Below are 55,997 nucleotides of genomic sequence, written 5' to 3' on the forward strand. Positions count from 1 at the left end.
CCGGGAGTGCCAATATAGCCCTGCGCCTGGGGGCAGATTTGGGTGGCCTCGGTCACGATCAGCCCAGCCCCGGCGCGTTGCTCGTAATAGGTCCGCATTAAGTCTGTTGGCGCCAACTGCTCATTGGCGCGGCTACGCGTGAGCGGTGCCATCACCATGCGATTCGATAACGTCAAAGAGCCCAAATGAAAGGGCTGGTACAGCGCACTGCTTGCGGTCATTGTTTGCTCCATAAGTTAAAAAATTCCGTGCCAAACCGACACGGAATTTTCTGATCGAACCGAATTTTACAAAGTATTATGGCTTCGCGTTGTTAGGTTTTTTGATCGGCATCAAATGGGCCGGTTCCACCGCCAATCGATTGTGACGGTAGTCATCAATGGCCTGCTCGATCTCTTCACGGGAATTCATCACAAATGGCCCGTATTGCACGACGGGTTCGCGCAAAGGCTTGGCCGCCAAGAGAATCACCCTGGTCTCGCTTGCGCCAGCCTGCAACACGAGTTGGTCGCCATCGCCAAAAACCCCACCTTGTTTGGTCTGTAGCGACTGCGTCAGGGATGTGTTGGCGCCCGAAATTAGTTCGCCCTGATACACATAAACATAGCAACTGTGGCCCGCGGGCAGATTCTGAACAAAACGACCGCCCGCCGGCAGGTGGATATCCCAAAAGATTGGCGCTGTGCTGACCCCTTGAATGGGACTTACGGCATGCTGCCCATCACGGTGCAAATCCCCTGCGATCACCTTGATTCGCAACCCATCGGCAAACGTCAGACACGGGATATCGGCCGCATCAATGTCGCAATAGCCAGCAGGCTTCATCTTCTCTTTAGCAGGTAGGTTGATCCACAGCTGAAAGCCACGCATCGCACCCTGCTCTTGCTGTGGCATTTCTGAGTGAATGATGCCCCGACCAGCGGTCATCCACTGCACGCCGCCTGACTTTAAATGGCCACGATTGCCCAAGTGGTCTTCGTGCAACATGTGGCCTTCCAACATATAGGTCACAGTCTCAAAGCCACGGTGTGGGTGCGGTGGGAAGCCGGCAATATAGTCATCAGGCCGGTCACTACCGAATTCATCCAACATCAGAAAGGGGTCGACACGTGCATGCGGTGTCTGCCCCAGACTGCGGAACAAGGACACACCGGCACCGTCAGAAGTGCGGGCCGCCCGAATCACTTGTTGCAACTGTCGAATAGTCATTTTAAAAATTAAAACGTCTTTAACATCACTAAAAAAGTAGAAAAATCATAGGTTGTCGATCACTATAGCTGATATGAACCAGAACTTGTGCATAGCCCCAGAGCAAGAGCAGGCATTCATTACGCTAGCCCAAATCAAATGACCCAACACCAGATCACACCCAATCTCTTTCTAGCTTCACAGAGTCCACGCCGCAAAGCACTATTGCAAAACATGGGGATCACGCCACTGGTGATCCCCGCTGACCAACAGATCGATGCTGAAGCGATCGAAACACCACAACCTAACGAAGACCCCATCGCCTATGTGGTGCGTGTGGCCAATTTAAAACGCGACCTAGCGCAGCAACGGCTACAGGCCTGCCCGCCATCAGAGCTGCCCACACCACAACCCGAAGATCTCGTGCTTGCGGCCGACACCACAGTGGCGCTTGACCAACACATTCTTGGCAAACCCAGCAACAAAGTGCAGGCCCAAACAATGCTTAAAGCACTGTCGGGAAACACCCATCAGGTGCATACCGCTGTGAGTATTTGCCGCATGGATGGCGCCGCCAAAGACACCGCGGTCGTGTCGTCCGATGTCACCTTTGCACCGCTGACCAACGACTGGATTGACCATTACATTGCCACGGGCGAACCAATGGATAAAGCGGGCAGCTACGGTATTCAGGGGCTTGCGGGCAGCATGATTCCGAAAATCTCTGGCAGCTACACCGGCATCATGGGCCTTCCGCTTTATGAAACGCTCAACATGCTGCGGCGATTTGGCCTCCGTTAGGTCGCGATTGATCGATATCAAGCCCAAGTGGTGATTCGATCGATAGACTCTTGGCCAATGACTCCTGAAACACTCCAATGCGATGTGGCCATTGTTGGTGCAGGTGGCGCAGGTCTTCGCGCTGCCATTGCGATTGCCCAACACAATCCCAAGCTCTCGGTTGCGCTGATCTCAAAGGTCTACCCCATGCGCAGCCACACCGTTGCGGCCGAAGGTGGCTCGGCAGCCGTAACCCAGGCGCATGACAGCCTAGAGGCCCACTTCCACGACACAGTCGCAGGCGGTGACTGGCTCTGCGAACAAGATGTTGTGGATTATTTTGTGGCCCATGCCTATGAAGAGATGGTACGGATGGAACACTGGGGCTGCCCGTGGAGCCGGCGGCCCGATGGCCATGTCAATGTCCGCGCCTTTGGTGGCATGAAAATTGAACGCACCTGGTTTGCTGCAGACAAGACCGGCTTTCACATGCTGCACACGCTGTTTCAGACATCGTTACAGTTTCCGTCTATTCGCCGGCTTGATGAACACTTCTGTGTGGACTTGCTGGTGGAAGATGGTCAGGCCCAGGGGGTTGTTACCGTTGATATTGCAAGCGGTCAGCTTCATGTCGTGCAGGCCAAGGCCGTCATCATGGCCACAGGTGGTGCAGGCCGCGTCTTTCGTGAAAACACCAACGGCGGCATCGTGACCGGTGACGGCATGGCCATGGCCTATCGGCATGGCGTACCGCTGCGCGATATGGAGTTTGTGCAATACCACCCCACCTGCATGCCGGGCACCGGGCTTCTCTTTACCGAGGCCTGCCGTGGCGAGGGCGGCTTCTTGTTAAACAAAGACGGCTATCGCTATCTACAAGACTACGGACTCGGCCCAGCCGAACCCACCCCCCGTAATAAAGCCATGGAGCTTGGTCCCCGTGACCGACTCAGCCAAGCGTATTGGCACGAAAAACAAAAGGGCCGAACCATTGATGGCCCCCACGGCCCGGTTGTGCACCTGGACCTACGTCATCTCGGCGAGGCCAAACTGCGCGAGCGTTTGCCCCAAATTTATGAGCTCGCGCTGGACTATCTCGGTGTAGACCCAGCCCGCGAACCCATTCCAGTGCTGCCTGCAGTCCACTACACCATGGGCGGCATCACGGCAGACGGTCTCACCCAATCCCCAATGCCGGGGCTATATTCCGCGGGTGAGTGCTCAAGCGTGGGCATTCATGGGGCCAATCGACTTGGTTCTAATTCACTGGCCGAATTATTGGTCTTTGGCAAAGTCGCGGGAATTCAGGCGGCAGACTTCGCACAGTCACGGCCCCACTTGTCTTACGACCGTATTGCATCGCTGGCCCAGCAAAGCTGCGATGCGGCACTCAATGTTGTGCGCAACACTCATGGCAAAGAGCGTCTGTCGCATCTTCGCAAAGAAATGGCCAAGACCATGGAAGACGGCTGCGGCATTTATCGAACCGAGTCTTCCATTCAGGCCACCTGCGACAAGCTTGCCGAACTCAAAGAGCGGCTGGGTAACCTGCATCTAGACGACCACTCACGCATGTGGAATACCGAGTGGTTCCTGGCCATTGAGCTGGGCTATTCGTTAGATGTTGCCCAGGCCATGGCCCACAGCGCCCTGCTGCGCCGCGAATCACGTGGCTCTCATCAGCGCTTGGATAGCGGCATGACCGAACGCAATGACACACAGTTTTTAAAGCATAGCCTGGCTTATTACAGCGGCCCCGCCAATGCCCCCCGAATTGATTACAGCCCGGTGACCATTACCCGCTCACCGCCTGGCACCCGCGCCTATGGTGCTGCTGGCGAGCAGGCAGATCGTCTCGCCAAAGAGGCCACAACCCATGTCGGATAAGCCCATGCCAAGCACCATCGAGATCGATGTTCTTCGTTACCGGCCCGAAGATGACAGCGAACCGTTTTGGCAGCGCTACAGCGTGCCGTTTTCAGAAGACATGTCGGTCTTGCAGGGGCTGCAGCACATCAAAGACGACATCGACGGCACTCTGAGTTTTCGCTGGTCATGCCGGCAGGCCATCTGCGGTAGCTGCGGCATGATGGTCAACGGCAACCCCAAGCTGTCGTGCCAGACCTTCTTGCGTGATCTGCTTCCGGGCCCCGTGAAAATCGAGGCGCTGGCCCACATGCCGATCGAGCGGGATTTGATTGTGAGTGTCGAGCCCTTTGTGAAAAAGCTTGAGCGTGTTTCGCCTTACATCATCCCCAAAACACCGCGTGCCCTTGCGCAAGGCGAGCATCTGCAAACACCCGCCGAGCTTGATGCCTTTGCGCAATTCTCTGGCTGTATTAACTGCATGCTCTGCTATGCCGCCTGCCCCCAATACGGTCTGAACCCAGATTTCTTGGGCCCTGGTGTGCTGGCGCTCATGCATCGCTACAACGCCGACTCACGTGACGGTGGCACACGGCAACGCATGGAAGCCATCAGCACGGAAGATGGCGTGTGGAGTTGCACGGCTGTGGGCTACTGCTCCGAGGTCTGCCCCAAGCATGTGGACCCAGCCAACGCCGTGAACCAAAACAAGGTGAACAGCGCGAAAGATTACTTCCTGCGGTTTTTCGCACCCAAAGCCAAACCGGACACCACACCAACATGAGCCAGCAGACAACACCCCGCCGCGCTCCTTACATTCGTCCCATGGGCGGCTGGTGGAAACGCAATCCATTTTTCATGGCCTATATGCTGCGTGAGCTCACCTCAGTCGCGGTGCTAGCCTATGCGATTGTGTTGGCCGTTGGCCTGGTGCGTCTGTCCCAGGGCCCGGCCCAGTGGCAGGCCTTTATGGACGCAGTCACCTCGCCGTTGGGCGTGGTGTTTCATTGCATCATCTTGATCTCCATGCTGGTTCACACCAAGAGCTGGTTCGAGATCATGCCCAAGACCATGCCCCCCGTAGTGATCAGTGGAAAACCAATTCCAGGCAAGACCATTACGCGGCTTGGCTGGCTAGCTGCCGCAGTTGTATTCGTGATCATGATGATGCTTGCAAAGACGCTCACCACATGAAACGCTCCCACGCCCCAATCTTTTGGTTATTGTTTGGTGCCGGCGGCATGGTGGCCGCACTGGTTGGCGTGGCCATGGTCTGGATTGGCAGCTTCGATGCCGCCTTTGGCCTGCTGTTAAGCCCCGCTTTACTCAGCTATGACAATATCCTGACCTTTGCCCAACACCCGGTGGGCATGCTGTTTTTCTTCGTGACCACCAGTCTTTTCGCCTGGCACGCCATGCACCGCATCTTTCACAGCCTGCACGATGTGGGTATTCCTGCTGGCACTGCAGCAAAACTCATCTGCTACGGCGGCGCACTGGCCATCACAGTCACTGCGGGCGCTGCACTCTTATCTTTAGTCAAATGATTTAGCATTAGGGCCATGGACAACCAAGCCCTAATTGAATTTTTTGATAACGCCACCCCCTATTTCGTTGCCGGCCTGATTCTATTCATGGTGGCCATCGTGTTTTCACTGGCCCGAGAATCCAAGGGCGGACGCATGGCCTACATTGTGCTGACCATCGCTCTTTTGGTGGGCACAAGTGGCTGGATCGCCAAGACCGTCATTCAGTACTTCATGGAACGCTAAGCATGTCGATCAACCCACCTGAACTCTTGGTCAAACAAGACAACGGCATTTGGTGGATCACGCTGAACCGGCCAGAGAAAATGAATGCCCTGTCGGCCTCTTTGGTCGACGCGCTAATCGACACCATTTCACAAGCGAATGCTCAGCAAGCTAACCTGTTGGTGTTTCAAGGGGCGGGCAAGACCCTAAGTGCTGGGTTTGATATGTCTGACTTAGACACCCAGTCCGAGGGCGATCTGGTCCTTCGATTTATTCGCATTGAGCTTTTGCTTCAGGCGATTGCCGATACTTGCGCGCACACCGTGGCCCTTGCCCACGGCAGAGTCTTTGGTGCTGCTGCCGATCTGTTTGCAGTGTGCCGGCAACGCATCGCCACACCAGATGCCAGTTTTCGCATGCCAGGACTTAAGTTTGGTCTGGTCTTGGGCAGCCGCCGGTTCGCAAACATTGTGGGCATTGAGCGGGCGCGGCCACTGTTAGAAGAAACGAAATCGTTTAGCGCCCAACAGGCCCTGGACATGGGCTTTGCGCATCAGCTTGCACATGAGAGCGATTGGCCAGAGATTGTTGCTGCAGCTGCAGCTCGGGCAACCCATCTCGACCGTCATGCTCGGGCAGGCCTGGACCATGCACTCCAGTCTCAACATCACGACCAAGACCTGGCCCATCTGGTGCGATCCGCAGCCCGCCCAGGCCTCAAAGCGCGACTTCGCGAATATTTACAGTCTGGTCGTTAAAACGCGTATGTGAAACGGCCCGCAAGAAAAGGCTAGTAACCCCGGCTACGTTGCACCAAATGCTCAACCGGCCCACCCGCCACCCAAGCCCGAATCTGCTTTGCCACAATTCGGCTTGCACTATCCGGGTCGGTAATGGCAGCGACATGTGGCAAGAGCGTGACCTTTGGATGCGCCCAAAATACACTGTCTGCAGGCAATGGTTCTGTCTTAAAGACATCCAGCACAGCGTGGCGCAAATGGCCCGCATCTAGCACCGACAATAAATCTGCCTCGATCAAGTGGCCGCCACGGCCCAGGTTCACAACCGATGATCCCTTGGGCATGGTCAGAAAAAAGTCCCGGTTCAATAGCCCCCGAGTCTGTGGGGTGAGCGGCAGCAGATTAATCACGATATCGGATCTGGCCAAGACCGAACGTAGCGCATCTGACCCGGCCACCACGTCAATTCCCAGCGCATTGACTGCATCGCGATGGCCCGCTCCTGTGTGCCAGGCACACACCGAATAGCCCAGCGATGCAATCCGCTTCGCCGAGGCCAAGCCCATCGCCCCCATGCCCAAGACGGTCACACAAATATCACTTGCAAGACGCTGCGGAAGGTCCTGCCAAATTCTGGCCTGCTGTTGACGTTGATAATCAAAATAACCGCGATGTAACGACAATGTCGCCCACAAGGCCGTTTCAGCCATCGCTTGGGCCATGGCTGGGTCCACCATACGGGCAATCATCAAATGCTCTGGTACCGAGGCATCGGCCAGCAGACTATCCACCCCGGCCCACAAGGACTGCACAAACTCGAGTTTGGGATAGCCGCGCAGGGAACCCGCAGGCGGATTGGCCACTACGGCGACCCGAATCTGACCAATAAGTTCTGGCGGAACCTCTGACTCCAAATGCCAATGGACTTCCGGTAAGGCCAGCGACAAGGCACCTTGCCAACGACGGATTTCGTCTTCGGTATCACGGATTCGAAGCAAAACATGCATGATTTAAAAGCGATAGAAACGCGAAAAAAGTTTCGTGAGCAGAATAAAAACTGTTGCCGCCAGGTTGCAGGCAAGCGCCCAGCCTAACATCTGCAAAGAAATTGGCGCAAACTGAAACAGCTCACGAATCACATCCACCGCAAACACTAACGCCAGCATCACCAAGGTAATTGTTGATAAAAACCAAAAGGCCTTGTTGCTCAGCGCCTGCATTAACCCCGACCAACTCGCGCCCGCCAAGCTACTTAGGGTAATCACAATTCCCCCTATCACCAGCGCCAGGAAAGAGGTCGCTCGTAACGCATCCGGCGGAACCGATAGCCGGTGCAAGACAACATACAAGACCCCCAAGGACAACATCAGACCAACCCCCGCAAACAGACTGCTCAACAACGACACACCAGAAAACAGTGTCTCGTCAGGCGGCCGCGGGGGCTGACGCATCAGATCTTGATCGGCCTCTTCCGACTCGAAAACAAAACAACTGGTCGGATCAATAATCAGCTCTAAAAACGCAATATGGGCCGGGAAAAACAGCATCGGCGCCCCAAAGGCCAAGGGCAACACTGCAAGCCCCGCAATGGGAATATGAATGGCGACGATATACACCAAGGCTTTTTTTAAGTTGGCGTAGATCCGCCGGCCCTGCGCAATTGCCCGCACAATCGATGCAAAATCGTCTTGCAGCAAAACCAACGATGCCGACTCACGAGCCACGTCGGTGCCCCGCCCTCCCATGGCAATTCCAATGTGGGCCGCCTTTAGCGCCGGGGCATCGTTCACGCCGTCTCCCGTCATCGCGACAGTCTCACCACAGGCTTTAAGCGCCTGAACAATACGAAGTTTTTGCTCAGGCCGAATTCGGGCATAGACTTTCACGGTGGCCACCCGCTGCTGCAATTGCTCATCGCTCAGAGCGCCGAGTTCTTCTCCGGTCAGTAACACATCGGTTGTTTGGTGGGCTTTCGTGATACCTGCCTGCCGGGCAATGGCCAATGCAGTGCTGGGATAGTCGCCGGTGATCATCACCACGCGAATACCAGCCTGGTGGCACTGGGCCACCGCTGTCGGCACTTCTGGGCGCAAGGGATCTGCCAAGGCAAGCAGCCCCAGAAATTCCAAATTCAATCCGTGCTGATCAATAGCGGTCGGTTTGCTGACAGAGCGAGCCGTGGCCACGGCCAACACCCGCATGCCCTGGCCCGCCAGTTTATTGACAGCACCACGAATTTCTTCGGTCAGAACGGAGTCCAGGTGGCATAGATCAAGCACAGCCTCTGGCGCGCCTTTGGTGGCGACTTGCCAATCACCGCTCGCAGTCCGCCAGACATGCGAGACTGCCAGCAGCGATGATGACAGCGGATACTCGTGCTCGAATGTCCATCCAGCGCCGCGGTGTTCCGGCACACCAAACTGTTCGCGGGCCAACCCAAGAATGGCACGCTCCATTGGATCGACGGCCTCGGGCTTGCTGGCTAGGGCAGCTACCTCAATTAAGGCCTTGACCGATCCAGCAGCATCGTTGGCATGTTCTTCCCAGTAACCATCTTGGGTCCACAGGGCGGCCACCGCCATCCGGTTTTCGGTAAGGGTTCCAGTTTTATCGGTGCATAACACTGTTGCAGCACCCAGCGTTTCAATGGTTGCACTACGGCGGGTCAGCACTCGATGCTGTGAAATGCGCCATGCGCCCATTGCCATGAAAACCGTCAGCACCACCGCAAACTCTTCTGGCAAAACAGACATGGCTAATGTGATGCCCGACAAAAGCCCCTGCAGCCATTCGCCCTGCGACCACCCAATAATCAGAACGGCGATCAGGCTTAAAGAAACACCAATCGAACCAAAAATACGGACCAGCCGCTTGGTCTGCGCATGAAGCCGTGTCGGCTCGCTTTGAAGCTCAACGAGCGAGCGGCCAATCTTGCCCATCTCGGTTGCAGACCCAGTCGCCACCACTTGGGCCAAGCCGTGCCCTGTGACCACCATGGTGCCGCTTGCCACGTGCTGCTCTTGCTCGCTGCCATTTGCATGCTTGCTAACGGCAACTGACTCCCCTGTGAGCAGCGATTCATCCACCGAGAGATTGTGGGCGGTGATTAAGCGCGCGTCTGCTGCAATTCGGTCACCCTCGACCAGAACCAAGAGATCGCCCCGGACCAGCGCTCGGCTATCAATCAGCTGCTGTTGGCCGTCGCGAATAACAAGCGCTTTAGGGCTTGCCATCTCGCGCAATGCGGCCAAGGCATTTTCTGCCCGGCGCTGCTGAATCACCGTAATCCAGATTGAAATCTGAACAAAACAGACCAGCATTAACGCCTCACCAACATCCCCCAGCACCAAGTAAATCAGGCCCGCTGCAAGAAGCAGCTGGAACATGGGTTCACGTAAGACTTCTTTGACAATATCCATCAACCCACGGCCACCATGCGAGGGCAACTGGTTCGGGCCGTCGGACTGTAGCCGGGCCAAGGCCTCGGCCTGTGTTAGGCCCGCTCTGAGTTGATTTGGGTTCATGGCGCCAATCTTATCTTTGGTCACTGAATCGGCAGATTTCTTGTGTTCCCACTATACTTCCACCCCACTATGGAATCCCTCTTCGTCTCTACCGGCGTTGTCGCCCTGGCCGAAATCGGCGACAAAACCCAGCTATTGGCCTTCATCTTGGCAGCCCGGTTCAAAAAACCACTTCCGATCATCTTGGGCATTCTGCTGGCCACAATTGTTAACCACGGCTTGGCTGGCGCACTGGGCGCGTGGATCACTGCGACTGTGAGCCCAGAGATTCTGCGCTGGGTGTTGGGCCTGTCATTTATTGGTATGGCCATCTGGACACTCATTCCCGATGAGATCGAAGAAGACGAGACCAAGATCGCAAAAAAATTTGGTGTCTTTGGCGCCACGTTGGTGACATTTTTTCTTGCGGAAATGGGCGACAAAACCCAGATCGCCACGGTGGCCATGGCGGCCCACTATGCCGATGCCATCATGGTGGTGATTGGCACCACCCTGGGCATGTTGATTGCCGATGTGCCTGCGGTATTTGTGGGCGATAAGCTGGCCAACAAAATTCCCATGAAACTTGTTCACTCGATTGCCGCTGCAATCTTTGCACTACTAGGGGTGGCCACACTGCTTGGGGCGGGATCAAGTCTCGGGTTCTAGCGCTGGCGGGCTAACACGCCAGTCTTTGGCCTGGCGGTTTTGCCCTGTTTAACGGGTTTCGTCAAGAAACCCATTGGTACGCAGCGTCACCACCAGCGTGTCACGCCAACCGTAATCACCAACGGGCTGAATCGGCGTGGTCTCGTGAATCACACGCCGATCATTGAGCAGCAAAAGACTCCATGGTGCAGTCAGCGTGAATCGCTGACCCTCTGAGCTGTTGGCCTGAAACACTCGGGTCTCACCGCCCTTGATGTTATGTCGTTGCACCAAAAAAACCGCGACCCAATCAACACCATCACGATGGGCGCCCTCGGGAGTTGGCCGGCCAATACCGTCTGTCGTGTCAATACGGAACTGGTGGGCCTCGGTGTACCAGGTCTGCGAGCCGTCGATTTTCGAGGCAACACCCGCTAACCAGAGCAGCATCTTCTGCCAGGCAGAGGCGGACAAAATCTCAGCGCTGACGGGCTCAAACCAACGCTGCATACCACCATGCAGCGCGTTGTACGACAGCGGCTGCCAATGGGCCCGGTGCGGCACAAGACGCACCTCGGAAGCTCGCAATTCCATGCTGGCATGCCTGCGGTACCGGTATCGCCCACCGTCTTTTAGGTATTGGTCCGCCGGAAGGTCGCCCCAAGAATCCCCCAGCTTTGAAAGGTCATCACAGGCAACGCGCGACAGCGCACACAAATCTTGCGGCGAGAGCACCGCATAGCCCTGCGCGTTTAGCGTCGCTTCAAGCTGATGGGCTGGCGTAAATTGTGGACTCAAAGACTGCTCTCCCTGATTATTGCCTGCCGCATCATGAGCCAGAGACCATGGCTTTAATGTCCTTCATCAGCAGAAACAGATGAAACGAATCGGACGGACTGGGCTCAAATTCCCAGTTGAGGTACCACTGCCGGGCGGTTTCATCCTTCGCGTGCACCAGTAGCGCCCGGATGCCTGCAATGTCTGCCGCCTGAGTGGTGCGCAGCAACGCATCTTTGAGCAAAGCTTTGCCCAAGCCTGCCCCCTGATGCTGAACATCCACAGCCAATCTTGCCAAAATCATGACAGGCACGGGGTGCTGAGGAATACCTTTGATCACTCGAGGCGCGGCAGTTGCAGGGTCGATACTGCCAACGGCAAGGCTGTAAAACCCAACCACCGCCCCACCATAGCAACACACATAGGTTTGCGCACTGTTGGATTTTTGATTGACAAGCGCAAAGCGCTGCAAAAACTGGTTGAGTGCAACTTGGCCGCAATCAAAGGACTCGACGGCATCCGAGCCGGCCAGTTTACGAACTGGCCCGTAGGAACGTGAACTCAACCAAGCAACCCCGGCTCAGTTAAGAGTTTCTTGAGCTTGGGCTTGACGGTAACCGGTCGATCAAGCGCTGCCTGAAACGCCTTCCACTGCTGAGCTCCCAACTCAAAGCGGGTGCGGTCTGCCAGCGCTTGGTTGGCCGCGTTGATGCCTGCATCAAGCAAAAACTCGCTCACGTTCTTGTGCGACACGCGTGCGGCCTCCTGAAGCAATTGCTTGACCGGCGTGCTGGCGCGGACATCAATCCGTTCGGACTTGGGCGGGGTGGCTGTACTCATGGGGGACCTGATTTTATCGAGATTGGCACTATCATAGCGTCCGGACAACATCCTGACAATCAGTTTTTCCGATTGGGGCCCCTGTCAGGGATTCAGGCGGGGCATGCCGCTCGATTGGGGCAGCAACTGTCATCCATAGATGCTGCAACCCGCCCCGAGGATATGAACCGACCGGGCTGGGGTTTGCATCCCCTAAGAGGCAACCTTGCCGGGCATTGGTCAGTTAACGTCAATGGAAACTGGCGCCTAACATTTAAGTTTGAAAACGGAGATGCAGTATTGGTGAATTACCAGGACTACCACTGAGGTAACCATGAACTCAATGTTTAACCCACCCCACCCAGGCTTAACTCTGCGTGACGACATTTTGCCCGCTCTGGGCCTGCAAATCGGCCAGGCTGCGGTCCAGCTTGATGTCGACCGTACGACTTTGTCGAAAGTGCTCAACGGACGTGCGTCTATTAGTCCTGCGATGGCACTACGAATTGAGCGTTGGCTTGGCCGTGACCACGGTGGAGCGGCAGAGGTATGGCTTGCTCAGCAGGCCGCTTTTGACTTGTGGCAAGCGCGCCAAGCAACAAAAGCTTCGAAAGCCTTATCCCATGTTAAGGCCCTTAAGCTTCAATCTGCTTGATCAGCTAAGGCACACCGTTGAGCGCAGAATGTGTCGAGCGTGCGGCTCCCAAGACTTGATCACAACTCAACTGCTTCCTTCAACACGCTGTCTCGCAAGTGGCGACTAAGTTCGTGCTCTGGAACCAGATCCACGGGGCGCCCGAGTAACTCGGCAAGTTCCCTAGCCAGCGGCAGGCGCTGCCCAAACAAATCGTAACCGCGATCAAACTCAACCAAAAAATCGATATCACTGCTTGGCCCTTCATCACCTCGCGCCACCGAACCAAACACGCGAAAGTGCCGGGCGCCAAACTGTCTCCCCAATTGATTAATTGTGGATTTATGGGCCCGGATTTGATTTAGGAGCATGAGGCGATTATGCAATCAATGACGAGGGCTAATCAATGGGGGCGCCCTAGACGCTCTGGCCGCCCAGCAGGGGGCGGTTCACCAACTTACTGAGGTCAATATAAATCAAGTTTTGATGGTATCAGGGGTTCGAACCGGCGGGCCCCGGAGGCCGTAGGGACCAAAATGCCGGACCTGGTAGCCAACAACCCCTCCTCTGCAATGCGTCTGGCAAAGCTAGCCTGCACCGATTCTCGCGGCAGATGTGCCGCTCGAAGTTGAACCATAGAGGGTTTTCGAAGTACCCGCGCTTCTGTCAAACTTTGAAAACAGAGATGCAATATTGGCGAATTATCAGGACTACCACTGAGGTAACCTGATGGCCTACCGGCCACCTGCCAAGAGCGCGCCCATGGAGTTTTTGATCATCGACTTCTATCAAGTCGGTGTTCACGAGAATTTTTATAAAGAACTGAAACAGTATTTGCGACATGAAAAGCAAACAGGAGAAACGTCATGAATCACGCACTGACTGCTGAGGACCTCTATACCGAGATGAAGCGTATGCCGACGACCGAGCGGATGCGGTTTTTCTCCCTGCTGGCCAGTAACGCGTTTCGGGAAGAAGACTTCACCCACGATCAGGTATTTGGTCAAACACATCAGGAGCCGTTCTCAGCTGGGAAAGCCGCCGAGTATCTGGAAGTTTCCGTGCCGACGCTGCGCCGTTATGTGCAATCGGGCAAGCTCGTACCCAGCCATGTGGTAGGGCGCAACCAGATGTTCTCGGCGCACACTCTGCGTGCGTTTAAACGCAGTCGCGGGTGAGCAAGTTAGTACTGGTAATTTTGGCGGCCCAGCACAGGTCGCTTCGCTAACTTGCTGAGGTCAAAATAAATCAGGTCCTGGTGGGGTCGGGGATTCGAACCATCTCCTGCTCTCGCTACTGTTTACTTTGACGGTACGACGTAGATCGGGTTCGGGTTATAGGGATTGCCAGCGCCATAAGGGTTGTTGATGCTGTTGGGGTTGTACGGATTACCGGCGCCGTTGGGATTATTGATGCACCGAGGGTCGTACGGACAATTCTGTGCTGATGCCGCCCCAGACAGCAGCATTAAAAAATTGCGAGTTTCTTCATAGACGGTCTTAGTCTACAGCCTGCGCGGTCAAGAAAAGTGACTTCTCAAGCGACGCAAAGAAGTCTTGATAGGGTTTGGGCTCCGTCACCGGTTTGCGATTGAATTCCGCATTGGCACGAACCGAGGTTTGGGTGGTTCCACGGGCTCGGGCGGTCACGTTGATTTTTAATTGATACCCCTGCAGCTTGGTAGCGCTTACCGTGCCAAGCGTCTGATCGGCCCGATCGATCACAAACCCAAGGTCTTGTAATGTAGCAATCACGTTCCTTAAGACCAGGTCTCGATCTGGCGTGTCAAAGGCCCTTGTCTGAATTGATCTAAGCTGCAGCTGGCTTTGGTCGGAATCTAGGATACGAGTATCTGTTGTTGCACAACCGCTAAGAATTAGGGTTGATAGACAGGCAACAGCCACACCAAGCCTGACTCTGGGTAGCTTCGTGTCGCTCTTGAATTTTAAGTTTGCAGTGCTCATATTTTTTGGGCCTCCAGAAATACAGCCTTGGATAGTTTTTCGAAGAACTCGGTATGAAGTTTGGGATCTTCAAGCGTCTCTGCGAACTGCGTGTTGTCAGTCCGAGTAACAATGCGCTGAAAAGTCGCTCGAACCTGCCATGCGTCCTTAACCTTGTCGGCAGTTGGCAAAACAACGACCGAGACGCGAATCTTTTGATCTCGACTAATCGCGGTTTGTCCGCCCCCGAGCAATGCAATCAGCACAGCTGCGACCACCTCGCCAGCCTGGGTTGCATCCCGGTTTTTATTGGCAACAATCAGACCAAGCTTGGTCTCACTACCCTCCAGGGTGAAGCCCAAGTCTTGTATGACCCCACCAACTGCAGTGAGTAAATTTGTTTCCTGGACCCCCGTAAATTTGCGGGCCTCGACTTGCCTGCGCTCTAGGCTTTTAGGCGAGGTTGCCAACAGGTTCTCGGGCATGGAGACACACCCGACAAGGGACAACGCTACAAAGCCTGCTATCAGCTTTTTCATCATCAGAACCTCGATGTCTGGTAAGCGAAGTCTCTGACTTTGTTGGCCTTGTCAAACTTGATGACCACCGTCAACGTTCTTTGCGTGGTCGATGAAGCGCCCGAGCTCCCCCGAACGCCGAGGATCAGAATATTGATGCCCCCCGAGTTGCTCGATTGGGCACTCTCGGTGGCGATCTTGTCGTAAACCCAGACTTCACGACGTTCCTCGTCTGTCGTGACCATATTGGGCGACCCGAGAACCTCGACGACCTCGGTATTGGTCATGCCAACGCGGATTTCTTTTTGAACTCGCCCGACCGTGAGCGCCTTTTCAGACTGCTCGCCACGAACCTGATCCAGGTGGTATCCGGTGTTTTGGCAGCCAGCGAGCAGAGTCACGGCACCAATTCCTAGTAAAACCCTCAGTTTTTTCATAACGCTCTCCCTTCTGATGAATGGAGTTTGTGCGCCCCGGTGTCTCACCAGATGAGTCAGCTCTGAAATAAACTGTAGCCTCTATAACTAATAACTGAACAAGTGAACCGGACCGAGCGGCTCTATAAAATCCAATCCCTTCTGTCGGGCAGAAAGTCTGTGCCGATCACCACCTTTTTGGAAGTTCTGGAAGTATCCAGGGCTACTTTTCGAAGGGACCTGGAATACCTGAGAGATCGGCTTAACGCGCCGATTATCTGGGATCGTGAATCCGATGGTTATCGCCTCCAGGGCGACGGCGCCGGGACAACCTCAAGCTCCCTGCCGGGGCTATGGCTGAGCGATCGGGAGATCTTAGCCCTGTTGAGCATGATGCAGTTGCTATCCACCCTGGAACCCAACTCGCTAATCGGCAACCAGATCGAGCCGATAAAAAAGCGGCTTCAAAAGATGCTTGAGACGGGTTGTGTCGACCCCGATGAGCTTGCCAGTCGCGTACGGGTCCTGCCGCTTGCTCGGCGGCCAATAAATGCAGATATTTTCAATGTCGTGGCTGATGCCCTCTTAACCCGAGAGCGGCTTGAAATCTTTCATTTCAACAAGGGTAACAACAAAGACACAACCCGACAGGTCTCGCCGCAGCAGCTGATCTATTACCGAGACAACTGGTATTTGGATGCTTTTTGTCACGACAAAGACGACCTACGCAGTTTCTCCCTTGATGGAATTAAGCAGGCAAAGAAAATCGATAGCCCAGCAGTTTCATTGCCGCAAAGCGCACTAAAAGCAGCCTTCGAGGAGACCTACGGAATATTCGCAGGCAAGAAAAAGAAGGTCGCCAAACTTAAGTTCACGCCGTTTCGGGCCAGATGGGTGTCCACCGAGATCTGGCACCCAGAGCAGAAATCGTCTTTTGACCAAGAGGGAAACTATTTGCTTGAGATCCCATACGGTGATGAGCGCGAACTGATCTTGGACATTCTTCGTCAGGGCGCGGATTGCGAAGTCTTATCCCCAGACACACTGCGACTCGAAGTCGTTCAACGGCTCAAGGCGGCCCTTAAATCCTATAAAAATTAACATGACAGTCTCACTTGTTGAGATTGGCTCAAGTCAAAGATGACGACTCCTTAACCTTGAAAAGGAGTTCAGATGAAAAAGTATCTGGTTGCAGTTGGCATCATGGCCGCGACCGCCTCGACGGCTTTTGCCCAGGCTAGCCAAAATAGAACGGCGTTTTATATGGGCGTATCTGCGGGGCAAACCAAGATTGATACCGGCGTATCTGGTCTTACTGGCACAGCCTCACTAGACGAATCCGACACCGGTTACAAAATTTTCGGCGGCTTCAAATTAGACGACATTTGGAGCGCCGAGCTGCAGTATGCAGATTTTGGCACTGCTTCGTTAAAAGGAAATAACGGAGATCGGTTTACTTTCGAGGGAACTCAGTATCAATTCACTGCTGACAACGTTAACCTGTCCGTGAAAGCGAAATCATTTGGCGCCGCAATTGTTGCGGGATACGACGTGACAAAAGTAGTCCGGCCCTATGCAAAGCTAGGTCTGCACCGCTGGGACTCAGACGCTACGATCTCTTCGAGTGCTGGGAACGCCTCGCTTTCAGACAGCGGTACAGATCCTTTTTATGGGGTTGGCATTCAATTTTCAATCACGGGCCAATTAGCCGCGCGAGTGGAGGCCGAGCACTACAAGTACGACAGTGAGAAAGCTCAGCTCATCTCTGTGGGACTGATGTATAGATTCTAAGTTTTGCCGGGGGGGGAGCTAGACACCCTGCCCCCCCCTTTTCCACTTGGCAAAGCCCGCTCTGTCGCCCTTTTGGTACCTAGGCCCGGAAGTGCCTGTTCTGGTTAAAGGTCGGGCTATGTCATGTAAGGCGGTAGCTGTGGCTCACCCAAGAGCACTTCTGGCCCGCGTTGGGTCGAAATACGGACCGCAACACATTCGTCGTCGATGATCGCCTGCTTGAGTTCAGTGGCGGTTCGGCAAAAGATGACCCTGCGATCACACTCTCCGCATAGCCGAATGCGCTCGTCAGCCGTCGGAGTAAGCGAATCCCAGATCTTGGGGCACTTGAATTTGAATTCACAGTTACGGATTTCTGTATTCATTTTTCTGAACTTACCCTTACCCAGTCTCACCGGATGAGCCTGGGTTGCCGTAGGATGGCCTGTTCCGTCACTATTGGACTGGATTGCCCCAAATTCCGTTAAACTGGAATCTCTATAAAGATTACAGTCAATGAACGACCAAATAAAGCCCGCCATGACCGTCCGCGACGTTGCGGCCTTCCTGGCCGTAGACGAGAAAACGATCTACCGCCTAGCCCAACAAGGGAAGCTACCCGGCTTTAAAGTCGCGGGTACGTGGAGGTTTCAGATGCCGGACATTCAAGGGTGGATAGACGAGCAGAAGAGACTTCAAGGCAAGCCCCGCCCAAGTCTCTGATCCACGAGCCAACAAAAAACAATAGAACTGAGATGACAAACACATCAAGCCAATCCCAACGCGCCGAACTTCAACGGCGAATCTGGCAAATCGCCAATGATGTGCGTGGTGCAGTTGACGGCTGGGATTTCAAGCAATACGTGCTGGGCACCCTGTTCTATCGCTTTATCAGCGAAAACTTCGCCAGTTATATTGAAGGTGGTGACGACAGCGTCAACTATGCCCGGTTACCCGATAGCGTCATCACCCCGGAGGTCAAAGATGACGCCATCAAGACAAAGGGTTACTTCATCTACCCAAGCCAGATGTTCGTCAATGTCGCGGCTAACGCCAACAGTAACGAAAGCCTAAACACCGAACTGGCCAACATCTTCGCTGCCATTGAGGCGTCTGCCAACGGTTACCCATCAGAGCGCGATATCAAAGGCCTGTTTGCTGACTTCGATACCACCAGCAACCGGCTGGGCAATACCGTCAAAGACAAAAACGCTCGCCTGGCTTCGGTGCTCAAGGGTGTGGCAGAACTGGACTTTGGCGACTTCGATGCCAGCCACATCGACCTGTTCGGTGATGCCTATGAATTCCTGATTTCCAACTACGCTGCCAACGCGGGTAAGTCTGGGGGCGAATTTTTCACGCCCCAGCAGGTCTCCAAGCTGATCGCCCGGCTGGCCATGCACGGGCAAAGCAGTATCAACAAGATTTACGATCCCGCCTGCGGTTCAGGCTCGCTATTGCTGCAAGCCAAGAAGCAGTTTGATGCCCACATCATCGAGGACGGCTTTTTTGGCCAGGAACTCAACCACACCACCTATAACCTGGCGCGGATGAACATGTTCCTGCACAACGTGAACTACGACAAGTTCAATATTCAGCTGGGCGACACGCTTATTACGCCGAACTTTGGTGACGACAAACCGTTCGACGCTATCGTTTCCAATCCGCCGTATTCGGTAAGGTGGATCGGCAGCGATGACCCCACCCTCATCAACGACGAGCGCTTTGCCCCGGCCGGTGTGCTGGCACCCAAATCCAAGGCCGACTTTGCCTTCGTGTTGCACGCGCTTAGTTACCTATCGGCCAAAGGCCGTGCGGCCATTGTTTGCTTTCCGGGCATTTTCTATCGGGGTGGCGCGGAGCAGAAGATCCGCCAGTACTTAGTCGACAACAACTATGTTGAGAGCGTGATTTCGCTTGCCCCCAACCTGTTCTTTGGCACCAGCATCGCCGTGAGCATTTTGGTGCTGTCCAAACACAAAACCGACACCAACACGCAGTTCATTGACGCCAGCGGACTCTTCAAGAAAGAGACCAATAACAACACTCTGCTGGATACGCATATCGATGAAATCATGGCGGCGTTCGGCAGCAAGGCGAACATCGAACATTTCGCTCAGTCCGTTCCGTTCGAAAAAGTCGCTGCCAACGACTACAACCTGTCTGTCAGCAGCTATGTAGAGGCCAAGGACAACCGCGAAGTGGTGGACATTGCCCAGCTCAATGCTGAGCTCAAAATTACAGTGGCAAAAATTGACCAGCTGCGCAAAGACATTGACGCGATCGTGGCCGAGATTGAAGGTGATGAACGAGAGGTATGAGCAGCATGAAATTTTTGGAAAAGCTGCTGGATGGGGTGACGGTTGAGTGGAAGAAGCTCGGCACAGTGACTAAAACCGTGACGGCACCCTCAAAACTGAAAAGCCAATCCTATCGCGCCACAGGGAAGCTTCCAATCATTGATCAGGGGATAGAGTTTATTGCTGGTTACACTGATGAAGATGTAACTCCCGTTCAAGCCGGAAAATATATAATTTTTGGTGATCACTCTGAGCATATCAAGTACGTAGATTTTCCTTTTGTCCAAGGCGCTGATGGACTAAAAATTCTAATTCCGTTGTCGGCAAATGCCAGATATATCTACCATGCCTTTCTGAACTTTTATACAAAGGAATTGAGCTACAAACGGCATTGGGCCACAGCGCAGCAGACCTTAATCCCCATTCACTGCCCAGACAACCCAAAAAAATCGCTTGAAATCCAAACCGAAATCGTCCGTATTTTGGACGCATTTACCGAACTTACAGCCGAACTTACAGCCGAACTTACAGCCCGCAAAAAGCAATATAACTTCTACCGCGACCAGTTGTTGAGTTTTGAAGATGGGGCCGTGGACAAGTTGCCTATGGGGCACCCTTCAGTGGGTGAGTTCATTCGAGGTGGTGGTTTGCAGAAGAAGGATTTTGCGGATCAAGGCGTTGGATGCATTCATTACGGACAAATTTACACTTATTACGGAACGAGCACTGAAAAGACGAAATCCTTCGTCTCTGAGGAGTTTTTCAAGAAGGCGCGAAAAGCCAAAACTGGTGACTTAGTTATTGCCACGACCAGTGAAAATGACGAAGACGTTTGCAAGGCTGTCGCATGGTTAGGAGATAAGGAAATTGCTGTCAGCAGTGATGCTTGTATTTACCGACATAAGCTCAACCCAAAATTCGTTTCATACTTCTTTCAAACCGAGCAATTTCAGAAACAAAAAAGGCAACATATTACGGGTACAAAAGTACGAAGGGTGAATGCAGACGACCTTGCTAAATTACTAATACCGATTCCTTCGCTAGACGAGCAAGCCCGAATCGTCGCCATCCTTGATAAATTCGACGCGCTGACGAACTCGATCACCGAAGGCCTGCCCCGCGAAATCGAACTACGACAAAAGCAGTACGCTTATTATCGCGACCTATTGTTGAGTTTTCCGAAACCGCAAGGGGTGGCCGCATGAGCGACGCACAACGCAAAATCAAATTGTTTGAATCACAAACCATCCGTTCGCATTGGGATGCAGAGACGGAAGAATGGTTTTTTTCCGTGGTAGATGTGGTGGCAGCCCTGACGGATAGCGTTAATCCAACGGATTATCTTAAAAAATTGCGCAAGCGTGATGCGCTTTTAGGTGAGTACCTGGGGACAAATTGTCCCCAGGTAGCCATGCAAACCGACAGTGGCAAGATGCGCAAGACCCTTGCTGCCAGCACTGAGCAACTGCTGCGTATTGTCCAATCCATACCATCCAAAAAAGCCGAACCCTTCAAGCTCTGGCTGGCGGAGGTGGGCCGCGAGCGCCTGGATCAGCTGCAGGACCCGGAACTGTCTATTGAGCAGGCCATGGTCGACTATAAGCGCCTGGGCTATTCCGATAACTGGATCAATCAACGGCTTAAAAGTATCGAGATTCGCAAGGAACTCACCGACGAATGGAAAAAGCACGGCCTGCAAGAGGGGCCAGAGTTCGCCTTTTTAACCGATGTCATCTACAAGACATGGGCGGATAAATCAGCCAAGGAATACAAACAGTTTAAGGGCCTGAAGAAGGAAAATCTGCGCGACAACATGACCAACAATGAGTTGGTGCTGAGCATGCTGGCGGAACTGTCCACCAAGGAAATCTCGGAAACATTGCAGCCCCAGACGCTGGACGACCACGAGGACGTGGCCAAGCGCGGTGGTGGCGTTGCGAAACAGGCAAGACTGAAGCTGGAAGCCGAAACGGGCAAAAAGGTGATTAGCCCGCAAAATGCCAAGCAGATTCGGGCCCTGAGTCAGGCAAAAACCAAAAAGCCAGAGGGTCGGGCGTGAGCGATTTCAAGACCATCGCCGAATCTAAGAACTTTATCGTTCTGGACAAATACAGTCCAGAGTGGAAGGTGGCCGAGAGCTACCAGAGCGAAAGCGACTTGGAACGGGAATTTATTCAGGATCTGGTGAATCAGGGCTATGACTATCTACCCAACCTAAACACGCCAGAAGCCCTGCTTGCTAATCTGCGCGCGCAGCTGCAAACACTTAATACGGTGCAGTTCGCTGACAGCGAGTGGCTGCGCTTTGTAGAGACCTTTCTTGATAAGCCCAGTGACGGCATCGTTGAAAAAACCCGAAAGATTCACGACGACTACATTCACGACTTTGTTTTTGACAACGGGCGCATCCAGAACATCTATCTGCTGGATAAGAGAAATATCGCCCGCAATAAGGTGCAGGTCATCAAGCAGTTTGAGCAGACCGGCACGCATGCCAACCGCTACGATGTAACGATCTTGGTCAACGGCCTGCCGCTGGTGCAGGTGGAATTAAAAAAGCGCGGTGTCGCGATCCGCGAAGCGTTTAACCAGGTGCATCGCTACAGCAAAGAAAGCTTCAATAGCGAGCATTCTTTGTACAAGTATTTGCAGCTATTCGTAATCTCGAACGGTACCGATAGCCGTTACTTTGCCAACACCACCCAACGCGACAAGAATAGCTTTGACTTCACCATGCACTGGGCGAAGGCAGATAACAGCCTGATCCGCGACTTGAAAGACTTCACGGCCACCTTCTTCCAGAAACACGCCCTGCTCAATGTGCTGCTGCACTACTCGGTGTTTGATGTTAGTAACACGCTGCTGGTAATGCGCCCGTATCAAATTGCCGCCACAGAACGCATCCTGTGGAAGATCCGCAGTAGCCATCAGGCCAAGAGCTGGAGCAACACGGAGGGCGGCGGCTACATTTGGCACACCACCGGCTCCGGCAAGACACTGACTAGCTTCAAGGCGGCGCGTCTGGCCACTGAACTGGACTTTATCGACAAGGTGTTCTTCGTGGTGGACCGCAAAGATCTGGACTACCAGACCATGAAGGAATACCAGCGCTTCTCGCCGGACAGCGTAAATGGCTCAGACAGCACGGCAGGCCTGAAGCGCAACCTGGAAAGGAACGACAACAAGATTATCGTTACCACCATCCAGAAGCTCAACAACCTGATGAAAAGCGAAGGCGACCTGCCCATCTACAGCAAGCAGGTGGTGTTCATTTTCGATGAATGCCACCGCAGCCAGTTTGGCGAGGCGCAAAAGAACCTGAAAAAGAAGTTCAAGAAGTTCTACCAGTTTGGCTTTACTGGAACGCCGATCTTTCCCGAAAATGCCTTGGGGGCGGAGACCACTGCCAGTGTGTTTGGCCGCGAGCTGCACTCATACGTCATCACCGATGCGATTCGCGATGAAAAGGTGCTGAAGTTCAAGGTGGATTACAACGATGTGCGCCCGCAGTTCAAAGACATTGAAACTGAGCAAGACGAGAAAAAGCTAAGTGCGGCGGAAAATAAACAAGCCCTGCTGCACCCCGATCGCATCCGCGAGATCACCCAGTACATCCTGAACAACTTCCGGCAAAAGACCCACCGCCTGCACGCGGGTAACAAGGGTTTTAACGCCATGTTTGCCGTCAGCAGCGTAGACGCAGCCAAGCTGTACTACGAATGCTTCAAGGCACTACAGAAAGACAGTGAAAAGCCGTTAAGGGTGGCCACTATTTTCTCGTTCGCGGCCAACGAGGAGCAAGACGCGATTGGCGACATTCAAGACGAAAGCTTTGAGGTGTCTGCCATGAACAGCAGCGCCAAGGAGTTTCTGAGCGCCGCGATTGCAGACTACAACGCACTTTTCAAAACCAACTTCAGCGTCGATAGCAATGGTTTTCAGAACTACTACCGTGATCTGGCTAAGCAGGTCAAAGCAAAGGAGGTCGACCTGCTGATTGTGGTGGGCATGTTCTTGACCGGGTTTGACGCGCCCACACTGAATACCTTGTTCGTAGACAAGAACCTGCGCTACCACGGCCTGATGCAGGCCTATTCGCGCACGAACCGTATTTTTGATGCCACTAAGACCTTCGGCAACATCGTCACCTTCCGCGACCTGGAGCAGGCGACCATTGACGCCATCACCCTGTTTGGTGACAAGAACACCAAGAATGTGGTGCTGGAGAAGAGCTACAAAGAATACATGGAGGGCTTCACCGATGCAGCCACGGGTGAGGCGCGTCGTGGCTTTATGGAAGTGGTGAAGGAGCTTGAAACGCGCTTCCCCGACCCCACGGCGATCGAGAAAGAATCAGACAAAAAAGACTTTGCAAAGCTGTTTGGTGAGTATTTACGCATTGAGAACGTTTTGCAAAACTACGACGAGTTCGCCGCTCTACGCGCCTTGCAGAGCGTGGATATAACCGATCCGGCGGCGCTGGAGGCGTTTAAAGCCAAACACTATCTGACTGATGACGACTTGGCTGTGCTGCAAACGATCAGGCTTCCCGCCGATCGAAAGATTCAGGACTACCGTTCGACCTATAACGATGTACGCGACTGGTTGCGCCGCCAGCAATTGTCCGAGGACAAGGCGGAATCCACCATCGACTGGGATGATGTGGTCTTCGAGGTGGATCTGCTGAAGTCACAGGAAATCAACCTGGATTACATCCTGGAATTGATCTTTGAGCACAACAAGAAAACCAGAAGTAAAGCCGAGCTCGTGGACGAAGTGCGCCGGGTGATTCGAGCAAGCCTTGGCCACCGTGCCAAAGAGAGCTTGCTGGTGGACTTTATTAACCAGACTGATCTGGAGCAACTTGGTGAAAAGGCCAGCGTGATCGAGGCTTTCTTCGCCTTTGCTCAAACAGAGCAGCAACGTGAGGCGCAGGAGCTCATCAATACCGAAAACCTGAATGCCGAGGCCGCAAGGCGCTATATCACCGCCTCCCTTAAGCGGGAATTCGCTAGTGACAGCGGCACAGAGCTTAATGCCGTTCTACCCCAAATGAGCCCCTTAAACCCACAGTATCTCGCCAAGAAGCAAAGCGTCTTCCAAAAAATCGCAGCTTTCGTTGAGAAGTTTAAGGGCGTGGGCGGCAAAGTTCTATAAGGGCTGGTTAGCGAACACCAACCAAAAAACAAAGGGCTCATATGAGCCCTTTGTTTTTTGGCGGAGACGGAGTGGTTTTAAAGTCACACTTAGAGCCCCCAAATAGATTTTTATGTACCTGTAGTAAAAAATCTGATGCCCAAAATCACGCGGGAATCCCTAAAACTAATGGATTGAAATCCTTGTTTCTTAAGAGATGCACGACTGAACACTAGCATTTATTAGCATCTAAAACCACTACAAATGCATGAATGTCATGCTCTCGGGAACGTGCCTAAACAATCCCCACCTCTGGCAACGGCGCCTGATCAACAACTCGCTGGTAACCAAGACGCGACAAATCAATGCTTTCATAACGACCATCAACAATCAGTTCGGCCAATGCCCTGCCAACTGCCGGGGCATGCATCAGGCCGTGGCCGGAGAACCCGCAGGCCACGTAAAAGTTATCCAAACGGCCCGGCCAATTCCCTAGGATCATGTTTCCGTCTAAATCACATTCGTCGTAGAGCCCCGACCACTCGCGGCGTAGCTTGAGACTCTCGAACGCGGGGATCCGACCCGCCAACGCCGGCCATACAACCCGCTCAAACCAGGTGTGATCTACGTCGAAGTTAAACCCACGCGGCTCATGGGAATTGACTAGGCCCACCGAATACCCTCGACCCTCAGGGCGAACGACCAGGCGGTCCGGATCTTTGAGTAACGGCATCGGGGGCAACTCGGCCTCAATTTCAACAAAGTGCTCAAACCGACGCATGGGGTTTACTGGCAAATCCATGGCGGCAAGCTTGGAGACCGATCCAGCCCAACACCCCGCAGCATTGATCACGTTGTCGGCAGTCAAAAGGTCACCACGGGCTAACTGAACGTGCGTGAGGCGTTTGCCCGAGAGCGTGAGGCCCACCACGCGATCTTCGACATACTCAACACCCATCGCTTGGGCCTTCTTGCGGAAGCCCTGCAAGGCACTGTTGGGGTCTAACCATCCGTCTCTGGGAGATAAGCACGCCAAGGCCAAATCGTCGGTTTTCATCCAGGGGTAGCGTGACGAAATGGCCATTCGGTCGAGTAGTTCTACCTCTACCCCATGCGCTCGCTGTGTGGCGAAATTCTGCTCTAGCGCTTTGGCATGCTGTGGCCCCACAACAAACAAGTAACCCCATTCCTTCCACTGGACATCGGGGTTGTAGCCGGGCACCGCCATCCGCTGGGCAAACTCTTTGTAAAACCCAATACTGAAATCCGACATCGCGATGTTCTCCGGCAAGGAGAACAGGCGGCGACACCCTCCCGTGGCCACCGGGGTGGCCGCTTTGCTATAGGTCGGGTCGGGCTCGATCACAGTGACCCGGTCTACACCCCGGGACTTCAGAAAATAAGCCGCCGCGGAGCCAATAACGCCTCCACCCACGATTACTACATCCTGGCGCACTGAAGCCATAGCAGTTCGGACCATGGTTAGAAAGAAGCAGTCATTCTAGCTACAGTGAGATGGCCTAGAAATCTGCTCGGAAACTTCTTTAAATTCAATGGGTTAGATCTACTCCTGGCGGAGACGGAGGGATTCGAACCCTCGATGCGCTTTTGGCACATACTCCCTTAGCAGGGGAGCACCTTCGGCCTCTCGGTCACGTCTCCGGAAACTGCAAACAGCCTAGGATTCTAGCCCAAACGCCTTGTGAAGTGCGCGTACGGCCAATTCCATATATTTGTCATCAATCACCACCGAGATCTTGATCTCACTGGTGGAAATCATCTGAATGTTGATGCCCTCGTTCGACAAGGTCTCGAACATCTGACTGGCAATGCCCACATGGCTGCGCATGCCAATGCCCACCACCGACACCTTACAAATGTCTTTTGCACCCGTAATGGATCGGGCATTGATCACCGGCTGCACCTTCGCATTGATGACCTCAAGGGCCTTGTCTAACTCATTCCGATGGACCGTAAACGAGAAGTCAGTCGTGCCGTCGTGGCTGGCATTTTGAATGATCATGTCCACATCAATATTGGCAGCCGCGACCGGCCCCAAAATTTTGTAGGCAATGCCGGGTTTGTCGGGCACGCCCGACACAGTGATTTTTGCCTCGTCGCGGTTAAACGCAATGCCTGAAATAACTGCCTGTTCCATGGTCTCATCTTCCTCGTACGTGATCAGTGTGCCGGAGTGGGCCTCTTCTGAAAGTGGAATATCGGGGTCGGTCAGACTCGACAGCACACGAGTCTTCACTTTGTATTTGCCGGCGAACTCCACCGAGCGGATCTGCAACACCTTAGAGCCCAGGCTTGCCATTTCCAGCATTTCCTCAAAGGTCACGCGTTCCAGGCGCTTGGCCTCGGGAACAATCCGTGGGTCAGTGGTGTACACGCCATCCACATCGGTGTAGATCAAACACTCATCAGCCTTTAATGCTGCTGCAATGGCCACTGCCGATGTGTCAGAACCACCACGGCCAAGGGTCGTGATGTTGCCCGCCGAATCAATCCCTTGAAAGCCTGTAATCACCACCACATGGCCACTATCCAAATCAGCCCGCACACGTTTATCGTCAATCGATTCGATACGGGCCTTGGTGTAGGCGGAATCTGTCTTCACAGGAACTTGCCAGCCGGTGTAGCTCTTGGCCTTTACGCCTGCGGCATGCAGCGCAATCGCCAGCAACCCCACCGAGACCTGCTCACCGGTCGATGCAATCTGATCTAACTCACGGGGGTCTGCACGATCACTAATTTCTTTCGCAAGGCCCAAGAGTCGATTGGTTTCGCCGGACATGGCCGACGGCACCACCACCACCTGATAGCCGGCTTTCTGCCACTTGGCGACACGACGCGCCACATTTTTGATGCGCTCCACCGAGCCCATCGATGTGCCGCCGTACTTATGAACAATCAATGCCATGGTTATGTATGAAGTAGAGTCAAAACGGACGTGAACGCACGGCCGCTTGGGCCACAAAAACCCAACCCCGAATTATCGCCCAATCCGCAGAAATCGCCGCTCGCGGACCACCTGCCAGACCTGGCCAGTCGCAGGATCGGCAATGTCCATCTGGGCAAAAGGCTCTCGGGCGGCCCGCAATTGCCGCAAAAACTCGCTTAAACGGCGTGTGGGCGGGGTCGGGGCCCCGTGCTGCTTGAGCCACCCGCGGACAATCCGAGCGGCCAGAGCCTCGTCTTGGGCAAACAACACATCCAGGTTTAGCCGCCCCTCGGGCAGCCGGCTCTCTTCCAGGGCCTGTTCAGTCACCAATTCCAACAGATCACGGGCAGTCTGCAAGTGGGCAATACTTCTGGCCATGGCGGAATCCGCGCCTTGGCGCAGACTTCTCAAGACCGGCATCACCTCATGCCGAATGCGGTTGCGGGCTAAATCAATGTCCGTGTTGGTTGGATCTTCAATCCAACGCAGACCCTCGGCCTGGGCATAGGCCAACAATTCCGCCCTGCCCTGATCCAGAAGCGGCCGCCAACGTACAACACGTCTTGCCCCCAATTGCATGGGAGACAAACGTGTCATGGCCGATAGGCCCTCCAGGCCCGCCCCACGGATCCACTGCAGCAGTGCTGTTTCCACCAAGTCATCGCGGTGGTGGGCAAGTGCTAAGACCGCATGGTCGGGCAGGTGATCGGCAAACGCCTGGTAACGATAGCGCCGGGCAGCAGCCTCTACCCCGAGACTGGAAATTTCAGAAGCAGGAATATCCACACGCACCACCTGCAAAGACACGGCCAGCCCCGCACAAAGCTGCTGACACTGCCGAACAAAATCATCAGCCGCGGGCTGCAACCCGTGATGAACATGAATGGCCGATAACGAGAAAAGGTCAGGCCGTTTTTGCTGCATACGATGCAGAACATGCAGCAACACCGTGGAGTCGAGCCCACCAGAGAGCCCGACCACAATTTTGAGCGACATTTACGCCGCCTTGATTTCCTTAAATTTGCCCATGGCGCGTATACGCGCATGACGCTGGGCAATAAGGGTGTCGGTGTCCAAGTTGTGGAAACCACGCAGCGATTCCGCGATCGCTTTTTTCAGGTTTTCGGCCATCTGGGCGGGATCGCGATGGGCGCCCCCCAGCGGCTCAGCCACCACCTTGTCCACCAGGCCGAGTGTTTTGAGCCGCGCAGCCGTAATGCCCAAGGTCTCTGCGGCCTCGGGTGCCTTGTCTGCACTCTTCCAAAGAATCGAGGCACAGCCTTCAGGCGAAATCACCGAGTAAGTGGAGTACTGCAACATCATCAGCACATCGCCCACCGCAATCGCCAGCGCACCACCCGAGCCGCCCTCACCAATAATGATGGACACAATCGGCACTTTCAGGCCGGCCATCACCAATAGATTTCGGCCAATCGCCTCGGACTGCCCACGCTCTTCTGCACCAATACCGGGGTAAGCGCCCGGCGTATCGATCAGCGTGATCACAGGAATTCTGAATTTTTCAGCCAACTCCATCAGCCTTAACGCCTTGCGATAGCCCTCGGGCCTGGGCATGCCGAAGTTTCGGAAAGTGCGCTCTTTCAGATCACGGCCCTTTTGATGGCCGATCACCATCACACTCTGGCCATTAAACCGGGCAACACCACCCACAATCGCCGGATCATCGGCAAAGGATCGGTCGCCATGCAGTTCATAAAAATCGGTGAAGATCGCTCCGATGTAATCCAGGGTGTACGGCCGCTGCGGGTGGCGGGCCACCTGGGAAATCTGCCAGGGCGTGAGCTTCGCAAAAATGTCTTTGAGCTGAGACTCGGTCTTGGATTTCAGTCGATCAATCTCTTCAGAAATATCGACCGCAGAATCGCTTTGCACAAAGCGGAGCTCTTCAATCTTGGCTTCGAGCTCGGCCACGGGCTGCTCGAAATCCAGAAACGTTTGTTTTACAGGGGTTGTATTCGCCATTTGGCCGCAATTGTCCTATAGAAACGCCTAACTCGCCCGCCAGGTGGTTCCCGCTGGGCTATCTTCCAGCACCACGCCTTGGGCCAGTAAGTCTGCCCGAATCTGGTCGGCCCGGGCAAAGTTCTTGGCCTTTTTGGAGGCAGCGCGTTCGGCAATCAGTGCCTCGATGGCCTGCCGATCCAGGCCCTGGGCCGCACTCTGGTGAAAGGCCTGCGGGGGTCTGCCCAGAAGTCCCAGACAGCCGGCAAGGCCGCGCAATGTCTGGGCAATTGCCAGCCGACTGGCAGGATCTTGGGCCTTGTTGGCCTCAGTCGCAAGGTCAAATAATGCCGCCACCGCAATGGGTGTGTTGAAGTCATCGTCCATGGCGGCACGAAAAGCCGCAATGGAGTCGGCCACCGCCGACACACCCGATGCAGAGGCCTGCTCGGAGACTGTCGCCCAATCGACGGCTGGTGACTTATTTTCGGTATCGATGCCAGCGCCTGCCAGGGCGGTGTAAAGACGCCCTAGCGATTGACGGGCATCTTCCAAATGCGCATCTGAATAATTGAGTGGGCTGCGATAGTGGGCACGCAGAATGAAAAATCGAACCACTTCGGCATCAAACTTTTTCAACACATCACGGATGGTGAAAAAGTTGCCCAGAGACTTCGACATCTTTTCATCATCGACCCGCACGAAACCGTTGTGCATCCACAGGTTTACAAACGGTTGGCCGGTCTCTTTGCCCCAGGCCCCCTCGGATTGGGCAATCTCATTTTCGTGGTGAGGAAACTGCAAATCCGCGCCACCCCCGTGAATATCAAAATGCTTGCCGAGCAGACTGCAGCTCATGGCCGAACACTCAATATGCCAACCTGGGCGGCCCTCTCCCCACGGCGAGGGCCACTTCACCTCGGCCGGCTCATCGGCCTTGGAAGCCTTCCAGAGCACGAAATCCAGAGGATCTTTTTTACCATCGCCAACGGCGACCCGCTCCCCGGCACGCAATTCATCCAAGGATTTGCCCGAAAGCTTTCCGTAACCAGCAAAGCCACGCACTGAGAAATTCACATCGCCCTGACCGCCACCGGGGATCTGGGCCTGATAGGCCAGACCATTTTTTTCCAAGGCCCCAATGACCTCCAGCATCTGTGGGACATAGTCGGTCGCCCGCGGCTCGTGATTTGGGGGGATGACCCCAAGGGCAGCCGCATCCTCGTTCATGGCAGCGATAAACCGATTGGTCAGGGCAGAAATGGGCTCGTTATTCTCAACCGCGCGCTTAATAATCTTGTCGTCAATGTCGGTGATGTTGCGGACATAGGTCACCTGATACCCACTGGCCCGAAGCCAACGACTCACCACATCAAAGACCACCATGACCCGTGCATGGCCAATATGGCAGTAGTCATAGACGGTCATGCCGCAGACATACATCCGGACTCGGCCGGGCTCAATGGGCACGAAATCGACTTTGCTACGGCTTAGGGTATTGAAAATCTTCAACAATTCACCATGCTAGACTGAATCACTCAGGACAGTTTGCGCCCCAGGGGCGCGCCACCCCGCATTTTATGGGAATGACCAAGAATTCATTTTTAACCACCGGCCTAATCGCTGTCGCATTGGCACTCGCTGCAGGCGTAAGCCACGCCCAGACCGGGGCAGCACCCCTTCCGGCCACCCCAGCACCCGGCACGGGACCGACCTCGCCAGGCCAGAAGCCTGGCCGGCCAACGGCCCCCGCCGCCTCCCCTGAGTTACTGGCGGCCCGAGAACACATCAGCCGCCAGCAGTGGACCGAGGCCGCCGAATTGATTGAGGCAAGCCTTGCCAAACGGCCACGCGACCCTCAGTGGCGTTTCCTGCAGGGCGTGCTGTTTGCGGAAATTGGCAAACGGGGTGAGGCCATCCAGACCTTTGAGTTGCTCACCGAAGACTTCCCAGAATTGTCGGAGCCGTTCAACAACTTGGCCGCACTTTATGTTGAGCAAAACGAACTCCAAAAAGCACGGCTTTTACTAGAGCGCGCGATCCAGAACCGGCCAGACTATGCCCTGGCTTACGAAAATCTGGCAGATCTTTACGTGCGTTTGGCCATGAGTACTTATGAAAAAGCTGCAAAGGCCAAACAGCCTGCCCCCAGCGTGAAGTTAAAGCTCGACTATCTGGCCAAGACACCTGCCATTCGGTCCACGCGTGTGTTGACCAACCGATAGGCTGGGTTTTACACCGCCCCCCACAAAAATTTTTCACAATCCATTCATCACCACGGAGAACAGACCATGAATGTAAAGCTACAGACCTCGATGGGCGACATCACGCTTGAATTGGATGCCAAGAAAGCGCCCGTTACGGTAGAAAATTTTGTCAACTATGTGAAGTCTGGCCACTATGATGGCACCATCTTTCATCGCGTGATGGACAACTTCATGATTCAAGGCGGCGGCTTTACCGACAAGATGGTCCAAAAGCCCACCAAAGCCCCCATCAAGAACGAGGCTGACAATGGCCTGAAGAACCTGAAGTACACCATTGCCATGGCCCGCACCAGCGATCCCCATTCGGCAAGCGCGCAATTTTTCATAAACGTGGTGGACAACGATTTTCTGAACTTCAGCTCGCCCACCAATAGTGGCTGGGGCTATGCGGTATTTGGCAAGGTCACCGCCGGCACCGATGTGGTCGACAAGATCAAGAAAGTAAAAACCGGTAACAACGGCTTTCACCAAAACGTGCCACTTGAGCCAGTCACCATCATCAAGGCAACGGTCGTTCAGTAAGCCTGTCACTTCGTGACCTATCGTTGTTAAACGGTCCACTAACGAATCGGTCTTGTCACAATGAACAACGCGACAATTCCGATTCGTTCCGCGCTCCTGGTTTCTGATGTTCACTTAAACCAAGACCAGCCCAAACTCGCCCACGCCTTTTTCTCCTGGCTGATCGCGCACACCGTCTCTGCGCCACAAAAGCCGCAGGCGCTTTTCATCTTGGGGGATTTGGTCGATGCCTGGGTGGGGGACGATCAACTGTCGCTTGCTGCGCCGTCTTCCGTTCACGCTCAGCTGTGCCAGCACCTTCGTGCAGTGGCACAAGCCGATATCGTGACGTATTTTTTACACGGCAATCGTGATTTTCTAATTGGCCAAGGATTTGCTGCTGCGACGGGGGTCACGCTGCTAACCGACCCCACTGTGATCGAGATTCGATCTGACGTCATGATCAGGGGCAGTGACAACGAAACCGTGGCGAGCACACCAAGAACAAAAGAGCTTTTACGCATTCTGCTGAGCCACGGCGATCAACTCTGCACCCAAGATGCGGCCTACCAGGCATTCCGACAACAGGTTCGCGACCCGCAATGGCAGGCGGCATTTTTAGCAAAGCCGTTGGCCGAGCGCCTGCAGATTGCGCAACAGCTTCGCGCGCAAAGCGAGGTTGAAAAATCTGGCAAAACCATGGCGATTATGGACATCACCGAAGCGCAGGCGGATCAATTGGTTGGCGAATGTCAGGCCGATGTGCTGATTCATGGCCACACCCATCGGCCGGGAAAATATCTTCTATCGCATGGAAAACACCGCTGGGTGCTGCCCGACTGGGATACCGACACAAACGGCAAGTTGGTTCGGGGTGGTGGGCTGTGGTTTGACGGCCAAGGGATTCGGCCGGTTTCAATCTAATTGGTGTCAGACACGGTGTCAGACACCGCGTCTTGGTGTCTGACACCACGATTACTTTTTCTTTAACTGTTCAATTTCTTCCTGCTGGCGTTTCATCTCATCGACCAGCTGGTGCAAGACCACATCGATTGGGTCTTGCATGCCAGGCATCACGCCATAGGCTGCGAAACGTTCGCCCTCAACCTGACGGGCCATGGAGTCGGCATATTGTTCATCCACAATCCGCGCGGGTATGCCAATCACCGTGGCGCCAGGCGGCACGGCCTTGACCACCACCGCATTCGAACCGATCTTGGCACCCTCGCCCACCGTGAATGGACCAAGCACTTTCGCACCCGCACCCACGACCACACGGGCTTCCAGTGTTGGGTGGCGTTTGCTGCCTTTCACCAAGGAAGTGCCGCCCAAAGTAACGCCCTGATAGATGGTGCAGTGGTCCCCAATCTCGGTAGTCTCGCCCACGACCACACCCATGCCGTGATCGATAAACACGCCGCGGCCGAGACGCGCACCAGGGTGAATCTCAATGCCGGTGAGCCAACGCGAAATCATGGCAATAAAGCGGGCCAACCATTTGAGCGGACCAAAGCCACTTACCCAAAACCAATGGGCCAATCGATGCAGCCACAGGGCATGCAGTCCCGGATAGCAGGTCAGCACCTCGAAGGTGCCGCGTGCTGCGGGGTCTCGATCAAGAATGGCTCGGACGTCTTCTCGTAAGGTCGTAAACATAGGCAAAAGGGTATCAGGTGCGGCGCTCTATCTCAGTACAAAGCCCTCTGAGCATCTGGACTTCGTCTTCCCACATTTCTTTTCTGGCTAGCAGCCGCTTTAGCCGATCTTCGAATCGGCCGGGGTTGGCGGGGTCTAGATAGCCAACACGCGTTGCCACACGCACCAAGTGATCATGCAGGCCCATTACCGCCTCGTGGCTTGCCGGTTTGGCAGAGTCGCGGTTATTGCCCCCAAGACCCATCGCCATATTTGGGCCGTCAGTGGCGCGATCGCGGGCCGCCCGCCTTGCGGCATAAGCCACGACTTGTACCGCCTGTGACAGGTTGAGTGAACTGAATTTTTCATCCACATCCAGGCTACAGACGTTTCGGCATGACAGAAGCTGATCATTGGTGAGCCCCGAGCGTTCGGCCCCAAAGACAAAGGCCACGGTTCGCGATGGGTCTTCGGACAGGTGATCTAAAAGCGTTTCACAGGCCAATTCCAGAGTGAGACGTGGTGGCTCAAACTCCCGGACCCGGGCACTCATGGCGCAACTCCAGGTGGTCTCGGCCAGGGCCTCCCGCAGGCTGGCGACCCGGGCATCCCCGAGCACTTGGGCCGCCCCAGAGGACAAGGCCACGGCATCAGCACGGCTGGTGATCTTGGGGTCTTCCGGATCAACGATCCAGAGCTGCCGAAAGCCCATGGCCTGCATGGCCCGCGCCGACGCCCCGACATTTCCGGGGTGACTGGGCGAGACCAAGACAAAGCGAATTCTGCTTAAGAGCTGCTGAAGTGGCCTAAAATGCGTCATAGGCACAATCATGCCTTGTTTTTACTCGCTCCTTAAAAGACCCGACCATGCACCCACTGCTCAATACGGCCGTCAAAGCGGCCCGCCGCGCCGGCACCATCATTAACCGTGCAAGTCTCGATCTTGATTTGCTTCGCATTGGCCGCAAGGCTCCGAACGACTTTGTGACCGAAGTCGACCGAGCAGCGGAAGAGGCCATCATCGACATTCTGTCAACGGCCTATCCCGATCATGATTTTCTGGCAGAGGAAACCGGCACAGCAGGTAAGCATGGCAAACGGGCAGCCACGTCCGACTATGTCTGGATCATCGATCCGCTAGACGGCACCACCAATTTCATTCACGGCTTTCCGCAATATGCGGTCTCCATCGCCCTAGCGTTTCGCGGGCAAATTACACAAGCTTGCATCTACGATCCCGTCCACAACGATTTGTTTGTGGCTTCTAAGGGCAAAGGGGCGATGCTCAACGATCGACGCATTCGTGTGTCGCAGCGAGACCGCATGGACGAAGCCCTGATTGGGACAGGCTTTCCATTTCGAGATTTCGAAAGCTTGGACATATTCGTGGCCATGTTCAAAGAATTAACCCAAAAAACAGCAGGCCTTCGCAGGCCTGGTGCGGCAGCACTCGACCTGGCGTATGTCGCCTGTGGTCGCTTAGATGGCTTTTTCGAAATGGGTTTGATGCCCTGGGATGCCGCGGCTGGCAGTCTGCTGATTACCGAAGCGGGTGGCTTGATCGGGAACTTCAAAGGTGACGACGACTACCTGTTCCAGGAAAACATCATTGGTGCGTCGCCAAAAGTATTTGGTCAGCTGGTGCAGACACTCTCCAAATACCAACTCCCCACGCCGGAGAAAGGCCCCGCGCTCAGGCTACAACAATCATGATCTGATTTGGGATGAGATCCGCGCCTAAACGCCCATGACCACCCAGCACACCCCCATGATGCGCCAGTACCTGGCCGTCAAAGCCGAGTACCCTGACATGCTGGTCTTTTATCGCATGGGGGACTTTTACGAACTCTTTTATGAAGATGCCCAGACGGCATCACGACTACTCGGCATTACGCTGACCACCCGGGGACAAAGCGCTGGCGCACCCATTTCTATGGCTGGCGTGCCCTTTCATTCGGCGGACGGTTATCTTGCCAAACTCGTGGCCCTCGGCCGATCAGTTGCCATTTGCGAACAGATTGGTGATCCCGCGACATCCAAAGGACCCGTGGAGCGCAAAGTCGTGCGGGTTATTACACCGGGCACACTCAATGAAGCGGGACTAATTCCCGACCGGGCCCAGGCCTGGTGTTGCGCGGTGGAATTAGAGGGGGCTCAAGCGGCGGTGGCGTGGTGCGATGTGGCCAGTGGCGAGCTACTCTGGTCCCAGGTGTCAGGCACGGTGTCTGACACCGGATCTGTGGTGTCTGACACCTTTGCCTTGCTGGAACAGATCAACCCTGCAGAAACATTGGTCAGCGAGGTCTCACCCCTGCGTCATTCCCATCGGGGGTTACTCACCACCCGCCCACCCTGGGAGTTCGATGCAGTGCGTGGCGCAGAACTGCTGAAAAGCCGCTTGGGTGTGATGTCGCTTGCGGCCTATGAATTAGACCAGGCACCACTGGCGCTTCGCGCCATATCCGCATTGATTGCCTATGCCGAAAAAAGCCAGGGCCGAGCTCTCACACACCTGCGGGCGCCACAGCAATACCGCGCCAACGACACACTGATCATCGATTCGGTAGCACGCCGCACACTGGAGCTGATCAATCCTCTTTTTAATGATGCGAACCCACAGGCTACCTTGCTCTCGGTTATGGACCGCTGCGTTACCGCCGCCGGCAGCCGGAAACTTCGGCAGTGGATTGCCTCACCCCTGCGACACAACCCACAGGTACAGGCGCGGCAAGATGCGATCCATTGGTTAGTGCGCGCCGAACAAAGCAGCCAACTCTTGATACAACTGCGTGATGCCTTCTCGCCAGTATCCGACATCAGCCGCATTGCGGGCCGCATTAGCCTGCGCAACGTGCGGCCACGAGAGTGCCTGGCACTTAAACAATCGCTGATCGCACTCACTAAGATTCAGGCGCTATTAAACACTTACCTCACCGCGGATGATTTGGCTGTGATGCGCGAGTCAGCAGCCACCCTTTCCCAGCCGAACCTTGCTGCCTGCCAAGAATTATTGGCACGCGCCATTGATGAGCAATGCAGCCTGCAAATCCGCGATGGCGGTGTGATCCGCACAGGCTATGACCCAGAGTTAGACGAATACCGAAGCCTGCAGGCCGATAGCGGCGCGTTTCTGCTGGAAATGGAGACGCGCGAGCGCGAGCGCACCGGCATTGCGAACTTAAAGGTTGGCTTTAATGCGGTGCATGGCTATTACATTGAAATCACCGCTGGCCAGCTTTCCAAAACACCGGACGACTATCAGCGCCGCCAGACACTAAAAAACGCCGAGCGCTTCATCACACCCGAACTCAAAACCTTTGAAGAAAAAGCGCTTTCCGCCAATGATCGAGCGCTGGCACGTGAAAAGTTCTTATTTGAACAGCTCCTGATTCAACTCGATGCTTTTGTGCCGCAATTACAGACGGCTGCAGAAGCACTCTCTGAGCTGGATTGCTGGATGGGCCTGGCAAGCTTCATCACCCAAGATCGTTGGACCATGCCGAAGCTATCGGAGAAGCCTGAAATCAAGATTGTGAATGGCCGACATCCCATGCTGGCGCTCACCACACCAGACTTCACGCCCAACGACACGGCGCTGCATCAAGACCAACGCATGCAGGTGATCACTGGCCCCAACATGGGCGGCAAGTCGACCTATATGCGGCAAGTCGCGCTCATCGCCATTCTGGCCCGCATGGGCGCACCAGTGCCCGCGCAAGAGGCGGTGATTGGCGAGCTCGACCGGATCTTCACCCGTATTGGTGCTGCCGACGATTTAGCAGGTGGCCGATCCACCTTTATGGTGGAGATGACCGAGGCCGCCATGATCCTGCACCAGGCGACCGACAAAAGCCTGGTACTCATGGACGAAATTGGCCGTGGCACCTCCACTTCCGATGGCTTGGCACTCGCATGGGCCATTGCGCAATCGCTCGCCCAGACCAATCGGTGTCTGACACTTTTTGCGACCCACTACTTTGAATTAACGGCGCTCGACAAACTCAGCCCCAGCATTGTGAATGTGCACGTGGGGGCGGTGGAGCACGAACATAGCCTGGTGTTTTTGCACAGGGTCGAACCAGGACCGGCCAGCCGCAGCTTCGGTATTCAGGTGGCCAAGCTTGCGGGCCTGCCCGAATCGGTGATGACCCTGGCCAAAGAAAAGCAGCAGCAATTTAACCAAGCGCAACCTACCAAACCGCAATTGAGTTTATTCTGAAGCCAAACGCGAATTGACGCGGCAGAGCAGATTGATGCGACTTGCTTATCAAAAATGTTGACTCAAAAAATGTTTAGTTTTCAAACACGATGACGAAAAAACTCCTCACCACTATCCAGCGGCCCATGCCCGACCAACCTGTCTCATGGCTTGGCGGCATGACACCCGCGCAATTTATGAAAAAGCACTGGCAGAAAAAACCGCTGCTGGTGCGCAACGCATTTCCAGACTTTGTGCCGCCGGTATCGATTGAAGAAGTCTTGGGTCTATGCAGGAACGACCTGGCCCAATCGCGGATGGTCAAGAAATCAAAAACCAAATGGTCACTTGATCACGGCCCCTTTGAGCCCGACCAAATCCCGTCGGTTAAGAAATCTAACTGGACGGTGCTGGTCCAGCAGGTCAACACCCTGCTGCCTGAAGCTGATCGCTTTCTGGACGCCTTTCGTTTTGTGCCAGAGGCCCGATTAGACGACCTGATGATCAGTGTGGCGGGGCCAGATGGTGGTATTGGCGCCCACACGGACTCCTACGATGTCTTCTTAATTCAGGCCGCAGGCAAGCGCCGCTGGGAAGTGGCCACCAAATTTAGCCCAGAGCTAGAAGAAAATGTGCCGCTGAAAATTCTGCGTAATTTCACCGCAGAAGACGACTGGGTTTTGGAACCCGGCGACCTGCTTTACCTGCCCCCCAATGTGGCCCACCGGGGCACCGCGGTGGGCGCGGGCTGCATGACGTGGTCGGTGGGCTTTCGGGCACCTGGCCGGGTAGCCCTGGCCGATCACGCCTGGGCTGTTCACTTAGACAGCCTGCCTGACACCGACTGGCAAGACCCCTGGCTTGCCGCCACGGCCCACCCCGGTCAGATTCCAGACCGCTTGCTCAAGGCGTTAACCGCCCAGGTTTTGGCCAGCTTTCCAAAAAAACCAGCCGTTGAAACGGCAATCGCTACCGTTTTAAGCGAACCCGCGCCTGCGGCGGTCTTCAACCCACCCAAGCGGCCCGCCACCCCTGAGAAGTTCTGGGCACTAGCCGCCAAAAAAGGCCTGCGCCTGGCCAGCCCGAGCCGCCTGATCTATCGCGGTAAGCAGTTCTTTATGAACGGCGAAAACCTGGGGCTGGCGCTCTCCAAGAGTGAAACCAAGGCCCTTAAAAACCTGTCGGATAAGCGACAGCTGCTCGCCGCAGAATGCGCCGCAATCAGTCAGGATCTGTCAGAAACCGGGGGCAAAACCAGGCCTTCCCAGAGACAGCACAATTCCACGCTCTATAGGATGTATCTTGCCGGTTGGATCGTATATCATTAGCGGGTTTTCCCGGTGGGACAAATTCGTCGGAAAAACGTCTCCTCTTATTTTTGAACCTTAAGGAAATTTGAAAATGCAGAAGTCACTACTCGCAGCCATGATCTTGGCTCTCGGTGTTGTTGCTTGCGGTAAGAAAGAAGAAAAAGCTGCTGCTCCTGCTGCACCCGCAGCTGAGCAAAAGCCTGCTGACGCAGCTCCTGCTGCTGCTCCTGCAGCTCCTGCTGCTCCTGCTGCTCCCGCCAAGAAGTAATTCTTCGGTTAGCAGTAGTGCAAAAAGCGCTGGTAAGAAATTACCGGCGCTTTTTTTATTTCTTAATCAATCACCACCCAATCAAAGCCATCACCCTGGCTGGCCACGGTTAGGCTGGCCTGCGATGTCAACACCGGTTTGAAAGATGCCACGACCAGCTCTGGCCGGTTGTTGTGTCGGCTCAAATGCGCAGCCACCACATGCTGTAGTCGGGATTGATCAATCACTGCCAAGAGCTGGGCCGACGCTGCGTTAGACAGGTGGCCATAGGGCCCACCAATCCGCTGCTTTAAAGAGGCAGGGTAGTCGCTGTTGGCGAGCAGTTCCTCATCGTGGTTTGCCTCTAGAAAAAGAGCATCCGCAAAAGACAGCATCTCTTCGATATGCAGCGTTGATTTGCCGACATCGGTTAATACGCCTAGCCGCCTTTGGGCAGCGCTTCCCGTGCCGACACCAACGCCGACTGCAGCGACATCCTCGACCACCAACTGCACTGGCTCCCGGGCATCATGCGGCACCGGAAAACAACGCAACACCAAATCGCACAAATGTATGTGGGCGTGGCTATCTATTTCAGTCAGCCGCACACCGGACCAGAAGTCATCACTACAGGCTGCGCGGGTGCCATGCGAACACAGCACGGGCAGATTGGCATGCCGGGCAAAACGTGCCACGCCACCCACGTGATCACCATGCTCGTGGGTGACAAAAATCGCATCAAGATCTTGGGGCAGCAGACCGCGTAATTCCAGCCTGCGGACCATCTCTTTGATGGGCAGGCCGCAATCGATCAATACACGGGTGGGATGGTGGCCGGGGCCACGCCCGGTCGACTCCACGACCAGGGCATTGCCCTCGCTGCCACTTGAAAGACTAGTAAAGCGCAAAACTACTTGAGCTGATCCAGGATCACCGTCAGCATGCGCTGAGAATTCGTGTCGTTGGTGGGGTTACCACTTTTGTCCAAAATGGTGACACGAGACCCGGACTCGCCCGTGCTGCTGACCAACACACGGTATTGATTGGCCGACTCTGATGGCGTGCTGGATGAGAAGAGTTTCGAGAAAAAGCCCTGCTCTTTTTTCTCTTCAACTGTGGGGTCGCGATAGCGCACAAAAAATAACCCCTTGGCACGGTCACGGTCTTCTACTGTAAAGCCAAGCCGGTCAATGGCCACACCCACACGGCGCCATGCACGATCAAATGATTCGTTAATTTCAATCGACGAGGCCATGCCGGTGCGAACAATCTGGGCCTTTGGTGGCGCCACCGGTGCCTGGGCCAACAGGGTCTGGGCACGGGTCTGATCGGCTCCCAAACGCAGCATCATGCGACGCAGAAGTTCTGCCTCGAGCTCACGATCCGAAGGACGATTGGTCCAGGTGGACTTCACATCGGAAGATGTCACAGATGCGATCTCGACCACACCACGGTGGCTAATCACAATTTCTGTCTGCGTGTCACTGATGCGGTCTAAGCGTGTGCGAAATTTATCGCGCTCGCCGGTGTCGTACAAACGATCGAAGACCTTGCCGAAAAGCCGGCGCAGGCCATCTTCAGCAATCTTGGCGCGATTTTCTGCCCAATCGGTTTCAATTAACCCAGTGTCAGGATTTTCAACCGCCAACACAAAACCGTTATCCAGCCAGAACTGGCGAACCACAGGCCAGAGTTTTTCAACGGGTTGATCCACAATCAACACCCGTTGATCGGCCTGGCGCTCAATCCGCATGCCCGACACCGCCGGCAAAATCGCACCGTCGGATTTCTTGGGCTCTAGGCGATTGCGCTCGAATTCCGAGCGGCTGGCTGTGCCCGATGCAGGCATGGCAAAACGGTCATCTTTGCCCGGCGCCAACAAATCTGGCGGCACCTCCAGGGGCTTGACCTTTTGGGTCGCGGCCGACTTGTAATCAAGATCATTGCCAGGAAGTGCACCGCAGCCCACCAGCACCATTGATGCACCCAGCAACGCGAACGACGAAACCCACTGCCTCATTAAATGACTCCCAAATTCTTTAGTGCCGATTCCACGATCGACTGATTGCCCTTGGACAGCTCGACCAAGGGAAGGCGAATACCTGACTTCATCCGGCCCATACGGGCCAAGGCCCATTTCACTGGGATCGGATTGGCTTCCACAAACATGGCCTTGTGCAGGGGCAGAAGCTTTAATTGCAAATCGGCCGCCTGCTTGGCATTGCCGGCAATGGCCAACTGGCACAACTTCGACATCAGGTCGGGCACAACGTTCGCCGTAACCGAGATATTGCCCTGCCCGCCCAAAAGCATCAGGGCCACGGCCGTGCCGTCGTCACCACTGTAGACCGCAAAATCTTCCGGTGTTTCGCGGATGAGCCACTCGCCACGCTCGATGTTGCCGGTGGCATCTTTAATACCCACGATGTTGGGAACCTGCGCCAGCCGAACGGTTGTTTCGTGGGCCAGATCGGCCACGGTGCGGCCGGGCACGTTGTACAAAATAATCGGTAGATCCACCGCCTCTGCGATGGTCTTGAAATGCTGATACAAGCCCTCTTGGGTGGGCTTGTTGTAATACGGCACCACCTGCAATGACGCGTTGGCACCAACGGCTTTGGCCTCGCGCGTAAGTTCAATGGCTTCCAGCGTGGAATTGGCACCCGTGCCAGCGATCACCGGCACACGGCCCCTGGCCTGCTCGACCGTGATCCGAATAAGTTCCAAATGCTCATCCACATCGACCGTGGGAGATTCACCCGTGGTGCCCACGGCAACAATCGCATCCGTGCCCTGCTCGATATGCCAGTCGACGAGTTTTCGGTAACTGTCGAAATCAAGGCTTCCGTCTTCATGCATCGGGGTGACAATTGCCACCAGGCTTCCTGTAATCATCTTTGTTCAACCAGTCACGAAAATGTGGTCATCAAGGGGGTGCATCAACTGTAATCCAGCCCCATGGCCTCGCGGACATCGCGCATGGTCTGGCGGGCCATGTCACGGGCCTTTTCCGAACCATCAGCCACAATGCCGCGCAACAAATCAGGATCTTCCTCGTAAGGCTTGGCCCGATCAAGAAATACTTTTTGCTCATCTAACACTGCATCAATCAGGGGCTGCTTGCACTCCAGGCAGCCAATGCCCGCCGAGGTGCAGCCCTCTTTGACCCATTTTTTACGCGAGTCGTCGGAATAGACCTCGTGCAGCTGCCAGACGGGGCAACGGTCGGGGTTGCCGGCGTCGGTTCGGCGCACCCGGGCCGGGTCTGTGGGCATCTTGCGCATCTTTTGCACGATGCTGTCGGGGTTCTCGCGAAGCGCAATCGTGTTGTGATAACTCTTGCTCATCTTCTGGCCATCTAAGCCAGGCATGCGGGAAGCCTCGGTGAGCAAAGCCTGGGGCTCAACCAGAATCAATCGACGGCCGCCTTCCAAATAACCAAAGAGCAGCTCGCGATCATCCATGGTCAGGTTCTGGGCCTCTTGCAGCAGGGCCTTGCCCTGCTCGAGCGCCTCATCGTCACCCTTTTCTTGGTAACGGTCACGCAGTTCTGAGTAGAGCTTGGCCCGCTTACCGCCCAGTTTCTTTGCAGCTTCCAGGGCCTTTTCTTCAAACTTGGGCTCACGGCCATACAAATGATTAAAGCGGCGGGCGACCTCGCGGGTGAGCTCCACATGGGGCACCTGGTCTTCACCCACCGGCACATAGCCTGCACGGTAAATCAAAATATCAGCCGACTGCAGCAGGGGATAGCCCAGAAACCCATAGGTGGCCAGGTCTTTTTCAGCGAGTTTTTCCTGCTGGTCTTTATAGGTCGGCACCCGCTCTAACCAGCCAAGCGGTGTGCACATGGAGAGCAACAGGTGAAGCTCTGCATGTTCCGGCACACGGGACTGGATAAAGAGCGTGGCCTGGGCTGGGTCTACACCGGCCGCCAACCAATCGATCAGCATGCCCCAGACCGATTCCGAGATGATCTGTGGGTCTTCGTAGTGGGTGGTCAGCGCATGCCAGTCCGCCACAAAGAACAGGCACTCGTATTCAGACTGAAGACGGACCCAGTTTTTTAAAACACCGTGGTAATGGCCCAGATGCAGGGCCCCCGTGGGCCGCATGCCCGATAAGACGCGTTGTGGATACATATACCGTGGATTTTATCAGTGCGGCCAGCCATGCCAGACCGGACGGGTGGCATCGGGCAGGGGCGGCACAGCGCCCACGTCAAAGCGGCTCTCGCCCTCGGCATGAAAGTCGCTGCCCCGGGATGCATGTAGCCCGTGCTCGACGGCCACCCGCTGGAAACGGCGGGCCTCTTGGTCGCTATGGCTGCCAGTCACCACCTCGATCGCCGTGCCCCCCAGGGCCTTGAATTCATCAATCAGGGCCCAGTGGCCAATGGCGCTTAAGCGATAACGGGCCGGGTGGGCCAGCACGGCCACCCCACCAGCCCCCAGAATCGCCCCCACTGCACGGGACAGGCTGGTCCACTCATGGGCAAAGTAGCCGGGTTTGCCGGGGGTTAGATACTTTTGAAAGACCTGATTCATATCCGAACAGAGCCCGCGGGCCACCATGGCCCGGGCAAAGTGGGTGCGGCCAATCAGCTCTGGGTTGCCAGCAAAAGACATGGCCTCATCAAAAATATCCGGCACCCCGTGGACCATCAGGCTGTCGGCCATGGCCCTGGCACGGGCCAGTCGGCCATGCTGAATCGAGGCCAGCGTGTCCTGCAGGCCCGAATTGTTCAGATCAAAATTTAGGCCCACCACATGGATGGTCTCCGAGCCCCAGGTCACCGAGATTTCCACCCCAGGGATATACATCAGGCCCAGGGCCTGGGCGGTCTCTTGGGCCTCCCGCTGGCCGCCAATCGTGTCGTGATCCGTTAAAGCCAGAATCTGCACACCGTTGGCTGCCGCACGGGCCATCACGTCCTGGGGTGCCAAAGCACCGTCAGATGCCGTGGAGTGCATGTGCAGATCAACATTGATATCGTGGGGATAGTCAGGCCTGGTGGCCTGTGCGGTAAGCGTCATGCCTGCCATTTTCCAGCAATTCCTACCGGGCATGGTAAAAACCCGTCTTCATGAAAAGGAGTGCCGTCATGGCCATTTTTGCCTTTGGCAAGCACCAGCCCGATGTCCACGAGACCGCCTATGTGACCGAGAGCGCCAATGTGATTGGCCAGGTGGTGTTAAAGAAAAACGCCAGCATCTGGTTTGGCGCCACCCTGCGCGGGGATAACGAACCCATCGTGATCGGCGAGAATTCCAATGTCCAAGAAGGCGCGGTGCTGCACACCGACATGGGTTCACCATTGACACTTGGCAATAACGTTACCGTGGGCCATCAGGCCATGCTGCACGGCTGCACGGTGGGCGATGGCAGTCTGATCGGTATTCAGGCGGTGGTTTTAAACGACGCGGTGATCGGCAAAGACTGTTTAATCGGGGCCTGCGCCTTGGTCACATCGGGCACGGTCATTCCCGATCGTTCCATGGTGGTGGGGTCGCCAGCCAAAGTCCTCCGTCAATTAACGGATGATGAAATTGCCCGCATGCAACGTGGCACACAAAGCTATGTCACGCGGGCCGCCGCATTTCGCAAGGAATTAAAACGAATTGAGTAAAAAAGAATCCGGGGAAGAGAACGCCCCCACCACGGCCGCAGGCCCTGACAACGATCACTTGCTGCGCGTCATGTTCAATGACGGCAACGCACGGGCCCACCTGGTCAAGATTGATAAGTCTTGGCTAGAAGTCGCCCATCGACATAGCGAGGCGCCAGAGGTTATGGAACTGCTTGGCGAGATGAGCTGCGCAAGCATTTTGCTATCGGCCAGCTTGAAATACGACGGTTCTGTCATTCTGCAGATTCACGGTGATGGCCCTGTCCGGCTCGCAGTGGCGGAATGCAGCGCCAGTCTGGGCTTTCGTAGCACCATCAAAATGTCCGACACGCTCACGGTGCCCCCAGGCGCCGACTGGAAGACATTGGTGAATCAAAACAATATGGGCCGCTTTAGCGTGGTGCTAGACCCCAAGGTCGACAATCAACATCCCTATCAAGGCATTGTCAGCCTGCACGATGTCGGCTTTGCCCAGGCGCTTGAGTCTTATATGACCCGCTCAGAACAATTGCCCACTCGACTATGGCTGGCCTGTGATGGTGATCGTGCTGCAGGCCTGTTACTGCAACGCATGCCAAGCGAAGGCGGTAGCGCCAAATCCAGCGAGCCCGACGACGAATGGGATCGCTTGATCACGCTGGCCGACACCATCACGCGCGAAGAACTTCTCAACACAGAGTCGCAGACACTCTTGCATCGTCTCTTCTGGCAAGAGGCCCCCAAGTTACTGGAAAATAAGCCGGTGCAATTTAGCTGCACATGTTCGCGCACACGGGTTGGCAAGATGTTGCAAACGCTTGGGGAAGAGGAGGTCGAATCGATCCTGGCAGAGCAAGGCTATGTCGAAGTGAACTGCGACTTCTGCAACACGGCCTATGCCTTTGATCCGGTGGACTGCGCGGAGCTCTTTACCCGAGACCACCCGCCGTCCTCTTCGGGCTCTACCACCCTTCACTAGCCCGGTTACTGGCCTTTCGTGTCCGCTGGCGCCGGTGCGTTGGCATTGGCACCAGCATTAGTCTTGGCGTTATTGTTGGCGCCACTGGGCTGCGGGGGCGTGGCCCACTGTAGAAAACGCTCCCCCGGCATGACCAGGCCTAGTTCATAACGGGCCCGCTCTTCTGCAGCACGTGAACTCTTTTTGAAATCACGAACCTCGGCCTCGAGTTCTGCAACCCTAAGCCGGCGCTTGTCGTTTTCTTTTTGCTTACTGTCGATTTGTGATTCGAGTGTCCAGACCCGAATCCAGCCACCCTGGCCAAACCACAGCGGAAACTGCAACAGAATCAAGGCCCCCAACAGGATCTTGGTCAGGTTGGGCTTGGGAAGCTTGCTGAGCAGACTTGCCGATTGGGCCATTGATTCCGGTGTTGGTTTAAAAAAGGCGGTTAGGCACGCAGGTTATAAAACGCGTCCATGCCGGGATATTCCGCAGCATCGCCCAAATCCTCTTCAATACGCAAGAGCTGATTGTATTTGGCGGTGCGGTCCGTGCGGGACATCGAGCCGGTTTTGATCTGCAAGGCATTGGTCGCGACCGAAAGATCTGCAATCGTGGTGTCCTCGGTTTCACCAGAACGATGCGAGACCACCGCGGTGTAGTTGCTGCGCTTGGCCATCTCAATGGCGGCAAAGGTTTCTGACAAGGTACCGATCTGATTGATCTTAATCAGGATGGAGTTGGCAATCTTTTTCTGGATGCCCTCGCGCAGGATCTTGGTGTTGGTCACAAAGAGATCGTCGCCCACCAGCTGCACCTTCTTGCCCAGCAACTCAGTCTGATAGGCCCAGCCGTCCCAGTCCGCTTCAGCGCAGCCGTCTTCAATCGAAATAATGGGGTACTTATCCACCCAGCTGGCCAACAAATGCGAGAAGTCTTTCGAAGAAAGGCTCAAGCCTTCGCCGGCCAACTCATATTTGCCGTTTTTAAAGAATTCAGAGCTTGCGCAATCCAGGCCAAGCGCCACCTGGCGGCCGGGCTCGTAGCCGGCAGCCTCGATGGCCTGCAGAATCATTTGAATTGCAGCCTCGTGGTTTTTCACATTCGGTGCAAAGCCACCTTCATCCCCCACGGCCACGGACATGCCCTGGTCGTGAATGATTTTTTTCAGCGAATGGAAAACTTCTGCCCCATAACGCACGGCCTCGCGAAAAGTCGGTGCGCCCACCGGAATAATCATGAACTCTTGAAGATCGAGATTGTTGTTGGCGTGCGCGCCACCATTGATCACATTCATCATAGGCACGGGTAGACGCATGGGGCCCGAACCACCAAAGTAACGATAGAGCGGCAGGCCAGACTGCTCTGCTGCGGCCTTGGCCACCGCCATCGACACCGCCAACATGGCGTTGGCGCCCAGGCGGGATTTGTTGTCGGTGCCGTCTAACTCGATCAGTGTCTTGTCAATAAAGGCCTGCTCGCTGGCATCCAAGCCCATCAACGCTTCCGAAATTTCGGTGTTGACGTGCTCCACTGCGTTTAACACGCCCTTGCCCAGGAAACGGCTCTTGTCACCGTCGCGCAGTTCAATGGCCTCACGCGAACCCGTAGACGCACCCGATGGCACCGCAGCTCGACCCATCACACCGCTTTCCAGCAACACATCACACTCCACGGTGGGGTTGCCACGGCTATCGATAATCTCGCGGCCAATCAGGTCCACAATCGCAGTCATTTTTCTTTTCCTTTTCTAAGCCAAAGCCGCCGTTACCGACGGTGAATTAAATACGGTTAATTAAAGTCGTTTTCTAAAAATGGTTGGGCCTTGACCGTTCGATCAATCGCGACCAGCTGGGCCAGCAGATCTTTCATCTTGGCAAGCGGCACCGCATTGGGGCCATCGGACAATGCCTTGGCGGGATTGGGGTGTGTCTCCATGAAAATGCCAGAAATGCCCACCGCCACAGCAGCGCGGGCCAACACAGGAACAAACTCACGCTGACCACCAGAAGACGTGCCCTGGCCACCTGGCAGTTGCACCGAATGGGTCGCATCGAAGACCACGGGACAGTTGGTCTCGCGCATGATCGCAAGGCTGCGCATATCGCTCACCAGGTTGTTATAACCAAAGCTCACGCCTCGCTCGCAGGCCATAAAACGATCGGCATCTAGCCCCGCCTCGACTGCTGCATCACGGGCCTTTTGCATCACGTTTTTCATATCGCCGGGCGCCAAGAACTGGCCCTTTTTGATATTCACGGGCTTACCCGACTGGGCCACTGCACGAATAAAGTCGGTCTGGCGGCATAAAAATGCAGGGGTTTGCAACACATCAACGACCGATGCGACTTTGGCAATTTCAGTCTCGCTATGCACATCCGTCAGAATCGGCACGCCAAGCTTTGCGCGGACATTGGCCAGAATTTCCAAACCCTTGTCCATGCCCAGGCCACGAAAGGATGTGCCAGAAGAACGGTTGGCCTTGTCGTAGCTGGATTTAAAAATAAACGGAATGCCCAGCTCGGCGCAGATCTCTTTCAGCCGGCCTGCCGTGTCCATCTGCAGCTGCTCGGATTCCACCACGCAGGGACCCGAGATCAGAAAGAAGGGGTGCTCCAGGCCAACATCAAATCCGCAGAGTTTCATTTTGTGCTCGCCTGGTGCTGAGCAATGGCGGCTTCGATATAGCTCTTAAAGAGCGGATGACCATTGCGCGGCGTGGAGGTAAATTCTGGGTGAAATTGCACGCCCATAAACCAGGGGTGCACCGATGACGGTAACTCCACCATTTCCACCAACTTTTCGTGGGGTGTCTCTGCCGCCACAACCAGTCCTGCGGCTTCCACCTGGGGGCGCAGCGTGTTGTTGACTTCATAGCGGTGGCGGTGGCGCTCATTCACCGTGGGGCCATAAATCTTGCGGGCCAGGGTGTTTTCACGGATCGCACACTCTTGGGCACCCAGGCGCATGGTGCCGCCCAAGTCCGACGATTCAGTGCGCTGCTCAATCTTGCCATCGGCTGACTTCCATTCCGTGATCAAGGCGATCATGGGCTGGGGTGCCTGTGGATCAAATTCAGTGGAGTTGGCTTGCGTTAAGCCCGCCTTGTGCCGCGCGTATTCAATCACGGCCAGTTGCATGCCCAGGCAGATGCCCAAGTAAGGGACCTTATGCTCTCGCGCATAGCGAATGGCCGCAATCTTGCCCTCGACACCACGCTTGCCAAAACCACCGGGCACCAAGATCGCATCAAAGCCGGCCAAGGCATCGACACCATTTTTCTCGATGTTCTCCGAGTCAATGTACTCAATGGCGACTTTCGACCGAGTATGCATGCCCGCGTGAATCAGGGCTTCCGTGAGTGACTTATAGGACTCGGTCAGGTCCACATATTTGCCGACCATGGCGATACGCACCGTAACCTGTGGATTATCCAAACGATCGACCAGGTCATCCCAGACCGCCAGGTTCGAGGGCTTCGCCGGCAGGCCAAGCTCTTCACAAATCAGGTTATCCAAGCCCTGCTCCGACAGCATGCGTGGAATGCGATAAATCGAAGTGGCATCCCAGACCGAAATCACGGCCTCGCGCGGCACGTTTGAAAAAAGCGAGATCTTGTCTTTTTCTTCTTCAGGGATCGGGCGGTCAGCGCGGCACAAGAGTGCGTTGGGTTGAATACCAATCTCGCGCAGTTTTTGTACCGAATGCTGGGTGGGCTTGGTCTTCAATTCACCCGCTGATGGAATAAAGGGCACCAAGGTTAGATGCACAAAGCAGGTGTTGCGGCGGCCAAGCTTTAGGCTTAGCTGACGAATCGCTTCCAGAAATGGCAGGGATTCAATATCCCCCACGGTGCCGCCCACTTCCACAATGGCCACTTCTGCTTCGTCGGGCTGGCCTGCACGCGAACCACGGGCAATGAACTCTTGAATTTCATTGGTGATGTGGGGAATGACCTGCACCGTTTTACCCAGATACTCACCACGGCGCTCTTTGCGCAGCACGGAATCATAGATCTGACCGGTGGTGAAGTTATTGTGCTTATGCATCCGCGCATCAATAAAACGCTCGTAGTGGCCCAGATCCAGATCGGTCTCGGCGCCATCTTCGGTCACAAAGACTTCACCATGCTGAAAGGGGCTCATGGTGCCCGGATCCACGTTTAAGTACGGATCCATCTTGATCATGGTCACACGCAGGCCGCGTGACTCCAAAAGCGCACCAAGAGATGCTGCTGCAATGCCCTTACCCAAAGACGACACCACGCCGCCCGTTACAAATACATATTTCGTCATATCACTCAATAATGGGGCAGCCGGTTTTCGCGCGGACTTCTTCCACGGTCACGCCCGGTGCCAGTTCACGTAATTCCAAACCCTTAATCGTGACCGACAACACACACAGGTCTGTCACGATCTCGTTGACCACACCCACGCCAGTTAATGGCAGGGTACAGGCCGGCAAAATCTTTAAGTCTTCCGAGCCATCTTTTTTCTTGGCGGTGTGTTCCATCAGTACGACCACACGATCCACACCAGCCACCAGGTCCATTGCACCGCCCATGCCCTTGACCATCTTGCCCGGGATCATCCAGTTGGCCAGATCGCCTTTTTCCGAAACCTGCATGGCGCCCAGAATCGCCAGATTGATGTGGCCGCCACGGATCATGGCAAAGGAATCGGCGCTCGAGAAAATCGAAGAGCCCTTCAACGTGGTGACAGTTTGTTTGCCCGCATTGATCAGGTCGGGATTCACTTCTTTTTCAGTGGGAAAGGGGCCAATGCCCAGCAATCCGTTTTCAGACTGTAGCCAGACTTCCATGCCATCGGGCACGTAGTTGGCCACCAGTGTTGGCAGGCCAATGCCCAGGTTCACATAAAACCCATCGCGCAATTCTTTGGCCGCGCGGGCTGCCATTTCTTCACGGGTCCAGGCCATTATCGCGTCGTCCTGTTCTCAATGTATTTCGCAGGATTTTTGTTCACGACGATGCGTTTTACAAAAATGCCTGGGGTATGGATCTCGTCGGGATGGAGTTCGCCGTTTTCAACCAGCTCTTCCACTTCCACAATGGTCATGCGCGAAGCCATGGCCACATTCGGGTTGAAATTGCGTGCGGTTAGGTTGTAGACCAGGTTGCCGGAGCGGTCGGCCTTTTGGGCCTTGACCAGCGAGATATCGGCAAAAAGCGACTCTTCCATCACGTATTTCTTGCCGTGGAATTCACGAATCTCTTTGCCTTCGGAGACCACCGTGCCCACACCCGTGCGGGTGTAAAACGCAGGAATGCCGGCACCGCCAGCCCGCAGCTTTTCGGCCAGCGTGCCCTGGGGTGTGAATTCCAATTCCAGCTCACCGGATAAAAACTGCCGCTCAAATTCTTTGTTCTCACCCACATAAGACGAGATCATTTTTTTCACCTGACGGGATTCGAGCAGTAGCCCAAGGCCCTTGCCATCGACGCCCGCGTTGTTGCTGATGCAGGTCAGGTTTTTTGCGCCGTGATCACGGACCGCTAAGATCAACGCCTCGGGGATGCCACACAGACCAAAGCCACCAACGGCAATGGTCTGACCATCACGCAGCACGTCTCGCAAGGCAGAGGCGGCGTCGGGGTACACCTTGTTCATGGACTACTCCGAAAGAGGGAGAAAAACCCTGATAGTGTAACGGCATCAGCATGCATTTCTTGGAGACCGGAAAAGTGGAACAAACCCGTGAGTCAATGGAATACGACGTTGTAGTGGTCGGTGCGGGACCGGCCGGACTGTCCGCAGGAATTCGTCTTAAGCAGTTAGCCCAGCAAAGCGGTCGGGAAATCAGCGTTTGCATCCTGGAAAAAGGTTCCGAGCCCGGCGCCCATATCCTGTCTGGGGCCATCATGGACCCACGGGCCATCAACGAGCTGCTGCCCAACTGGAAGGCCGATGGCGCCCCCATCCATACCCCCGTCACTGAAGACCAGTTCATGCTGCTCTCCGAAACCGGGGCCACCACTTTTCCCCAGTGGGTGCTGCCGGCCTGCTTTAAAAACCACGGGAATTACGTGGTCAGCCTGTCCAATGTGACCAAGTGGCTGGCCAGCCAGGCCGAAAACCTGGGCGTGGAAATCTTCCCTGGCTTTGCCGCAGCCGAAGTGCTCTACCACGAGGACGGCCGGGTCAAGGGCGTGGCTACCGGCAATATGGGCGTGGGCAAAGACGATCAGCCCACCGGCAATTTCCAAATGGGCATGGAGCTGCACGGCAAGTACACCCTGTTTGCTGAAGGGGCCCGGGGCCATCTGGGCAAACAGCTGATTTCCAAGTTCAAGCTTGATGCCGGCCGTGACCCACAGTCCTACGGCATTGGCCTAAAAGAGGTGTGGGAGATTGACCCCGCCAAACACAAGCCTGGCCTGGTCATTCATACCGCCGGCTGGCCGCTGGATAGCGAGACCTATGGCGGGGCTTTCCTGTACCACTTGGACAATCACCAGGTCTCGATTGGCTATGTGGTGGGCCTGGGCTACGCCAACCCCTGGCTATCGCCCTTTGAAGAATTTCAGCGCTACAAGACCCACCCAAAAATCCGTCACTTCCTGGAGGGTGGCAAGCGCATTGGCTATGGGGCCAGGGCCATTGCCGCTGGGGGATTGAACTGCCTGCCCAAGTTCACCTTCCCGGGCGGGGCATTGATTGGATGTGACGCAGGCTTTCTCAACGCATCCCGAATCAAGGGTAGTCATGGCGCCATCAAAAGCGGCATGCTCTGCGCGGAAGCCGTGGCCGAGGAATTGGCCAAAGACACGCCAGCTGCAGAACCCGTGGGCTATGCCACCCGGTTTGAAAAGTCCTGGCTGAAAGACGAACTCTATCGGGCCCGCAATTTCAAACCCGCCATGGCCAAGGGCCTGTGGATGGGCACACTCATCGTGGGCATTGATCAAAAGCTCTTTGGCGGCAAGGCCCCCTGGACACTTCACAACACCAAGGCCGACCACGAAACACTCAAGCCTGCCGCCCAGTGCAAACGGATTGACTATCCCAAGCCCGACGGCAAACTAACCTTTGATCGTCTGTCATCGGTGTTTTTATCGGGCACATCCCATGAAGAGAATCAGCCCGCGCACCTAACACTTAAAAATGCAGCAGTGCCCGTTGCAACCAACTTAACGCAGTTTGCAGGGCCGGAGAGCCGCTACTGCCCTGCGGGTGTCTACGAGTATTTAGACGCTGCTGGCAACCCCACAGTGGAGCCCGTTGATGGCGCACGGTTACAGATCAATGCACAGAACTGCGTGCACTGTAAGACCTGTGACATCAAAGACCCCACCCAAAATATTGTCTGGGTCACGCCCGAGGGGGGTGGCGGCCCGAACTACACGGGAACTTAATTAAGGAGAAATCATGCCCACCATTCGTGTTGAATTTTTTGAAGGCCGCACTGAAGAACAAAAACGTGCCTATGCCAAGGCCCTGACCGAGGCGACGGTAAACACCCTTGGCGGCAGCCCTGAATCCGTCGACATCCTGTTTTACGACATCAAGAAATCTGACTGGGCCACCGGTGGTGTGTTGTGGAGTGACAAGAAATAATTTGTCTGAACACTTTGCTTTTACTGAGTCCTGCGCTGATCGACCATTCGGGTACGGGCCTTGATTTACGGCATTACTGACCTCACCACATTTATTCTCGGCACGATCTTTATCGTGCTGTTGCCCGGCCCCAACTCCCTGTATGTCATGACACTGGCATCGCGCCACGGTGTCGCGGCAGGCTATTGGGGCTCGGCGGGGATTTTTGCAGGTGACACCATATTGATGGTGCTGGCTGCCACGGGCGCTGCATCAGCACTCTACGCATCGCCCGCCGTTTTCACCGGCTTAAAAATCGCCGGGGCCGCGTATCTGGCCTGGATTGGCATTGGCTTAATTCGCGAGGCCATGCACACATGGCGTTTGCGCCGCAGCCAAAAACGCCCGCAGGTACCAGGCACGGTGTCAGACACGGTGTCAGACACCGTGTCTGACACCTTACGCGATAGCAGCGGGAAAAAACTCGACTTCTCCCATCCCTTTCGCACCGCCTTGGTGATCAGCCTGCTCAACCCCAAGGCGATTATGTTTTTTGTGTCCTTTTTTATTCAGTTTGTTGACCCGCAATACCCTTACCCAGGGTTAACGTTTTTTATTCTGGGCGTTATTGTTCAAGTCGCAAGCCTGCTGTATTTGAGCGCATTAATTTTCGGCGGCGCTTATCTGACCTTGGCGTTTCGTCAGCGCCCCTTGCTATCTTCCATCAGCATTAGTGCAGTGGGACTACTGTTTATTGGGTTTGCGATAAAGCTCTTACGCTAAGGCTTACGCCAACCCGAACAACATCAATCCGTCAGCTGCGCTTCATTGCGGGCCACCGCAAACAGGGTGCGGCCAAAGAGCCACAGAATTAAAGCCGTGGCAAAGATCACCATCACCACCGACAGGCCTTGCACAAAGGCGCTCGGCACAAATTGTGCGTAAACCAAGGTGGCCGTTGTAAATGCGGCTGTTGGAAATGACAGGGCCCACCAAGACAAATAAAACGGTAGTCTCACAAAGCGCGGAATTTGTATCGCCAAAAAGAGCGCAAAGAAAATGGCAATGCCATAAAAAATATGGCCACCTGCATCCAATAGGCCCACACCAGGGTGTTGGCCTGTTAACTGCAACCACGACAAAAAGCTCACCGAAGGTGGCGCCAATAAAATACACAGGGTGGGGATCATGCGCTCAGGTAATGCCGGCTGCACGAACAGCAGGCGGTTTAAGACCAAGGTCAACAGCACTACCCAAAACAGAATGCCCACGGCAAAGAACCACCACGAGACCTCTAAGAAACCGAGCCGCACACCGGCGAGCGGCAAAATCACATTGCCCACTGCTGGAATGAACCAAGGCGGCGTGGCATGGGCCGCCTGCAGGCTCTCACGGTGGACCCAGGCATTGAGCATCATGGTCATGGCCACCACCTGCAACACCGCGCCCACGACCCAGATCGGCATGGCCAGCGGCGCAAAGGCCCCAAGTGCCACGGCGGCCAAAAGTGCAAAGGAAATGGACACCGCCGCAAAAAAAGATGACTTCACCGGGTGCTGCCATTCACTGTAGACATGTTGGTGATTGGCCGCCCACTTCTTGATGTAGAGCGCTAGCAACACGATAAACACCAATGCCGTCAGCACGGCCAAGGCCAGCGCAACAGGCTCGGCCACCCCAGGCAACCACTCCAAGACGGCCACCCTGCCCCAGATCAGGGTCAGGCCAGACAGGCCCATGACCATGGCAAAGGCCGAGATGGGAAGCTCGTGGATAAATGGGTTTTTGCTTGGGGAAGACATGTTTTAAGCCTTAAAAGTTACTTTTTAACGACAGCCGCACTTGAAATAGCAGCCAGGCTTGCAGTTTAGCGCCGAAAGAAGTACTGTACTTTTATTCACTGTAATTTCATTCAGGCCCACTCATGAAAGACCTAACCGCTCGCCAGCAAGAAATTCTGAATCTGATTCGGCGCCACATTGAAGAGACTGGCTTCCCACCCACCCGGATGGACAT

Annotated in this window: 62 protein-coding genes and 1 tRNA gene (2 of these 63 cut by a window edge); 31 read left to right on the forward strand and 32 right to left on the reverse strand. The window is 55.1% G+C overall.

Annotated elements, in window-relative coordinates:
• Both AOB54_06665 and AOB54_06670 read right to left on the reverse strand, forming a co-directional pair.
• Positions 1 to 221, reverse strand: the start of a protein-coding gene (locus AOB54_06665) for an alkene reductase (protein ID WVN41172.1). 883 nt of this gene lie to the left of the window's left edge; the window shows 221 of its 1,104 coding nt (coding positions 1-221); its start codon is at positions 219 to 221; the stop codon falls past the left edge of the window.
• A gap of 76 nt (positions 222 to 297) precedes the next feature.
• Entirely contained in the window at positions 298 to 1,209 is a 912-nt protein-coding gene (locus AOB54_06670; protein WVN41173.1) for a pirin family protein, read from the reverse strand.
• 138 nt (positions 1,210 to 1,347) lie between these two features.
• On the opposite strand from AOB54_06670, the gene AOB54_06675 reads away from it, so the two are divergent.
• From AOB54_06675 to AOB54_06705, 7 genes are read left to right on the forward strand one after another with little or no spacing between them, the layout of a single operon-like run.
• On the forward strand, positions 1,348 to 1,989 hold the full coding sequence (locus AOB54_06675) for a Maf family protein (protein WVN41174.1): 642 nt from the start codon (positions 1,348 to 1,350) through the stop codon (positions 1,987 to 1,989).
• 57 nt (positions 1,990 to 2,046) lie between these two features.
• Positions 2,047 to 3,855 carry a fumarate reductase (quinol) flavoprotein subunit gene (frdA, locus tag AOB54_06680; protein WVN41175.1) on the forward strand — a complete coding sequence of 603 codons (1,809 nt, stop codon included), beginning with the start codon at positions 2,047 to 2,049 and terminating at the stop codon, positions 3,853 to 3,855.
• A complete protein-coding gene (locus tag AOB54_06685; GenBank protein WVN41176.1) occupies positions 3,845 to 4,618 on the forward strand; it encodes a succinate dehydrogenase/fumarate reductase iron-sulfur subunit in 774 nt (257 codons plus the stop codon). The genes frdA and AOB54_06685 overlap by 11 nt, the downstream gene beginning before the upstream one ends.
• Positions 4,615 to 5,028 carry a fumarate reductase subunit C gene (locus AOB54_06690; protein ID WVN41177.1) on the forward strand — a complete coding sequence of 138 codons (414 nt, stop codon included), beginning with the start codon at positions 4,615 to 4,617 and terminating at the stop codon, positions 5,026 to 5,028. Before AOB54_06685 ends, AOB54_06690 begins: the two co-directional genes overlap by 4 nt.
• Positions 5,025 to 5,381, forward strand: coding sequence for a fumarate reductase subunit FrdD (gene frdD / locus AOB54_06695; GenBank protein WVN41178.1), 357 nt, complete (start codon positions 5,025 to 5,027; stop codon positions 5,379 to 5,381). The genes AOB54_06690 and frdD overlap by 4 nt, the downstream gene beginning before the upstream one ends.
• A gap of 15 nt (positions 5,382 to 5,396) precedes the next feature.
• Complete coding sequence (locus tag AOB54_06700) at positions 5,397 to 5,606, forward strand: DUF2788 domain-containing protein (GenBank protein WVN41179.1); 210 nt, start codon at positions 5,397 to 5,399, stop codon at positions 5,604 to 5,606.
• A 2-nt stretch (positions 5,607 to 5,608) separates the two neighbouring features.
• Entirely contained in the window at positions 5,609 to 6,343 is a 735-nt protein-coding gene (locus tag AOB54_06705; protein ID WVN41180.1) for an enoyl-CoA hydratase/isomerase family protein, read from the forward strand.
• Positions 6,344 to 6,375: 32 nt separating this feature from the next.
• Here AOB54_06705 and AOB54_06710 read toward each other — a convergent pair whose 3' ends face one another.
• Together AOB54_06710 and AOB54_06715 are read right to left on the reverse strand one after the other, a co-directional pair.
• Positions 6,376 to 7,332: a glyoxylate/hydroxypyruvate reductase A gene (locus AOB54_06710; GenBank protein WVN41181.1), complete on the reverse strand. Its 957-nt coding sequence runs from the start codon at positions 7,330 to 7,332 to the stop codon at positions 6,376 to 6,378.
• A 3-nt stretch (positions 7,333 to 7,335) separates the two neighbouring features.
• Positions 7,336 to 9,849, reverse strand: coding sequence for a cation-translocating P-type ATPase (locus AOB54_06715; protein ID WVN41182.1), 2,514 nt, complete (start codon positions 9,847 to 9,849; stop codon positions 7,336 to 7,338).
• 69 nt (positions 9,850 to 9,918) lie between these two features.
• Between AOB54_06715 and AOB54_06720 the strand changes: the two genes are divergently transcribed.
• Positions 9,919 to 10,497, forward strand: coding sequence for a TMEM165/GDT1 family protein (locus AOB54_06720; protein ID WVN41183.1), 579 nt, complete (start codon positions 9,919 to 9,921; stop codon positions 10,495 to 10,497).
• 48 nt (positions 10,498 to 10,545) lie between these two features.
• Here the strand turns inward: AOB54_06720 and AOB54_06725 are convergent, their stop codons facing one another.
• The 3 genes from AOB54_06725 to AOB54_06735 are packed head-to-tail and all read right to left on the reverse strand — an operon-like array spanning position 10,546 to position 12,093.
• Positions 10,546 to 11,274 (reverse strand): 2OG-Fe dioxygenase family protein, encoded by a 729-nt coding sequence (locus AOB54_06725; protein WVN41184.1) that lies wholly within the window; start codon positions 11,272 to 11,274, stop codon positions 10,546 to 10,548.
• Positions 11,275 to 11,305: 31 nt separating this feature from the next.
• The gene (locus AOB54_06730; protein ID WVN41185.1) at positions 11,306 to 11,818 is read right to left on the reverse strand and encodes a GNAT family N-acetyltransferase; all 513 of its coding nucleotides are present in this window, start codon (positions 11,816 to 11,818) and stop codon (positions 11,306 to 11,308) included.
• Positions 11,815 to 12,093, reverse strand: coding sequence for a DUF1778 domain-containing protein (locus AOB54_06735; protein ID WVN41186.1), 279 nt, complete (start codon positions 12,091 to 12,093; stop codon positions 11,815 to 11,817). The genes AOB54_06730 and AOB54_06735 overlap by 4 nt, the downstream gene beginning before the upstream one ends.
• A 30-nt stretch (positions 12,094 to 12,123) precedes the next feature.
• Here AOB54_06735 and AOB54_06740 point away from each other — a divergent pair, with 30 nt between their 5' ends.
• Positions 12,124 to 12,399 carry a type II toxin-antitoxin system RelE/ParE family toxin gene (locus tag AOB54_06740; protein ID WVN42796.1) on the forward strand — a complete coding sequence of 92 codons (276 nt, stop codon included), beginning with the start codon at positions 12,124 to 12,126 and terminating at the stop codon, positions 12,397 to 12,399.
• 7 nt (positions 12,400 to 12,406) lie between these two features.
• On the forward strand, positions 12,407 to 12,727 hold the full coding sequence (locus tag AOB54_06745; protein ID WVN41187.1) for a HigA family addiction module antitoxin: 321 nt from the start codon (positions 12,407 to 12,409) through the stop codon (positions 12,725 to 12,727).
• Between the two features lie 59 nt (positions 12,728 to 12,786).
• Here AOB54_06745 and AOB54_06750 read toward each other — a convergent pair whose 3' ends face one another.
• Complete coding sequence (locus AOB54_06750) at positions 12,787 to 13,077, reverse strand: nucleotidyltransferase family protein (protein WVN41188.1); 291 nt, start codon at positions 13,075 to 13,077, stop codon at positions 12,787 to 12,789.
• Positions 13,078 to 13,572: 495 nt separating this feature from the next.
• Between AOB54_06750 and AOB54_06755 the strand changes: the two genes are divergently transcribed.
• On the forward strand, positions 13,573 to 13,884 hold the full coding sequence (locus tag AOB54_06755; GenBank protein WVN41189.1) for a helix-turn-helix domain-containing protein: 312 nt from the start codon (positions 13,573 to 13,575) through the stop codon (positions 13,882 to 13,884).
• Positions 13,885 to 14,205: 321 nt separating this feature from the next.
• Here the strand turns inward: AOB54_06755 and AOB54_06760 are convergent, their stop codons facing one another.
• The 3 genes from AOB54_06760 to bamE all read right to left on the reverse strand — a co-directional run bounded on the left by AOB54_06760 (position 14,206) and on the right by bamE (position 15,604).
• A complete protein-coding gene (locus AOB54_06760) occupies positions 14,206 to 14,460 on the reverse strand; it encodes a hypothetical protein (GenBank protein ID WVN41190.1) in 255 nt (84 codons plus the stop codon).
• A gap of 206 nt (positions 14,461 to 14,666) precedes the next feature.
• Complete coding sequence (locus AOB54_06765) at positions 14,667 to 15,191, reverse strand: hypothetical protein (GenBank protein ID WVN41191.1); 525 nt, start codon at positions 15,189 to 15,191, stop codon at positions 14,667 to 14,669.
• Entirely contained in the window at positions 15,191 to 15,604 is a 414-nt protein-coding gene (gene bamE, locus AOB54_06770; GenBank protein WVN41192.1) for an outer membrane protein assembly factor BamE, read from the reverse strand. The genes AOB54_06765 and bamE overlap by 1 nt, the downstream gene beginning before the upstream one ends.
• A 369-nt stretch (positions 15,605 to 15,973) precedes the next feature.
• On the opposite strand from bamE, the gene AOB54_06775 reads away from it, so the two are divergent.
• Together AOB54_06775 and AOB54_06780 are read left to right on the forward strand one after the other, a co-directional pair.
• Positions 15,974 to 16,684, forward strand: a complete 711-nt coding sequence (locus AOB54_06775) for a WYL domain-containing protein (protein WVN41193.1) — start codon at positions 15,974 to 15,976, stop codon at positions 16,682 to 16,684.
• 72 nt (positions 16,685 to 16,756) lie between these two features.
• A complete protein-coding gene (locus AOB54_06780; protein WVN41194.1) occupies positions 16,757 to 17,374 on the forward strand; it encodes a porin family protein in 618 nt (205 codons plus the stop codon).
• A gap of 116 nt (positions 17,375 to 17,490) precedes the next feature.
• Here the strand turns inward: AOB54_06780 and AOB54_06785 are convergent, their stop codons facing one another.
• Positions 17,491 to 17,739, reverse strand: a complete 249-nt coding sequence (locus AOB54_06785) for a hypothetical protein (protein WVN41195.1) — start codon at positions 17,737 to 17,739, stop codon at positions 17,491 to 17,493.
• A 130-nt stretch (positions 17,740 to 17,869) separates the two neighbouring features.
• Here AOB54_06785 and AOB54_06790 point away from each other — a divergent pair, with 130 nt between their 5' ends.
• The 5 genes from AOB54_06790 to AOB54_06810 are packed head-to-tail and all read left to right on the forward strand — an operon-like array spanning position 17,870 to position 24,810.
• The gene (locus AOB54_06790) at positions 17,870 to 18,076 is read left to right on the forward strand and encodes a helix-turn-helix domain-containing protein (protein WVN41196.1); all 207 of its coding nucleotides are present in this window, start codon (positions 17,870 to 17,872) and stop codon (positions 18,074 to 18,076) included.
• Between the two features lie 32 nt (positions 18,077 to 18,108).
• Entirely contained in the window at positions 18,109 to 19,674 is a 1,566-nt protein-coding gene (locus AOB54_06795; protein WVN41197.1) for a type I restriction-modification system subunit M, read from the forward strand.
• A complete protein-coding gene (locus tag AOB54_06800; protein WVN41198.1) occupies positions 19,671 to 20,858 on the forward strand; it encodes a restriction endonuclease subunit S in 1,188 nt (395 codons plus the stop codon). Before AOB54_06795 ends, AOB54_06800 begins: the two co-directional genes overlap by 4 nt.
• Entirely contained in the window at positions 20,855 to 21,712 is an 858-nt protein-coding gene (locus tag AOB54_06805) for a Bro-N domain-containing protein (GenBank protein ID WVN41199.1), read from the forward strand. The genes AOB54_06800 and AOB54_06805 overlap by 4 nt, the downstream gene beginning before the upstream one ends.
• Complete coding sequence (locus AOB54_06810) at positions 21,709 to 24,810, forward strand: type I restriction endonuclease subunit R (GenBank protein WVN41200.1); 3,102 nt, start codon at positions 21,709 to 21,711, stop codon at positions 24,808 to 24,810. Before AOB54_06805 ends, AOB54_06810 begins: the two co-directional genes overlap by 4 nt.
• A gap of 274 nt (positions 24,811 to 25,084) precedes the next feature.
• Here the strand turns inward: AOB54_06810 and AOB54_06815 are convergent, their stop codons facing one another.
• The 6 genes from AOB54_06815 to cysS form a co-directional block, all read right to left on the reverse strand.
• Positions 25,085 to 26,254: an FAD-dependent oxidoreductase gene (locus AOB54_06815; GenBank protein WVN41201.1), complete on the reverse strand. Its 1,170-nt coding sequence runs from the start codon at positions 26,252 to 26,254 to the stop codon at positions 25,085 to 25,087.
• Positions 26,255 to 26,360: 106 nt separating this feature from the next.
• Positions 26,361 to 26,451, reverse strand: a tRNA-Ser gene (locus tag AOB54_06820).
• 16 nt (positions 26,452 to 26,467) lie between these two features.
• Positions 26,468 to 27,715: an aspartate kinase gene (locus AOB54_06825; protein ID WVN41202.1), complete on the reverse strand. Its 1,248-nt coding sequence runs from the start codon at positions 27,713 to 27,715 to the stop codon at positions 26,468 to 26,470.
• Positions 27,716 to 27,787: 72 nt separating this feature from the next.
• A complete protein-coding gene (tilS, locus tag AOB54_06830; GenBank protein ID WVN41203.1) occupies positions 27,788 to 28,732 on the reverse strand; it encodes a tRNA lysidine(34) synthetase TilS in 945 nt (314 codons plus the stop codon).
• Positions 28,733 to 29,719 carry an acetyl-CoA carboxylase carboxyltransferase subunit alpha gene (locus tag AOB54_06835; protein WVN41204.1) on the reverse strand — a complete coding sequence of 329 codons (987 nt, stop codon included), beginning with the start codon at positions 29,717 to 29,719 and terminating at the stop codon, positions 28,733 to 28,735.
• 27 nt (positions 29,720 to 29,746) lie between these two features.
• Positions 29,747 to 31,213, reverse strand: coding sequence for a cysteine--tRNA ligase (gene cysS, locus AOB54_06840; protein WVN41205.1), 1,467 nt, complete (start codon positions 31,211 to 31,213; stop codon positions 29,747 to 29,749).
• Between the two features lie 71 nt (positions 31,214 to 31,284).
• On the opposite strand from cysS, the gene AOB54_06845 reads away from it, so the two are divergent.
• The 3 genes from AOB54_06845 to AOB54_06855 all read left to right on the forward strand — a co-directional run bounded on the left by AOB54_06845 (position 31,285) and on the right by AOB54_06855 (position 33,390).
• On the forward strand, positions 31,285 to 31,923 hold the full coding sequence (locus tag AOB54_06845; protein WVN41206.1) for a tetratricopeptide repeat protein: 639 nt from the start codon (positions 31,285 to 31,287) through the stop codon (positions 31,921 to 31,923).
• Between the two features lie 66 nt (positions 31,924 to 31,989).
• On the forward strand, positions 31,990 to 32,487 hold the full coding sequence (locus tag AOB54_06850) for a peptidylprolyl isomerase (GenBank protein WVN41207.1): 498 nt from the start codon (positions 31,990 to 31,992) through the stop codon (positions 32,485 to 32,487).
• Between the two features lie 60 nt (positions 32,488 to 32,547).
• Positions 32,548 to 33,390 carry a UDP-2,3-diacylglucosamine diphosphatase gene (locus tag AOB54_06855; GenBank protein WVN41208.1) on the forward strand — a complete coding sequence of 281 codons (843 nt, stop codon included), beginning with the start codon at positions 32,548 to 32,550 and terminating at the stop codon, positions 33,388 to 33,390.
• A 51-nt stretch (positions 33,391 to 33,441) separates the two neighbouring features.
• Here AOB54_06855 and cysE read toward each other — a convergent pair whose 3' ends face one another.
• Both cysE and AOB54_06865 read right to left on the reverse strand, forming a co-directional pair.
• Complete coding sequence (cysE, locus tag AOB54_06860) at positions 33,442 to 34,122, reverse strand: serine O-acetyltransferase (GenBank protein WVN41209.1); 681 nt, start codon at positions 34,120 to 34,122, stop codon at positions 33,442 to 33,444.
• Positions 34,123 to 34,135: 13 nt separating this feature from the next.
• Complete coding sequence (locus AOB54_06865) at positions 34,136 to 34,921, reverse strand: TrmH family RNA methyltransferase (GenBank protein WVN41210.1); 786 nt, start codon at positions 34,919 to 34,921, stop codon at positions 34,136 to 34,138.
• A gap of 47 nt (positions 34,922 to 34,968) precedes the next feature.
• On the opposite strand from AOB54_06865, the gene AOB54_06870 reads away from it, so the two are divergent.
• The 4 genes from AOB54_06870 (at position 34,969) to AOB54_06885 (ending at position 39,877) form a co-directional block, all read left to right on the forward strand.
• The gene (locus tag AOB54_06870; protein WVN41211.1) at positions 34,969 to 35,814 is read left to right on the forward strand and encodes an inositol monophosphatase family protein; all 846 of its coding nucleotides are present in this window, start codon (positions 34,969 to 34,971) and stop codon (positions 35,812 to 35,814) included.
• A gap of 34 nt (positions 35,815 to 35,848) precedes the next feature.
• Entirely contained in the window at positions 35,849 to 38,320 is a 2,472-nt protein-coding gene (gene mutS, locus AOB54_06875) for a DNA mismatch repair protein MutS (GenBank protein WVN41212.1), read from the forward strand.
• A gap of 89 nt (positions 38,321 to 38,409) precedes the next feature.
• Positions 38,410 to 39,627 (forward strand): cupin domain-containing protein, encoded by a 1,218-nt coding sequence (locus AOB54_06880; GenBank protein ID WVN41213.1) that lies wholly within the window; start codon positions 38,410 to 38,412, stop codon positions 39,625 to 39,627.
• A 73-nt stretch (positions 39,628 to 39,700) separates the two neighbouring features.
• On the forward strand, positions 39,701 to 39,877 hold the full coding sequence (locus AOB54_06885; protein ID WVN41214.1) for a hypothetical protein: 177 nt from the start codon (positions 39,701 to 39,703) through the stop codon (positions 39,875 to 39,877).
• Positions 39,878 to 39,939: 62 nt separating this feature from the next.
• Here the strand turns inward: AOB54_06885 and AOB54_06890 are convergent, their stop codons facing one another.
• Genes AOB54_06890 through AOB54_06910 form a run of 5 tightly spaced genes read right to left on the reverse strand, consistent with a single transcriptional unit; the run spans position 39,940 to position 44,892 of the window.
• A complete protein-coding gene (locus tag AOB54_06890) occupies positions 39,940 to 40,764 on the reverse strand; it encodes an MBL fold metallo-hydrolase (protein WVN41215.1) in 825 nt (274 codons plus the stop codon).
• 2 nt (positions 40,765 to 40,766) lie between these two features.
• Positions 40,767 to 41,876 carry an outer membrane protein assembly factor BamC gene (bamC, locus tag AOB54_06895; protein ID WVN41216.1) on the reverse strand — a complete coding sequence of 370 codons (1,110 nt, stop codon included), beginning with the start codon at positions 41,874 to 41,876 and terminating at the stop codon, positions 40,767 to 40,769.
• A complete protein-coding gene (gene dapA / locus AOB54_06900) occupies positions 41,876 to 42,751 on the reverse strand; it encodes a 4-hydroxy-tetrahydrodipicolinate synthase (GenBank protein ID WVN41217.1) in 876 nt (291 codons plus the stop codon). Before dapA ends, bamC begins: the two co-directional genes overlap by 1 nt.
• A 44-nt stretch (positions 42,752 to 42,795) precedes the next feature.
• Entirely contained in the window at positions 42,796 to 43,998 is a 1,203-nt protein-coding gene (locus tag AOB54_06905; GenBank protein ID WVN41218.1) for a tryptophan--tRNA ligase, read from the reverse strand.
• Positions 43,999 to 44,013: 15 nt separating this feature from the next.
• Positions 44,014 to 44,892: a PHP domain-containing protein gene (locus AOB54_06910; GenBank protein WVN41219.1), complete on the reverse strand. Its 879-nt coding sequence runs from the start codon at positions 44,890 to 44,892 to the stop codon at positions 44,014 to 44,016.
• Positions 44,893 to 44,960: 68 nt separating this feature from the next.
• Here AOB54_06910 and AOB54_06915 point away from each other — a divergent pair, with 68 nt between their 5' ends.
• Together AOB54_06915 and AOB54_06920 are read left to right on the forward strand one after the other, a co-directional pair.
• The gene (locus AOB54_06915; GenBank protein WVN41220.1) at positions 44,961 to 45,485 is read left to right on the forward strand and encodes a gamma carbonic anhydrase family protein; all 525 of its coding nucleotides are present in this window, start codon (positions 44,961 to 44,963) and stop codon (positions 45,483 to 45,485) included.
• On the forward strand, positions 45,478 to 46,443 hold the full coding sequence (locus tag AOB54_06920) for an Hsp33 family molecular chaperone HslO (GenBank protein ID WVN41221.1): 966 nt from the start codon (positions 45,478 to 45,480) through the stop codon (positions 46,441 to 46,443). The genes AOB54_06915 and AOB54_06920 overlap by 8 nt, the downstream gene beginning before the upstream one ends.
• Positions 46,444 to 46,448: 5 nt before the next feature.
• Here the strand turns inward: AOB54_06920 and ftsB are convergent, their stop codons facing one another.
• The 6 genes from ftsB to AOB54_06950 are packed head-to-tail and all read right to left on the reverse strand — an operon-like array spanning position 46,449 to position 52,055.
• Positions 46,449 to 46,844 (reverse strand): cell division protein FtsB, encoded by a 396-nt coding sequence (ftsB, locus tag AOB54_06925; protein WVN41222.1) that lies wholly within the window; start codon positions 46,842 to 46,844, stop codon positions 46,449 to 46,451.
• A 29-nt stretch (positions 46,845 to 46,873) separates the two neighbouring features.
• Positions 46,874 to 48,160, reverse strand: coding sequence for a phosphopyruvate hydratase (gene eno / locus AOB54_06930; GenBank protein ID WVN41223.1), 1,287 nt, complete (start codon positions 48,158 to 48,160; stop codon positions 46,874 to 46,876).
• 56 nt (positions 48,161 to 48,216) lie between these two features.
• A complete protein-coding gene (gene kdsA / locus AOB54_06935; protein ID WVN41224.1) occupies positions 48,217 to 49,071 on the reverse strand; it encodes a 3-deoxy-8-phosphooctulonate synthase in 855 nt (284 codons plus the stop codon).
• Positions 49,068 to 50,720 carry a CTP synthase gene (locus AOB54_06940; protein WVN41225.1) on the reverse strand — a complete coding sequence of 551 codons (1,653 nt, stop codon included), beginning with the start codon at positions 50,718 to 50,720 and terminating at the stop codon, positions 49,068 to 49,070. Before AOB54_06940 ends, kdsA begins: the two co-directional genes overlap by 4 nt.
• 1 nt (position 50,721) lies before the next feature.
• A complete protein-coding gene (locus AOB54_06945; GenBank protein WVN41226.1) occupies positions 50,722 to 51,363 on the reverse strand; it encodes a CoA transferase subunit B in 642 nt (213 codons plus the stop codon).
• On the reverse strand, positions 51,363 to 52,055 hold the full coding sequence (locus tag AOB54_06950; GenBank protein WVN41227.1) for a CoA transferase subunit A: 693 nt from the start codon (positions 52,053 to 52,055) through the stop codon (positions 51,363 to 51,365). Before AOB54_06950 ends, AOB54_06945 begins: the two co-directional genes overlap by 1 nt.
• Before the next feature lie 50 nt (positions 52,056 to 52,105).
• Between AOB54_06950 and AOB54_06955 the strand changes: the two genes are divergently transcribed.
• From AOB54_06955 to leuE, 3 genes are read left to right on the forward strand one after another with little or no spacing between them, the layout of a single operon-like run.
• Positions 52,106 to 53,800 carry an electron transfer flavoprotein-ubiquinone oxidoreductase gene (locus AOB54_06955; GenBank protein WVN41228.1) on the forward strand — a complete coding sequence of 565 codons (1,695 nt, stop codon included), beginning with the start codon at positions 52,106 to 52,108 and terminating at the stop codon, positions 53,798 to 53,800.
• A gap of 13 nt (positions 53,801 to 53,813) precedes the next feature.
• Positions 53,814 to 54,002, forward strand: a complete 189-nt coding sequence (locus AOB54_06960) for a 4-oxalocrotonate tautomerase (GenBank protein ID WVN41229.1) — start codon at positions 53,814 to 53,816, stop codon at positions 54,000 to 54,002.
• A gap of 60 nt (positions 54,003 to 54,062) precedes the next feature.
• Positions 54,063 to 54,764 carry a leucine efflux protein LeuE gene (gene leuE, locus AOB54_06965; GenBank protein ID WVN41230.1) on the forward strand — a complete coding sequence of 234 codons (702 nt, stop codon included), beginning with the start codon at positions 54,063 to 54,065 and terminating at the stop codon, positions 54,762 to 54,764.
• Between the two features lie 23 nt (positions 54,765 to 54,787).
• Here leuE and AOB54_06970 read toward each other — a convergent pair whose 3' ends face one another.
• The gene (locus AOB54_06970) at positions 54,788 to 55,783 is read right to left on the reverse strand and encodes an SLAC1 anion channel family protein (protein ID WVN41231.1); all 996 of its coding nucleotides are present in this window, start codon (positions 55,781 to 55,783) and stop codon (positions 54,788 to 54,790) included.
• Positions 55,784 to 55,905: 122 nt separating this feature from the next.
• Between AOB54_06970 and lexA the strand changes: the two genes are divergently transcribed.
• A protein-coding gene (gene lexA, locus AOB54_06975; GenBank protein WVN41232.1) for a transcriptional repressor LexA crosses the window boundary here: on the forward strand, positions 55,906 to 55,997 show its 5' end (the start). The gene runs 607 nt beyond the window's last position; only the first 92 of its 699 coding nucleotides appear in the window; it begins with the start codon at positions 55,906 to 55,908; its stop codon lies beyond the right edge, outside the window.

The sequence above is a fragment of the beta proteobacterium MWH-UniP1 genome (genome assembly GCA_036362785.1).
In the GTDB taxonomy this organism is placed as follows: Bacteria; Pseudomonadota; Gammaproteobacteria; order Burkholderiales; family Burkholderiaceae_A; genus Lacustribacter.

Coding starts and splice junctions, on each gene's coding strand:
- AOB54_06670 (WVN41173.1), bottom strand. CDS start 1,209: ATGACTATTCGACAGTTGCAACAAGTGATTCGGGCGGCCCGCACTTCT.
- AOB54_06675 (WVN41174.1), top strand. CDS start 1,348: ATGACCCAACACCAGATCACACCCAATCTCTTTCTAGCTTCACAGAGT.
- frdA (WVN41175.1), top strand. CDS start 2,047: ATGACTCCTGAAACACTCCAATGCGATGTGGCCATTGTTGGTGCAGGT.
- AOB54_06685 (WVN41176.1), top strand. CDS start 3,845: ATGTCGGATAAGCCCATGCCAAGCACCATCGAGATCGATGTTCTTCGT.
- AOB54_06690 (WVN41177.1), top strand. CDS start 4,615: ATGAGCCAGCAGACAACACCCCGCCGCGCTCCTTACATTCGTCCCATG.
- frdD (WVN41178.1), top strand. CDS start 5,025: ATGAAACGCTCCCACGCCCCAATCTTTTGGTTATTGTTTGGTGCCGGC.
- AOB54_06700 (WVN41179.1), top strand. CDS start 5,397: ATGGACAACCAAGCCCTAATTGAATTTTTTGATAACGCCACCCCCTAT.
- AOB54_06705 (WVN41180.1), top strand. CDS start 5,609: ATGTCGATCAACCCACCTGAACTCTTGGTCAAACAAGACAACGGCATT.
- AOB54_06710 (WVN41181.1), bottom strand. CDS start 7,332: ATGCATGTTTTGCTTCGAATCCGTGATACCGAAGACGAAATCCGTCGT.
- AOB54_06715 (WVN41182.1), bottom strand. CDS start 9,849: ATGAACCCAAATCAACTCAGAGCGGGCCTAACACAGGCCGAGGCCTTG.
- AOB54_06720 (WVN41183.1), top strand. CDS start 9,919: ATGGAATCCCTCTTCGTCTCTACCGGCGTTGTCGCCCTGGCCGAAATC.
- AOB54_06735 (WVN41186.1), bottom strand. CDS start 12,093: ATGAGTACAGCCACCCCGCCCAAGTCCGAACGGATTGATGTCCGCGCC.
- AOB54_06745 (WVN41187.1), top strand. CDS start 12,407: ATGAACTCAATGTTTAACCCACCCCACCCAGGCTTAACTCTGCGTGAC.
- AOB54_06750 (WVN41188.1), bottom strand. CDS start 13,077: ATGCTCCTAAATCAAATCCGGGCCCATAAATCCACAATTAATCAATTG.
- AOB54_06755 (WVN41189.1), top strand. CDS start 13,573: ATGAATCACGCACTGACTGCTGAGGACCTCTATACCGAGATGAAGCGT.
- AOB54_06765 (WVN41191.1), bottom strand. CDS start 15,191: ATGATGAAAAAGCTGATAGCAGGCTTTGTAGCGTTGTCCCTTGTCGGG.
- bamE (WVN41192.1), bottom strand. CDS start 15,604: ATGAAAAAACTGAGGGTTTTACTAGGAATTGGTGCCGTGACTCTGCTC.
- AOB54_06775 (WVN41193.1), top strand. CDS start 15,974: ATGATGCAGTTGCTATCCACCCTGGAACCCAACTCGCTAATCGGCAAC.
- AOB54_06780 (WVN41194.1), top strand. CDS start 16,757: ATGAAAAAGTATCTGGTTGCAGTTGGCATCATGGCCGCGACCGCCTCG.
- AOB54_06785 (WVN41195.1), bottom strand. CDS start 17,739: ATGAATACAGAAATCCGTAACTGTGAATTCAAATTCAAGTGCCCCAAG.
- AOB54_06790 (WVN41196.1), top strand. CDS start 17,870: ATGAACGACCAAATAAAGCCCGCCATGACCGTCCGCGACGTTGCGGCC.
- AOB54_06795 (WVN41197.1), top strand. CDS start 18,109: ATGACAAACACATCAAGCCAATCCCAACGCGCCGAACTTCAACGGCGA.
- AOB54_06800 (WVN41198.1), top strand. CDS start 19,671: ATGAGCAGCATGAAATTTTTGGAAAAGCTGCTGGATGGGGTGACGGTT.
- AOB54_06805 (WVN41199.1), top strand. CDS start 20,855: ATGAGCGACGCACAACGCAAAATCAAATTGTTTGAATCACAAACCATC.
- AOB54_06815 (WVN41201.1), bottom strand. CDS start 26,254: ATGGCTTCAGTGCGCCAGGATGTAGTAATCGTGGGTGGAGGCGTTATT.
- AOB54_06825 (WVN41202.1), bottom strand. CDS start 27,715: ATGGCATTGATTGTTCATAAGTACGGCGGCACATCGATGGGCTCGGTG.
- tilS (WVN41203.1), bottom strand. CDS start 28,732: ATGTCGCTCAAAATTGTGGTCGGGCTCTCTGGTGGGCTCGACTCCACG.
- AOB54_06835 (WVN41204.1), bottom strand. CDS start 29,719: ATGGCGAATACAACCCCTGTAAAACAAACGTTTCTGGATTTCGAGCAG.
- AOB54_06845 (WVN41206.1), top strand. CDS start 31,285: ATGACCAAGAATTCATTTTTAACCACCGGCCTAATCGCTGTCGCATTG.
- AOB54_06850 (WVN41207.1), top strand. CDS start 31,990: ATGAATGTAAAGCTACAGACCTCGATGGGCGACATCACGCTTGAATTG.
- AOB54_06855 (WVN41208.1), top strand. CDS start 32,548: ATGAACAACGCGACAATTCCGATTCGTTCCGCGCTCCTGGTTTCTGAT.
- cysE (WVN41209.1), bottom strand. CDS start 34,122: ATGTTTACGACCTTACGAGAAGACGTCCGAGCCATTCTTGATCGAGAC.
- AOB54_06865 (WVN41210.1), bottom strand. CDS start 34,921: ATGACGCATTTTAGGCCACTTCAGCAGCTCTTAAGCAGAATTCGCTTT.
- AOB54_06870 (WVN41211.1), top strand. CDS start 34,969: ATGCACCCACTGCTCAATACGGCCGTCAAAGCGGCCCGCCGCGCCGGC.
- mutS (WVN41212.1), top strand. CDS start 35,849: ATGACCACCCAGCACACCCCCATGATGCGCCAGTACCTGGCCGTCAAA.
- AOB54_06880 (WVN41213.1), top strand. CDS start 38,410: ATGACGAAAAAACTCCTCACCACTATCCAGCGGCCCATGCCCGACCAA.
- AOB54_06885 (WVN41214.1), top strand. CDS start 39,701: ATGCAGAAGTCACTACTCGCAGCCATGATCTTGGCTCTCGGTGTTGTT.
- bamC (WVN41216.1), bottom strand. CDS start 41,876: ATGAGGCAGTGGGTTTCGTCGTTCGCGTTGCTGGGTGCATCAATGGTG.
- dapA (WVN41217.1), bottom strand. CDS start 42,751: ATGATTACAGGAAGCCTGGTGGCAATTGTCACCCCGATGCATGAAGAC.
- AOB54_06905 (WVN41218.1), bottom strand. CDS start 43,998: ATGTATCCACAACGCGTCTTATCGGGCATGCGGCCCACGGGGGCCCTG.
- AOB54_06910 (WVN41219.1), bottom strand. CDS start 44,892: ATGACGCTTACCGCACAGGCCACCAGGCCTGACTATCCCCACGATATC.
- AOB54_06915 (WVN41220.1), top strand. CDS start 44,961: ATGGCCATTTTTGCCTTTGGCAAGCACCAGCCCGATGTCCACGAGACC.
- ftsB (WVN41222.1), bottom strand. CDS start 46,844: ATGGCCCAATCGGCAAGTCTGCTCAGCAAGCTTCCCAAGCCCAACCTG.
- eno (WVN41223.1), bottom strand. CDS start 48,160: ATGACTGCGATTGTGGACCTGATTGGCCGCGAGATTATCGATAGCCGT.
- kdsA (WVN41224.1), bottom strand. CDS start 49,071: ATGAAACTCTGCGGATTTGATGTTGGCCTGGAGCACCCCTTCTTTCTG.
- AOB54_06940 (WVN41225.1), bottom strand. CDS start 50,720: ATGACGAAATATGTATTTGTAACGGGCGGCGTGGTGTCGTCTTTGGGT.
- AOB54_06945 (WVN41226.1), bottom strand. CDS start 51,363: ATGGCCTGGACCCGTGAAGAAATGGCAGCCCGCGCGGCCAAAGAATTG.
- AOB54_06950 (WVN41227.1), bottom strand. CDS start 52,055: ATGAACAAGGTGTACCCCGACGCCGCCTCTGCCTTGCGAGACGTGCTG.
- AOB54_06955 (WVN41228.1), top strand. CDS start 52,106: ATGCATTTCTTGGAGACCGGAAAAGTGGAACAAACCCGTGAGTCAATG.
- AOB54_06960 (WVN41229.1), top strand. CDS start 53,814: ATGCCCACCATTCGTGTTGAATTTTTTGAAGGCCGCACTGAAGAACAA.
- AOB54_06970 (WVN41231.1), bottom strand. CDS start 55,783: ATGTCTTCCCCAAGCAAAAACCCATTTATCCACGAGCTTCCCATCTCG.